Genomic DNA, 52,277 nt, shown 5'->3' on the forward strand with positions numbered 1-52,277 from the left:
AATAAACCACAATCTAGATATAAAAAATAGGTGGAGAAAATCATCACACTTTTGTCTCTTTCGAACCGATTATAAGGTTCAGGAGTTGATGAACTATATGGGGATAATTATAGCGACACTCCATTACGTTAACCCAATTAAGGTGTTCTATCTTATCTATTCTATTTCAGTTTGCTGTTTCACTTTTGATCGTGTAAAAGTGAAATGTTCAACATTTACTATAGTTTGATAAGAAATGCTTTCGCATGCTATAAGTGTAAAAAGAAGCATGGTCAGTTTTTAATTTTGGGATAAAGGTTTGACTGTATCCCATCATGAAAGGATTTGAATGTATGATGACAGATAATTTCTGGCGTGAATTACCACGGCCATTTTTTGTATTGGCACCAATGGAAGATGTGACAGATGTTGTTTTCCGGCATGTAGTAAGTGAAGCAGGCAGACCGGATGTATTTTTTACAGAGTTCACAAACTCAGAGAGCTATTGCCACCCGGATGGGAAGGATAGCGTACGCGGCCGTTTGACTTTTACAGAGGATGAACAGCCAATGGTGGCCCATATATGGGGAGATAAGCCTGAAAACTTTCGTAAAATGAGTATTGGCATGGCAGAGTTAGGATTTAAAGGCCTAGATATCAATATGGGCTGTCCTGTGCCTAATGTGACACAGAACGGTAAGGGAAGCGGTCTTATCCGCCGGCCGGAAGTTGCAGCAGAGTTAATACAAGCAGCAAAAGCGGGGGGGTTGCCTGTAAGCGTAAAAACAAGACTTGGTTTCACGGATGTAGACGAATGGCGCGAGTGGCTGACACACATTTTGAAGCAGGATATTGCCAATCTTTCTATTCATTTGCGTACAAGAGCAGAAATGAGCAAAGTGGATGCGCATTGGGAGCTCATCCCGGAGATTAAGAAACTTCGTGACGAGGTGGCACCAGATACACTCTTGACAATAAACGGGGATATTCCTGACCGTCAAACTGGCTTGAAACTTGCTGAACAATACGGTGTTGATGGCATTATGATAGGGCGCGGTATTTTTACGAATCCTTTCGCTTTTGAAAAGGAGCCGAAAGAGCATAGCAGCAAGGAATTGCTTAATCTCTTAAGGCTGCATCTGGATCTCCATGATAAGTATTCAGCATTAGAAGCACGTCCGTACAAACCTCTTCCTCGCTTTTTCAAGATTTACCTTCGCGGGTTCCGAGGAGCAAGTGAATTAAGAAATCAATGCATGAACACAAAGTCAACAGATGAAGTGCGTGCATTGCTCGACGACTTTGAGAGAAAGTATCTTGATGGGATAGAGTAACAGCAGTGCTTGATTCAAAAAAGGCTAACAAAATAAAGGGATTTTCACACCATTCTTGACTAAAATAAACCTGGATGTTCGGTAAAATAAACAATTCCGATTTCCGGGTCTTTTTTGTACGCAGCTTTTACTCAGCCTGTCTTTTCTCGCATGTATTGTTTAGTCATGCAGGAATAAGAAAATAATGGTACATTTAGTGGAGATATCTCATAAAGGGGGAGAGAAACATGAAACGGCTATGCATCATCCCCTGCGGCAAGAAAAAAATCTGGGATGTCCAGCCTGATGCCGGGCCGGTAAGAGCGGCGGACGCTTATCTCAGCCCGTTTCATCAGGCGTGCGAGCGGTATGCGAAAGCATTTTTCGATGAGTGGGTGATTTTGTCGGCGAAGCACGGCTTTCTTCGCCCTGATGATATCGTATCGAAAAATTACGATGTCACTTTTGGCACCGGTCATCCGGAAATCATGACAGCGGAGGAGCTGGGCCGCCAATTTTACGAAAAGGGCTTTTCTGATATTGAAGAGCTAGTCATGCTTGGCGGGAAAAAATATCGAAACGTTCTCAACGCCGTCATCGGAGAGCACCAGCATATCAGCTGGCCGCTGTCATCGTACAAAGGCATTGGCTATATGCTTCAAGCATTGAACCGGGCTGTTGAAGAAAAGCATGAACTATAGCGCATATATGCAGAAAAGAGTGTGAACATGAAAAAACTTGTATTTGGCTTGCTTGCCATTGCGTTATTCGGATGCGGACTATATATCTATCATATATGGTTCGGTGATCCATTTTCGAAAAATGCTGCAGAACAGAAGCTAGTCTCTTATGTGAAACAAACCTATCCGAAGAAAGAAATCAAGATCACGAATGGGATATATAACGCTAAAACGTCTGAATATGTATTCGAAGCAACCTCTCAATCTCATCACTACCCAATGTGTACGAAGGGATTTTTGCATCCCAACGTAACGTGCGATGGAATTGAAGAAGCGTATACCGAATCAGTAGCAAAACATGTAAATGAAGAAGCATCGAAGGCAATCGAAGCAGATCTGAAAAAAGCAGTTCCTCGACTAATAAAAGCTGATGCTGCTTTGAGTATCGAAAACGGACAGTTCACGTTAGATACAAAATGGAACAAACAGCTGGCTGAAAAAGCGCCTATGAGCATGACGATTCAGTTAGACGCCAGCGGGTTATCAAAAACAGATGCCGCAAAGATGGCGGAAACGGTCAGAAAAACGCTTAATGAAAAGGGATATACATACTCAAACGGCACGATAGACTGTATGCAGAAGGACGGGGACGGCGGTATCGGATATGTCAAATATTCAATTGATTTTCTTTCAAAAGCAGCTATTCAATCAAACGATGCAGAGGAACTAGGAAGTTAACATCATTTCCAAGGAAATAAATACGTCGATCATTGTCAAAGACCGGGTGATGCCCGGTCTTTTTTGTATGCTGTAAAACGAGACAAATGGATCAGTTTGAGACAAAACGAGACACCCGTCTCAAACTGTCTCCAGTGTAAAAATGAAAAGGCTGATTTGACGGGCTTTAAATACTGGCACACTTCTTGCTTTTATAATCGTGAACCCTAAATAGAAGGAGGCGCACAAAATGGAATTGTTAAAACGTGAAGGCTTGTCATTAACTGAGGAAAAAGCGCTGTGGATGTACCAAAAGATGCTGGAGATCAGGGGCTTTGAAGACAAAGTGCATGACCTGTTCGCCCAGGGAGTGCTTCCCGGATTCGTTCATTTATATGCCGGTGAGGAAGCCGTGGCTGTTGGGGTGTGCGCTCATTTACATGATGGCGACAGCATTACAAGCACACACAGGGGACATGGACATTGTATCGCCAAAGGCTGTGATCTGGATGGCATGATGGCGGAAATTTTCGGGAAAGCGACCGGATTGTGCAAAGGCAAGGGCGGTTCTATGCACATTGCGGATCTTAATAAAGGCATGTTAGGGGCAAATGGAATCGTCGGAGGCGGATTTACGCTCGCGTGCGGATCAGCGCTCACGGCTAAATATAAACAGACTAAAAATGTAAGCGTTTGCTTTTTTGGAGACGGGGCAAATAACCAAGGCACCTTCCACGAAGGGCTGAATCTAGCGGCTGTATGGAACCTTCCTGTCGTGTTTGTTGCTGAAAACAACGGCTATGGGGAAGCTACCCCATTTGAGTACGCATCAGCCTGTGATTCAATCGCCGATCGGGCGGCTGCTTATAACATGCCGGGGGTGACAGTTGACGGGAAAGATATTTTAGCAGTTTATCAGGCAGCCGAGGAAGCGATAGAAAGAGCAAGAAACGGCGGAGGCCCGTCTTTGATTGAATGTATGACCTACAGAAACTACGGCCATTTCGAAGGGGATGCCCAGACCTATAAAACGAAGGATGAAAGAGTTGAGCACCTTGAAGAAAAAGATGCCATTCAAGGCTTTAAAAACTACCTATTAAAAGAAACAGATGCTAATAAGCTGTCAGACATTGAACAGCGTGTCAGCGAATCGATTGAAAAAGCCGTCTCGTTCAGCGAAGACAGCCCATATCCAAAAGATTCGGAGCTGCTGACAGATGTGTACGTGTCATATGAAAAAGGAGGAATGTAAGAGATGGCGAGAGTCATAAGCATGTCAGACGCGATCAATGAAGCAATGAAGCTTGCGATGAGAAGAGATGAAAATGTACTTTTGATCGGTGAGGATGTTGCCGGCGGAGCGGCTGTTGATCATTTGCAGGATGATGAAGCATGGGGCGGTGTATTAGGAGTCACAAAGGGGCTCGTACAGGAATTCGGGCGCACAAGAGTGCTGGACACACCGATTTCTGAAGCGGGCTACATGGGTGCGGCTATGGCTGCGGCATCAACCGGGCTGAGACCGATTGCAGAATTAATGTTTAATGACTTTATCGGCACATGCTTTGACCAGGTGATCAACCAAGGGGCGAAATTCCGCTATATGTTCGGCGGTAAAGCGCAAGTGCCGATTACCGTCCGCACCACATACGGAGCGGGATTTCGGGCCGCTGCCCAGCATTCACAAGCGCTGTATGGCCTTTTCACGAGCATCCCGGGACTGAAGACGGTTGTTCCATCCAGTCCGTATGATGCCAAAGGTCTGCTGCTTGCAGCAATAGAAGATAATGATCCGGTGTTCTTCTTTGAAGACAAAACGTCCTACAACATGAAGGGCGAGGTGCCGGAAGATTATTATACAATTCCGCTCGGAAAGGCCGACATCAAACGCGAAGGCAATGATGTCACGCTCTTTGCAGTCGGCAAGCAGGTCAATACCGCGCTTGAAGCAGCTGCACAGCTTTCTGAGAGAGGCATCGAAGCTGAGGTGCTTGATCCCCGCAGTCTGTCTCCTCTTGATGAGGATGCGATTTTCACATCGTTGGAAAAAACAAACCGGCTGATCATCATTGATGAAGCCAATCCGCGATGCAGCATTGCCACGGATATTGCAGCGATTGTCGCAGACAAAGGCTTTGATTTGCTTGATGCGCCGATTAAACGGATTACAGCACCGCATACACCAGTGCCGTTTTCACCGGTGCTTGAAGATCAATATTTGCCGACACCAGATAAAATTGTCAGCGTCACGCTTGAATTGCTTGGCGAGCCGGCAATGAACTAAAGGGGGGACACAAATGGCAGTAAAAGTAGTGATGCCAAAATTAGGAATGGCGATGAAACAAGGGGAAGTATCGATATGGAATAAAAAAGTAGGCGATCCGGTTGAAAAGGGAGAAAGCATTGCCAGCATTCAATCGGAGAAAATTGAAATGGAGATCGAAGCGCCTGAAAAAGGAACGCTGATCGACATCAAAGTGAAAGAGGGTGAAGAGGTTCCGCCCGGCACTGCAATCTGCTACATCGGGGACGCCAATGAGTCGGTGCAGGAAGAGGCAAGCAGGCCTGCTGCTGAAGACAGCGTGCCGCAAGCCGTCCAGCCCGTCAAACAAGAAAACAAACCCGCAGCCTCCAAAAAAGATCGATTGAAAATATCTCCAGTTGCGAGAAAAATAGCGGAAAAAGCGGGGTTAGACCTGAAACAGCTGAAAGGCACCGGACCAGGCGGAAGAATCGTGAAGGATGACGTGACAAAGGCGCTGGCTGAACAGAAAAAAGCTCAGGCAAAACCTGTTTCTGATCAGAAAGCGCAGGAAACCCCGGTGACAGGCATGAGAAAAGTCATCGCTGCCCGAATGCAGGAAAGCTTGGCAAACAGCGCACAGCTGACGATTACGATGAAGGCTGATATCACTAAGCTTGCCACTCTTCAAAAACAGCTTTCACCAGCTGCGGAAGAACGGTACGGCACAAAACTGACAATCACTCATTTTGTCTCAAGAGCCGCCGTTCTCGCACTGCAAGCTCACCCTGTGCTGAACAGCTTTTATCAAAATGAGCGCATCATCACACATCCTCATGTGCACCTTGGTATGGCTGTAGCCTTGGAAAATGGCTTAGTGGTGCCTGTCATCCGTCATGCTGAAAAGCAATCGCTGATTGAACTGGCTCAATCCATCTCAGAAAATGCCAAAAAAGCACGTGAGGGACGTGCGGGAAGCGACGAGCTGCAAGGCTCAACCTTCTCCATTACAAACCTTGGCGCTTTTGGAGTTGAGCATTTCACACCGATATTAAATCCGCCTGAAGCAGGCATTCTCGGCATCGGAGCAAGCTATGACACACCGGTGTACCAAGGGGAGGAGATCGTCAGAAGCACGATCCTGCCGCTCAGCCTGACATTTGATCACAGAGCGTGTGACGGCGCCCCAGCCGCTGCATTCCTGAAGGCGGTTAAAACATATTTGGAAGAACCCGCAGCATTAATTTTATAGGAAAAGCAGGTGAAAACGACATGACATTAGCCACTATCGGCGGCGGACCTGCAGGCTATGCGGCTGCGGTCTCCGCGGCTCAGCAGGGCAGAAACGTGCTGCTCATTGACAAAGGCAAGCTTGGGGGGACCTGCCTGAATGAAGGCTGCATCCCGACAAAGTCTTTGCTAGAAAGCGCAAATGTTCTTGATAAAATCAAGCATGCCGGCAGCTTTGGAATCGAACTCCCCGCAGGTGCGATATCAGTCGATTGGAGTAAAATGCAAAACCGCAAACAGCAGGTTGTCAGACAGCTTGTTCAAGGCGTTCAGTACCTAATGAAGAAAAATCAAATACAGGTTGTAAAGGGAACAGCCTCCTTTCTTTCTGAAAGAAAGCTTTTGATCGAAGGACAAAACGGAAAAGAAATCAGAGAGGCGGACCAAGTATTGATTGCCTCAGGATCAGAGCCAATCGAGCTGCCGTTCGCTCCTTTTGACGGCGAATGGATCATCGACAGCAAAGACGCGCTTTCTCTTTCCGAGATTCCGTCTTCACTTGTCATTGTCGGCGGCGGTGTCATCGGGTGTGAGTATGCAGGGCTGTTTGCCAGATTGGGATCGAAGGTGACCATCATTGAAACAGCGGGACAGCTGGTCCCTGCTGAAGATGAAGATATCGCCCGTCTCTTTCAAGAAAAGCTTGAGGAAGACGGTGTTGAAGTGCATATTTCATCCAGGTTAGAGCGGGTGGATCAAACAGCGAAAACGGCAATATGGAAAAGCGGCCAGCGTGAGTTTAAAACGAAGGCCGATTATATACTGGTGGCGATCGGCAGAAAACCCCGTCTTGACGGATTACAGCTGGAGCAGGCGGGAGTTGATTTTTCTCCAACAGGCATTCCGGTGAATGGGCACATGCAGACGAACGTGCCTCATATTTACGCGTGCGGAGATGCAATAGGAGGCATTCAGCTGGCACATGCCGCATTCCATGAGGGCATCATTGCTGCTTCTCATGCTTCTGGAAGGGATGTCAAAATCAATGAGAAACATGTGCCGCGCTGCATCTACACGTCCCCGGAAATCGCGTGTATCGGAATGACAGAACGACAGGCAAGAAGCGTATACGGGGATGTGAAGATTGGCGAATTTCCTTTTTCTGCAAACGGAAAGGCGCTCATTAAACAGCAAGCGGAAGGAAAGGTCAAAATCATAGCTGAACCGGAATTCGGCGAAATCGTAGGTGTTTCGATGATTGGTCCGGATGTAACCGAGCTTATCGGCCAGGCGGCAGCGATCATGAATGGTGAGATGACGGCAGATATGGCGGAGCATTTTATCGCCGCCCATCCCACTTTATCGGAAACATTGCACGAGGCGCTGCTAAGCACGATCGGGCTTGCAGTACATGCATAATAAGAGGAAAAGCAGGCGCATGGATATAAGGCGCCTGCTTTTTTATTGTTGAAAGCGCTTTATTTTTCCCCTACAATAGATGAAAACGGCGTGTAAGGGAGGAGCGATCAAGGAAATGAATTCGGTCCCAAACGATTTGCAAACCTGGAAACGTTTTGTGAAAGACGGTGTGCTTGACGAAGCGCGAATAAGAAAACGGATCGCCGAGTCATGGCATCGCTGCAAAAAAGCTGAGGTCAATCCTTATTTAGAAAAAGGCCCGAGGGTTTTACAGCAAACGGAGCTGGATCAGCAGTCAAAAAAGCATTCATTCTTCCTGACGACCGCAAAGCCTTACCTCGAAAAACTGCTGCCTGCCATAAAAGAAATGGAAATGATGGCGCTGTTAATTGATTCAGATGGTGTTGTACTGGCATTGGACGGCCATCCCCGCGCGCTCTATGAAGCCAAACGCATCAATTTCGTCGAAGGGGCATGCTGGACAGAAACGGCTGTCGGAACAAATGCGATTGGCACGGCGCTCCACATCAGCGAGCCGGTTGCAATACAAGGATCAGAGCATTACTCTATCGCTTCCCATCTTTGGAACTGTTCAGCCGCTCCGATTCACCATGAGGATGGCAGCCTTGCGGGTGTAATTGACATATCATGCCCGGCGGCAGGCGCGCATCCTCATATGCTTGGTATTGCCACGGCGATTGCCTATGCCGCTGAACGGGAACTCGCAGCTAAAAGCCGTGAGAAAGAGCTGGAGCTGATCAGCCGTTTTGGGGAGAGAGCTGCATCCAGTGTGCCGATGGTGCTCTGTAATACCAAGCAGCACATCATCAGTGCGAGCATGCCGATTCGAACCTCAATGCCGGATTGGCAGGGCCGGCATCTGTACGAGTTGAAGGAGCGGGGCTATTCAATCGAAAAAGCTGTCACCATAGGAGATGGCGGCACTTGTTTTTATCTTTCGGAACAAAAGAAAAAGAAGGCGTTTCGATTCAATGGAGTGATCGGGCAAAGCGGCCGATCGCAAGCGATGCTGATGCACCTTGAACGAGCAGCTGCGACGGATGCAACGGTCTGTTTGTCGGGTGAAACGGGTACGGGGAAGGAGGTCGCGGCTCGCGCGCTTCATGAGAACAGTGAGAGACGGCACGGTCCGTTTGTTGCTGTCAATTGCGGAGCGATTCCGTCTGATTTGATTGAAAGCGAACTGTTCGGCTATGCGGAAGGCGCTTTTACGGGAGCGAAGCGAAATGGCTATAAAGGCGCCTTTCAAAAAGCGAATCAAGGCACCTTATTTTTAGATGAGATCGGAGAAATCTCCCACTCGATGCAGGTTGCGCTTTTACGCGTGCTTCAGGAACGCAAGATTACGCCAATCGGCGGGGCAAAAGAAATTCCGGTTGATATCAGAGTCATTGCCGCCACACATTGTGATTTACGCGAGCTTGCCGAAAGCGGAAAAATCAGAGAGGACTTGTTTTACCGCCTTCATGTCTATCCAATTGAACTTCCTCCATTGCGCGATCGCCCCGAGGATATTCCGGACCTCTTCGAGTACTACAAACAGAAGAATCATTGGCCAGGCGAACTTCCTTCTGATTTTTGTGAGGTGCTGAAGCATTGGAAGTGGCCGGGAAATATCCGTGAGCTATTTAATGTGTTTGAACGTCTTTCCATCAGATTTCCGGACGGCCGGCTTGGGGATGAGCCGCTTTCCGCTTTACTGGAAGCCGCTGGACTGCCGGTCAGCACTGCAGAAAAACAGCCCGCTGCTGCCGGCGTGTTCAAACTTCGTGAGCAAATCCAAAAGGATATGATGATCAAAGCGCTTGAATCTGCAAAAGGAAACGTCTCTCAAGCCGCCAAAATCAGCGGGATCCCGCGAAGCACTTTCTACAAACGCCTGAAAAAATTCAATTTGTCCGCTGAATCATAAAGCATACTTCCTTCAGGAAATGGAAACATTATGTATTGAAGGAGGGTGTTACGATGAATATACAAAGGGCGAAAGAAATTGTAGAATCTCCCGATATGAAAAAAGTAACGTACAACGGTGTTCCTATTTACATTCAGCACGTGAATGAAGAAAACGGAACAGCAAGAATTTATCCGCTTGACGAACCGCAAGATGAGCATGAAGTGCAGCTGACAAGCTTAAAAGAGGATTAAACAAAAATGGCCCGCTTCATAAGCAGGCCATTTTGTTATCCGCGCGGCGCAAATAAGATGACGCAGACACCGATGAGACAAATGCATGCGCCGATCCAATCATACAGATCAGGTGTTTTCCGGTCAACAAGCCATCCCCACAGGACCGCAAGCACGATGAATACCCCGCCATAAGCGGCGTATACACGGCCGAAGGAAGGGAAGGACTGGAATGTCGGAAGAATGCCGTAGACAATCAAGATCAATGCTCCGGCGATCCCATAGCCGACTGGCTTTGCCTCTCTCAGCCATAGCCAAATCAGATATCCGCCGCCTATTTCGGCAAGCCCCGCCGTGAGAAATAAAAGAATGGTAATCGGCATCACGTGCACTCCTCAAGTTGCTTTTCTCTTTCATTATAAAGGAGGAGAGCTGTTAAAGCTTTGGATGATTTTCAAATTCCTTTAAATACGCACTGCGCTGAATCTCCGTAAATTGGCTGATCCAGTTGCTTTTCGCCTCTTCATTCAGATGAGGGAGGATATAGCGTTCCACCGCTTCAAAAAACAATGGATTCGCGATAATGTTCCAAGTAGGGATGCGAACGACTTTTCCGTCTGTTTTCTCGATGATAATATCTTCAAAAAAGATCCCTTTCAAGCTGTAATGATGCCGTCCCATATAAATCCGTTTTACCTCAGAAAACATCACGCTGCGCTTTCTAGAGAAAATCTCGCCATCAGGCCCTGTTTTTACGCTGAAAATGACATTTCCCCGGCTTGTGAACGCCGGAAAAGCCATAAAAAATGTGATCAATCCATAAACGATCGCCATTAATCCGCCGCCCAAATAAAGCAGGGCATACTTAGATTCAAATGTAAGAGCTTCAGACACCAGCCATACTCCTGCAATAAAAGCGCCTCCTGTAGCGAGGAACAGCCATATTCTAAAAAACAGTCTGCTTTTGACCTTAATTACTTCATTGTTTTTCAATTGCTATTCTCCTTTATCGCTCTTTAGCAAAAAAGTATTCCTTTTATCACATCTTTATTTGCTGTTACGATAGAAAATTCATTTTGAGTAATGCCTGTTACCAGCCAAGTATGACGGCTGCCAGGCAGGACGAAAGCCATATCAGCCACTTCCGGCGAGTTGTCTTTGTCATAAACCAGCCGCATCAGCGTATCCATTTTTCCTTTTCGCAAAGCCAGATCATTTACAAAACGGGTCACGTCCTCTTGGTGATCATGTTTATCTAGAAATTCCTTCAGATATGCGGGAGTGTCTGAAGCGCCCTCCAGAAGCCATTCGAATTCAGTTGACGTCAGGGTGATCATTGATTCTTTATGATCTTCTGCATCTATTACATTTAAAAACTCGTATGTTTTAGAGAGTACTCCATTAGTTGAATCCATTTTTTTGATTCTATGTACCTGTTCATCAAACAGCAATTCATGAGAGTAAGTGCCAAACTTCGAAACATGGCAGGATATATTCTGTTCTTTGGCTTGTTCATCAAATTTGGATAGCTTCACTGTATAGTCCGCATCGTTTAACACGTGGATAAACGGACAGTATTCGTCCTTTAACCGATATTGATGATTCCGATATTCCGCCGCCTCCTTGGCTAAGAGTGAGCGGCACGCAGCTTCAAATAAGGAGCCGAGCTGTTCATCTTCTATTTCGGGAAAATAAGCTTGTTTTAAGGCCATTCCCTGTTCAAAAAACCCTTCGCTGTAAAAACAAAACAAGAGTTCTTCTATGCTAATTGTAAACTGCTTCATTGTTTATTCTCCTATCCAAATGAAAATTTCCCTTTAAGGAAATGGGTTGCGCCGTGTATAAGCGAATCCGCTGTTTTCTTTGCTTTTTCCATTCCTTTTTTCGCGCTGTCTATCCCTTTATGTATCGATTTATTCGCCGCATCTATGCCATCATTCACTGATTTGACGACTTTGCCGGCTGATTCCAGCCCTTTTTTGGCTGTATCAACGACAGCATGGATCGGCTCTTTCAGCTTTATCGCTGCTTTTTCAGCATAGACTGATGTGAATTTTGCGATTTTTTCCCCAACAAATCCGCCTACCGCCGAACCAATTGTGCCTCCGACTACGGTGCCGACAGGACCTAACACACTTCCTACGGCACCGCCTACAACAGCACCAGCTGTCGCTCCGCCCGCAATAAAAATGGTGTTATTCACAGCATTCCCGACGGCCTTGGCGTTTTCACGCTTGAGAATTTCCGGTTTGTCCTGGTATTTCGCGTAATTTTCAGCTATTTTCAAGCCCGCTCCGAACGTTTCGGTCGCACCGGTAATCAGTGTGGCGGTAATGGCATTTCCTTTCGCGAATTTTAAGCCCGTTTTTCCGACATCCTTCAAAGTTGAGCGTACGCCGGCTTCATTAAGAAATCCTTTTGTGTAGCTTCTGACGCTGTTTGAAAAATCGACCGTGTCCTGAGGGAAGTATTTTGTAAACTTTTTATGTACCAAATCTGAAAATGGCCGGTTTGTCTTTTTTAACAAATATTTAGGGTTCAAAAGCACTCTTGCCGCTTTTTGATAACGGGAGCTGTCAACGGCCCTGGAAATATCCAATAGAAGTTTTGAGTGCTGGGCGGTATGCAAGCCGCTTGGCTGTTTCACAAATTTCGTAAGTCCTAATCCATAATATTTTCCCTGTGTCAGCATAAGGGCGGTTAAGCTTGTCATCGTGCCGTATTTGTCGTAGGCATTGTAGAGCTTTCGCAAAATATCATCTTGCTCCACAAATTTATCGCCCGTTTTTCTGATGAAAATCTCATTGTCACTCAGCTTGGTGACGAGCGCTTTTCCTGAGCTCCACGCATCGCCCACTCCGGAAAAACAGCTGCTGTAGCGGGGATCGCATTGCAAAATCATCTGCCCCAGCTCCACATGCAGATCCTTATATTTGTTTTCCATATCAGTCAATTCAGTGACTACATCATTTGCAAACTGTTCGAGCTTATCCGGATCAACTGCAATATTTCCTGACACACCGTTCACCTCCCGAGTTTAAGTCTTTCCTCTCTTGCTTTACGTTCCAGTTCTTCCATTCTGGCAATTTCAGCTTTTCGTTCTTCTATTTTGACAGCGGCTGCCTTCAGCTCCTGGCTTGTTTCAAGCAGCTCCTGTTCAAATTGGTCGTAGGCGGCTTTCGTTTCCTCGAAATCCTGGTCAAACGAATCTCTTGCTTTTCCCTGCCAAGCATCTCCCATTGCAGATAACCGGGATTCAAGCAGCATTTTGGAGCTTCTGACCTCTTCTGCGGCCGCACTGTACTTGTTTGCCAGCTCAATGACTTTATATGAGTCCAACTTTTGTCCCCTGCCTTTTCTAAATTCACGCACAATTGGATGTTTTATATAAATGATTATAAATAAATCGGCATGTATCCGAATCGTACAAAAGAACCTTTTCATAAGAACTGGAAGGGCGTATATTCACTTAAAATTCACAGTTGATGAGACTTTAAGATTACAAAAAAGGAAAAAAAACCAAATCTTACGGACGGAAGGTAAATGAGAAATTTCCCGCTCTATGGGAAAAAACACTAAAATTGATCAAATGACCTAAGTGCGCCAAACGTGTTACGGGACGGGCTCTCCCATGGTATAAATGAAATTGTAAACGTTATCAAGGAGGTCGTCATATGAAGAAAAAATCATTCTCAATTGTAATAGCGGGCGGAGGAAGCACCTTCACTCCAGGGATCGTACTCATGCTCTTGGACCATTTGGAGGAGTTTCCGATCAGAAAGCTGAAGCTGTATGATAATGATAAAGAGAGACAGGATCGCATTGCAGGCGCCTGTGACGTTTTTATCAGAGAAAAAGCGCCGGATATTGAATTTGCAGCGACGACTGACCCGGAAGAAGCTTTTACAGATGTCGATTTTGTTATGGCGCACATCCGGGTAGGGAAATACGCGATGCGCGCGCTGGATGAACAAATTCCGTTGAAGTACGGAGTTGTCGGCCAGGAGACATGCGGGCCGGGCGGGATCGCGTACGGGATGCGTTCGATTGGCGGTGTGCTTGAAATATTAGATTACATGGAAAAATACTCGCCTGATGCGTGGATGCTCAATTATTCCAACCCTGCGGCCATTGTAGCTGAAGCTACGAGACGCCTTAGACCGAATTCTAAAATTCTCAATATCTGTGATATGCCTGTTGGAATCGAAGACCGGATGGCGCAAATTCTTGGCTTGTCCTCAAGAAAAGAAATGAAGGTCCGCTATTACGGATTAAATCATTTCGGCTGGTGGACATCGATTCAGGATCAAGAGGGCAACGATTTAATGCCGAAGCTGAAGGAGCATGTATCTCAATACGGTTATATTCCGAAAACAGAAGCTGAAGCTGTGGAGGCAAGCTGGAATGACACGTTCGCCAAAGCGCGTGACGTGCAGGCTGCAGATCCTGACACACTGCCGAATACGTATTTGCAATATTATTTGTTCCCAGATGATATGGTGAAAAAATCAAATCCGAATCATACGCGGGCGAATGAAGTCATGGAAGGGCGCGAAGCTTTTATTTTCAGCCAATGTGACATGATCACACGTGAACAGTCCTCGGAAAACAGCGAAATTAAAATCGATGACCACGCATCGTATATCGTTGATCTTGCCCGGGCGATTGCCTACAACACAGGTGAAAGAATGCTGTTGATTGTTGAAAATAACGGTGCAATTGCGAACTTTGACCCGACTGCGATGGTTGAGGTGCCATGCATCGTCGGCTCAAATGGACCTGAACCGATTACCGTTGGCACCATTCCGCAATTCCAGAAAGGGCTCATGGAGCAGCAGGTATCCGTTGAGAAGCTGACTGTTGAAGCGTGGGCGGAGAAATCGTTCCAAAAGCTGTGGCAGGCGCTGATCCTGTCAAAAACAGTGCCGAACGCGCGTGTGGCAAGACTCATTCTTGAGGATTTAGTGGAGGCCAACAAAGACTTCTGGCCTGAGCTTGATCAAAGCCCAATCCGCATATCATAAATGAAATTCCCCCATTTTCGAATCTGTAATTGTATATAATAGAAAGAAAATGGGGGGATCTGATATGCAGCTCGAAGAACTGATCAATCAGCACTACAGCAAATTGAATGACAACGATTTTCATATTTTAAAATATATATTGAATCATAAGCACACATGCTATCACCTTGGAATCGACGCGCTGGCCAAAGCTTGCAGTGTATCGCGTTCCTCAATTTTGCGACTTGCCCAAAAGCTCGGTTTCAGCGGCTACAGTGAATTTCGCGTCTTTTTAAAGTGGGAAGATCAGCCGGAAGAAGGCGAGAGTATGAGTTTTGAAAAGCTGCTTGATGATATTGAAGCAAATTTGAAGTTCTTACGGACAAAGGACATGACGGACATGTGCCAGCTGATTGATGAAGCGGACCGCATTTTCGTCTATGGTTCTGGAAATGCGCAAAAGATATGCGCCCGCGACCTGCAAAGAATGTTTATTCCGCGCCATCGCTATCTTATTTTGATTGAAGACACGAATGAATTTAATCTGATGCGCGGGGATTTTAAAGTGAACGATATGTTTATCATCATTTCTCTTTCCGGAGAAACACCGGAGCTGATTCCTCAGGCAAGAATGCTTTCTGCAAAGGGCATTCCCTTTATTTCCATTACGAATTTAAAAAACAATGTCCTCGCCCAGCTGACTCCGCATAATCTTTATGCGACAAGCAAACCTGTGACATTAAGCGATAAAACGGAAATTGTCGCTTTTGCACCGTTTTTTCTCGTTGGCGAAGCATTGTTCCGCGCATATGTTGATTACAAAGAGGCAGAAAAAAATGACAATGAGTAGCAGGGGGTTTTGGTATGATGCAAAAAATTCAGCGCTTTGGAAGCGCGATGTTTGTGCCTGTTTTATTATTCGCGTTCGCCGGCATTATCGTCGGTATCAGCACGCTCTTTAAAAATAAAACCCTCATGGGATCGCTCGCCGATCCTGACGGTTTTTGGTATCAGTGCTGGTATATCATTGAGCAGGGCGGCTGGACTGTCTTTAACCAAATGCCGCTCTTATTCGCCATCGGCATCCCGGTTGCTTTGGCGAAGAAAGCTCAGGCACGCGCTTGTTTGGAAGCGCTTACTGTTTACCTAACCTTCAATTATTTTGTCAGCTCGATATTGACGGTATGGGGAGGAGCATTTGGCGTCGACATGAATCAAGAGGTCGGCGGAACGAGCGGATTAACGATGATTGCGGGCATAAAAACGCTCGATACCAACATTATCGGAGCCATCTTTATTTCTTCGATTGTCGTCTTTTTGCATAACCGCTATTTTGATAAAAAACTGCCCGATTTTCTCGGCATCTTTCAGGGTTCAACGTATATCGTGATGATTTCCTTCTTTATTATGATCCCGATTGCCCTGGCAGTGTCTTATATATGGCCGATGGTTCAATCTGGAATTGGCTCGCTTCAAAGCTTCCTGGTTGCTTCCGGGGCGGTGGGCGTTTGGATATACACGTTTTTGGAACGGATTTTAATACCGACCGGCCTTCATCACTTTATTTACACGCCGTTTATTTACGGCCCGGCTGTAGCGGAAGGCGGGATCGTCACGTATTGGGCGCAGCATCTCGGCGAATATTCGCAAAGCGCCAAACCGCTGAAGGAGCTTTTCCCGCAAGGCGGATTCGCGCTTCACGGAAACTCGAAAATCTTCGGTATTCCGGGTATCGCTCTTGCTTTTTATGTGACAGCCAAAAAGGAAAAGAAAAAACTCGTTGCAGGGCTGCTGATTCCTGTCACACTGACAGCGATTGTCGCCGGGATTACAGAGCCGATTGAATTTACTTTCTTATTCATTTCACCATTCTTATTTGCGGTACACGCCGTGCTTGCCGCCACAATGTCGACAGTTATGTATATGGCCGGCGTCGTCGGAAACATGGGGGGCGGACTGATCGAAGCGGTGACCTTGAACTGGATTCCGCTCTTTGGCAGCCACGGTATGACATATGTGTACCAAATTTTGATCGGGCTCTCGTTTACAGCTATTTATTTTTTCGTCTTCAGATTTTTAATCCTCAAATTCAATATTGCTACACCAGGACGGGAAAAGGATGAACAGCAGGAAACAAAGCTGTATTCGAAAAAGGAATACAGAGAACGAAAAAACAAGGATGAAACGGCGGCCTCCGCTGCAGAAACGGCGGATGACACTGCTTTTCTGTATATTGAAGCGCTGGGCGGAAAAGACAACGTCACTGAAGTCACAAACTGCGCAACCCGTCTCAGAGTCAGTGTTAAGGACGAAACAAAGGTTGAACCCGACAGCGTATTCCGCGCGCTTGGCGCACATGGCATCGTCAGGAATGGGAAGGCGTTTCAGGTGATTATCGGATTGAGCGTGCCGCAGATGCGGGAGCGTGTGGAAAAAATACTAAATAGGTGAAATTATTTGATCAGTGCGCTGTTTAAAGACAGCGCTTTTTTGTTTGTCATACGTTTGCCACTTATAAGTGCAAGGGATGTTATGTTTCTTAAAAACTGAAACCAATAGGGGGAGTAAAAATGGAAAATCATACAACTTTTTTAGGTCTTTACAAACCTGAAAGCACTGAAAGTATTGAAATTGATTCCAAGCTTGCCGAGAATTTCGAAACGATTGATAGTAAAATTGGGATTGCTTTAAGTGATGGAATAACAACTTTTGAAAACTTAAATGAAAGACTCAAAATGTATGAGAACAGATTTGAGTACCTTGATGAACGAAACGTAATGGATTATGGAGCTAAAGGAGACGGAGTCACAGATGATACGCAAGCATTTCATGATGCGATGGCCGAAGGCGGTTATCTCATAAAAGTCCCTGCAGGCGTATTTAGGGTATCTGGCCTGCTCGTTCCTTCGAATACAATGCTGGTTGGAGCGGGTAAAAAAAGGACCATCATCAAGTTATTAGACGATACGCCAGTTGGTCACTCTGTACTCACCAATAGTGATCATACAAATGGTAATGAAAATATCTACATTGGACATTTGACACTGGACTGGAATAAAGATACGCGTCCTGCCGGATGGAAGATCCCTAAGGGGCCCACTTCAAGCTGCTTGCTTTTTGCAAATGTGGATTACTCTTTTGTAGAGCATGTTTTTGCAAAAAATGCCGGCCTTCACGGGTTTGATGCTACAAGCCCGAATTATAACAGACACGGCGAACATGATGATCCTACCTTTTATCAGCCTGGTGGCTGCAACTTTGTAACCTTCTCATATTGCGAAGCAACAGGCTCTGGCGATGATAATTTCACATGTCACTTTGGAAAGCATACGACTTTCAGTCATTGTCTTTCTTACCATCCGATGGGGTTAAATGATGGGTCTTCAAATACAAACTGTTTTGAAATCGATGATGGCTCTCAGGATGTATTGGTTGATAGCTGCATCGCAATTGGAGGAGTTCGAGGATTTGAAATTAAAGCTCATGATTATGCTCCGGCTGCAAAAAGAGTTCAACTTGTGAACTGCCGTGCCTATGAAAATGCAATTAGTTTTTGCATTCGGCATATAGGACACCACACAGCAAGTGATCCTCAATCAGCATCAGCTCATGACGTTCAGCTGGCTAACTGTATCGCATATAACCCTAAGCCGAGTGATCTGTACAAAGGGGCAGGGCCGAATGCATTGCAAATTTCAGGTTACGATGGCGTCAATGTGGTGAATTTTCATGCTATATGCGATGATTCCTCCATTAACTATAAGGGAAATTCAGTCGTAAGCGTGTATTATAAAGGGCGTCTAATCAATTTAAAGAATATAACGATTAGAGGATTTAAAACTGCTGATAATGATCTTTATATTGTAGGTGGCGACAATTCTGTCGGCAAGGTAATGATTGATGGTGTGACATTGATCGATTCAGCCGAAAAGGGTGTTGTTTTTGGGAGCGGTATGTACGAGTCTGTAGTTAGTAATGTATGGGGGCAAAGATCGCCTAAAAATAACAGTGGTACAGTTGGGATTTTTTCTGTTGACCCTGATCTTAATGTTTCTAATTGTGACTTTTCAGGCTACGAAACAGATTTTAAGATTGGCGGCGTCGTGACGCCGTACTTTTTGTTTAAACATAAAGGAAGCGGGGTTATTGGCTCTCGTGATTCCCATGCTACTGGAAATAATAATTTTGTAGCTGGATCTGTTCGAAGCAGAGCAACTGGAGCAGCCCAATCTTCTGTAATAGCCTCTTATAATACGATCAATCCGAACTCAGACTCAGTTGCTCTAGGATGGGCAAGCGGGAGCACACCATCCTCATCAAACAGAAAGATTGAATTTCATGCAAAAGATGGAACAATTAAGGCTTCAGGAAGCATAAAAAGTTCCCAAACGTTCTCGGATTACGCTGAATATTTTGAGAGTCTAAGCGGTGAAAAAATTCCGACAGGAACCCTAGTTACTTTGGAGGGAGATAAAATTAGACCCGCAAAAAAAGGTGACTTCATGCTTGGAGTTATTTCTGAAACAGCTGGTGTAATACTTGGTGAGTCAAGCTTCCAGTGGTCTGGAAGATACCTGAAAAATGATTTTGGCGGATATATTTATGAAAAACAGAAAGATGCCAATGGCCAAATCGTCATGGCGCCTATGGAAAATCCTGATTATAAGCCAGATAAGAACTATGCCTCTAGGGAAGAGAGGGATGAGTGGAATGTTGTGGGCCTTGTAGGGCAGGTTTATGTCAAATGCGACAGCACAGTAAAAGCTGGAGACTTTATTCAAGCGCATAATGACGGAATGGCAACAAAAGCTGAATCTCCTAAACAAGGGTGGCAGGCCATGAGAGTCATTAAAGAGTTCGACAAGAGTAAGGGATATGGAGTGGCTTTAGTATTTATTCGGTAAATTAAAATGTACAGATTCTAAATAGAGTGCTTAATCATGCACTCTATTTAGAGTCTTAGTTAGGTTTAAGAAATTTTTCACTACATTTTCATCAGATTAATTCCTCGCAAAAAGATCTTCGTTTTAATATTTATACTTTTCATTATTCCTATGGTTTCAGCAACTTCCCTAATCTATCTAAGTCCATCCAGCACTTCAATTTTCTAGAGCTAAACTTATCTCGATATGTGTTTAATGAACTTAGATCAGTCAGTAAATAGCTCTCGAATAAAAGATAAGGTGATTTTGTTCATGTTTTTATAACACATCATTACAGTAAAATTCTTTCATCAAGTTCTATAAACAATTAAAATAAAAAGTACATATTGCTAAAAGGGGTTTGGAGGCTTTTACATGCAAAAGGCTTTAGCGTTTTTAAAACCATATTCATTGCTGGCGGGAATTGCGCTGATTCTTATGCTGACGGAGCTTGCGGTTGAACTGATGCAGCCTTTATTGATTGCGAAAATCATCGACGATGGGATATTGAAGCAAGACCTGCGTCATGTATGGACATGGGGCGCGGTCATGATCGGACTGACCGTGTTATCCTTTGCGGCGGGGATGTTGAATTCCTTTTATGCCGCCCATGTCAGTCAAAGCTTTTCCTATGATACGAGAAAAGGGCTTTTTCAAAAAATCCAGTCCTTCTCCTATTCCACATTTGGACAGTTTTCATCCTCTTCTTATATTACAAGGCTGACAAACGACGTCACACAGGTTCAAAATATGATTTTTATGAGTTTGCGGTTTATGCTGCGGGCTCCTTTAATGATTGCAGGCGGCATTGTGCTGTCGCTTGCCGTTAATGCGAAGCTCGGCTTTTTTCTGCTTGTGGCCATTCCGATCCTGATCTTGTTTTTGCTATGGGTATTAAAGAAAGGCGGGGCGCTGTTCCGCTCAGTGCAAAAACGGCTGGATCAAGTGAACACCATCATGCAGGAAAACTTAACCGCAATCAAGCTGATCAAAGCGCTGCTTCGCGGCAGCCACGAGGTCAAAAAATTTATCAAAGCCAACACAAGACTGATGGAAAAAACGGTTTCTGCCTTTCAGCTTGTGGAATTCACGATGCCTGTATTGATGCTTTTGATGAACCTCTGCATCCTGTTGATTTTGTGGGCGGGGGCCTACAGTATCACGAGCGGAAGCACTCAGGTCGGCGATGTTGTTGCGATTATCAACTATGCCACACGAATTACGGGCGCGCTTTCGATGTTTCCGTTTTTGATTATGATTTTCACCCGGGCGAAGGCTTCAGGAGATAGAATCGGCGAGGTGCTTGAAACAGAAGGCGACGAGCGGGAGGAGGGCATCATATCTGATCGTTTGGCGGGACGGATTGAGTTTCAGCATGTATCCTTCCGCTATCCTGAAATGGACAGGGAAGCGCTCAGAAATGTCTCATTTTCCGCAAAACCAAGAGAAACAATCGCGATTCTCGGTGCGACGGGCTCGGGCAAGTCCACGCTTTTTCAGCTCATTCCGAGGCTTTATCAGCCGGATGCAGGCCGCATTTACATAGATGAAAAGCCGGTTCAAGATTTTCCGGCTGAAGGGCTGCGCAGGCAAATTGGATATGTACCGCAGGAGGTTCTCTTGTTTTCAGGCACAATCAAAGAAAATATCGCTTGGGGCAAAGATAATGCTTCACTAGATGAAATAATGGATGCGGCCAAACACGCGCAAATTCATGAAACGATTTTGAAGCTCCCAAATGGATATGACACAGTTTTAGGGCAAAGAGGCGTCAACCTGTCCGGCGGTCAGAAACAGCGGATTTCCATTGCTAGGGCGCTGATCCGAAAGCCGGCCATCCTTCTTTTGGATGACAGCACAAGCGCGCTTGATCTGCAAACGGAAGCGAAGCTGCTTGAGGCAATCAGCACATACGAGTGCACAACATTGATCATTACACAAAAAATGACCACAGCAATGAAAGCTGATCAGATTTTGCTGCTTGAGGACGGCGAACTGATTGAAAAAGGCACTCACAGTGAGCTGCTTTCTGAATCTCAGTTATACAAGCGCATTTACGAGTCACAATTCGGAAGGGAGGGGAGCGAGTCATGCTAAAAGACATCCGCAAGCCTTTCCAATATCCCAAACTGCCAATTGACAAAAAAGAAAGCGCGAAAAAGCGGGCGAAAGCAAAGGATACAAAGGGTACACTGAGACGAATCTGGTCTTACTTGGCTGAACGAAAAGGACTTCTCGTACTTGTCATGCTGATGGTTGTCATCAGCGCGATATTCGGGCTCCTTGGCCCCTTTGTGATCGGAAAGGCCATTGACCATTTTATCGTTGGGAAAACGGTCAATGGCTTGATTCCTGTTTTGCTTCTTCTGCTCGCTATCTATATCATTCAGTCCCTGTCGCTCTGGTTTCAAAACTACTGGATGATTACGATCTCGCAGGGCACGGTTTTCAGAATGAGAAGCGAATTGTTCACCCATCTGCATGAGCTGCCGATTCCGTTTTTTGATAAACAGCGGCACGGCGAGCTGATGAGCCGGGTGACGAATGACATCGAAAATGTCAGTTCTACCTTAAATACGTCAGTCATTCAAATTTTGTCAAGCGTGATCACCTTTGTCGGGACCGTTGCGGTGATGCTGTACATGAGCCCGCTCCTTACATTGATTACGCTGACCATTATTCCGGTGATGGCAGCGAGCCTGAAATGGATCACCAACCGAACGGGAAAGCTGTTTAAAGAACAGCAGAAAAATCTTGGTGATCTGAATGGGTATATTGAGGAATCTGTTTCCGGCGCAAAAGTCATTAAAGCCTATTCGCGTGAGAAGCAGATTACTGCTGAATTTCTCGAAAAAAACGCTGCTCTCAAGACGTCGGGCTTTTGGGCGCAGACGATTTCAGGGTTTATCCCGAAAGTCATGAACTCTTTGAATAACTTAAGCTTTACAATGATTGCGGCAATCGGCGGTCTGTTCGCGCTGAAAGGCTGGATCTCGATCGGCTCAATCGTCGTCTTTGCCGAGTATTCAAGACAATTTACACGTCCTTTAAACGATCTGGCCAACCAGTTTAATACGATGCTGTCCGCAATTGCCGGTGCTGAACGGGTATTTGACGTGCTTGATGAAAAAGAAGAGCGCGAGGATGAAAAGAACGCCGTGCATCAGCCTATCCAAACAGGAAGCATTGAATTCCGGGATGTGTCCTTCGGTTACGATAAAGGGCGACATACACTGAAGCATTTACAGTTTACCGTGCCTGCCGGGCAGTCCATCGCGTTTGTCGGGCCGACGGGGGCGGGAAAAACGACCGTCACCAACCTACTCGCCCGTTTTTACGAGCCTGACGAAGGAAGAATTTTAATCGACGGTACAGATATTAAAACCCTTACTAGAGCAAGCCTGAGAAAAAACATGGGATTTGTTCTTCAGGATTCGTTTTTGTTTCAAGGAACGATCAGAGAAAATATTCGATACGGCAGGCTTGATGCTTCTGATCAGGAAGTAGAAGCAGCTGCAAAAACAGCAAATGCCCATAGTTTTATTGAAAGGCTGCCAAAAGGGTACGACACCGTGCTGACGCAAAACGGCTCGGGCATCAGTCAAGGACAGAAACAGTTGATTTCTATAGCGCGGGCGGTGCTTGCCGATCCGGTTCTTCTCATTTTGGATGAAGCAACAAGCAACATTGATACCGTAACGGAAGTCAACATTCAAGAAGCGCTTGCCCGTTTAATGGAAGGAAGAACAAGCGTCATCATTGCCCACAGGCTGAACACCATTCAAAGAGCGGATCAGATTGTGGTGCTGAAAGACGGCGAAATGATTGAAAAGGGCAGCCATGATGATCTGATCCGGCAAAAAGGATTTTACAGCAACTTATATGAAAGCCAATTTGAGAAATAGACCTTTGTCCTGCACAGAGGTCTTTTTTGTTACAGTTTTATAGTACTTTTATGTCATTTTCGTAAAATGTAACAAAATTACTTGACGTAAACAAGTTATGTATATATACTAGCTTACATTAAGTAAGTGATAACATTTATCAAGGAGGATCAAATGAATAAATCATTTGAAATTGGCACATTACTTTTAAGGGTTATTACAGGTATTATCTTTTTTGTTCATGGTTTATCAAAGTTTCAGGGAATGGAGGGCACCATCCAATTTTTTGGAAGCATAGGCCTTCCAAGCTTTATGGCGTATGTCATCGCAGCGATTGAACTCATTGGCGGAGTGCTTGTCTTCTTCGGATTGGCTACACGTATTGTCGGTGTACTGTTCGCACTTACACTGATCGGCGCCATCATCACAGTTAAGCTGAAAGCGCCATTCATGGGCAATGCAGAATTTGATTACCTTCTGCTCTTGACATCTATTCACCTGGCGCTTACGGGAAGCCGATTCCTGGCGCTGGACCCATTAGTGTTTAAAGGAAAAAAGAACACAAACGTATCAGCATAAGAAAAGAGGCATACAGCATGACCAGCATTCATGAGGATACACACATTGGCTATGCCAAACTCACAATCCGCAGTTTGGAGCGTTCCCTTCAGTTCTACTGTAACGTCATCGGTTTTCAAGTCTTAAAAAAGACGGATCATCGAGCTGAATTAACGGCTGACGGGAAACGCATCCTGCTTATTCTTGAAGAAAATCCAAGCGCCGTCGTCTTGCCTGAACGGTCTGTAACAGGCCTTTATCACTTTGCGATTCTTCTACCGGACAGGAAGGAACTTGGGATCGCGCTCGCCCGCCTGATTGAACACGGTATTGCGATCGGGCATGGGGATCATGCTGTGAGTGAAGCGCTCTATCTGTCTGATCCTGATGGAAACGGGATTGAAATGTACGCTGACCGCCCCCGCAGCACGTGGCAGCGTGACCGGGAAGGGAACTACGTCATGACGACAACCGCTGTTGACATTGAGGGCCTATTGGAAGAGGCAGGAGATGAACGGAGAACAGTGCTTCCCAACGATACAATCATCGGACACATTCATCTGCATGTCAGTGATTTGAACGAAGCAAAAGCGTTTTATACAGATGTACTGGGCTTTGACATTGTCGGAAACTATGCGGGCATGTCCGCTCTCTTCGTTTCAGCCGGAGGCTACCACCATCATATCGGTTTAAACATTTGGGCGGGAAGAAACGCGCCGCCCAAACCGACAAATGCCAGCGGACTAGACTATTACACGGTTGTTCTGCCTCATCAAGAGGAACTGGATCAAGTGGCTGACCGAGTCAAACGCGCCGGATATTCGATCGAAGAAATGGAAAACAGCTTCCGCGTGAAAGATCCTGTTTCCGGGGCCCATATTCTATTTGTGATTTGACTGCAATCCCCTTGCCGAAAAAACGGCAGGGGGATTTTTTATTTTCCAGAAACTCCTGTCAAAAATGCCCTGAGGCAGGTATGATAAGAAGGGAATTGGGTATCGGGAGTGATGAGCGTGAAAGCTCTTTTTTTTACGAGAATGTTCACCTTGATGGTGAGCTGTTTAATGTATCTGTCCATTGTGAAAGAGGATAACTGGTTTGGATATGTATTTATCGCAGCAGGTGCTGCCATGTATGCAGCCAATCATGTTTTGCTGACAAAAGAGACAAATGCCATCTGGTTCTGCCTGATTGATATTGCAATCGGCTTTTCGTTCGGATTTATCTTTCCAGGCACAGGTTTGTTCATTATTATGCTTTGTCCGGTTGCGGTCGCCTTTTTTCTGCGGGGGTTTTCTAAAAGAACAGCCTGGTCTGTCTTATGTCTTTGCTCTATTTTGTTTTTGATCGTCCTCATCCGTACATATGCGATGTTCGGCAATGAATTTGTCATTGATCATTTGACCAGCATGACATTCGTTGTCTTTTGCGGTGTCGTCGGCAAATTAATCCGCAAGCTGTTGGATGCGCAGGAAACGGCAAAACAGCAGTACCGGGAACTGACAGAATCCCACTTGGCGCTGTCTGCTGCCCACGAGGAGCTGCATTTATATGCGAAGCAGATTGAGGAGCTGACCGCCATTCATGAGCGGAATAGAATGGCAAGGGAAATCCATGATACAGTCGGACACAAAATGACGGCGCTCCTCGTTCAGCTGCAGCTTTTGCGTGAATGGCAAAAAAGAGACAGCCAAAAAGCGGATGAGACAGTCGGTGTCTGTGACACGCTTGCCCGGGAAGCGCTTGATGATGTCCGCTTATCAGTACGCACCCTGCAAACGGAAAACGATCCTTCGCTAATCGAATCGCTGAAACAGCTGACAGAAGACTTTTACAAAAATGCAGGAGTCACAACCGAATTTGCGGTTAGCGGTGATCCTGCAATCATCCCGCTGTCTCTTCATCCGACCCTGATCAGAACGGTGCAGGAAGCACTGACCAATGCCAAACGGCACGGCGGCGCCACAGCCTGTTCGATAAAGCTTGCCTGCACAACGGACAGCGTAAGTCTTGTCATTAAGGATGACGGCAAAGGAAATCCAGAAGCGGCACTTGGCTTTGGTCTCTTGAATATGAAAAAGCGGGCAGCGGAGCATGGCGGAATGATCTGCTTTGAGAGCGAACGGGATCAAGGGTTTACTGTAATCGCCGAATTTTCACTGGCTAATAAAAAATGGAGCTTCGGGCCCGCGCAGCAAAAGGAGAATTTATCATGATTAAGATCATCATTACCGACGATCAGGATATCGTCAGAGAAGGGCTGGCATCCCTGCTTCAGCTCCGAGAAGAGCTCGATGTGATCGCAACGGCGCGAAACGGACAGGAAGCCTTCGAAAAGGCGAAAGAGCTGGAGCCGGATATCGTGTTAATGGACATCCGCATGCCAATCTCCAATGGTGTCGAAGGAACAAAATTGATTACAAGCTCTTTGCCTGGCGTAAAGGTTTTGATGCTGACAACCTTCAAGGACTCAGAGCTGATTGCTGAAGCGCTTGAAGAAGGAGCGAGCGGATACCTGCTGAAGGACATGTCGGCAGATACGATTGTAAAAGCGGTCATGACTGTTCATTCTGGCGGAATGGTGCTTCCTCCGGAACTGACTGCTCAAATGCTGAATGAATGGAAGCGTGAAAAACAGCTGAAAGGAATAAGCGAGATAGAAAAACCTAAGGAGCTGCTCGACTTGACCGAGCGCGAGATCGAGGTTCTGGCTCAGCTGGGGTACGGGCTGAATAACAAAGAAATTGCCGAAAAGCTTTACATTACAGAAGGCACAGTCAAAAATCATGTTTCAAATATCATCAGCAAGCTGGCTGTCAGGGACAGAACCCAAGCCGCCATTTACTCGGTCAGATATGGTGTATCTGTCTTTTGACATATGACGTTTTGCATATGCATTTCTCTAAAAAGGCCTTTTACAGGCCTTTTTTTCATGCCTTACATTCTATCCGGCGCTACATGCCGCACGCCTTTCTTTTTTCTACAATGGCAATGGGAGTAAAAAAGGAGTGAAACAACGTGCTGCAAGCAGAAAACATCAAAAAGGCATATGGAAAAAAAACAATTGTGAAAGGCATTTCATTTTCCCTACAAAAGGGGGAGTCATTCGGACTGCTCGGGCCAAACGGTGCGGGAAAATCCACAACCATCTCGATGATTTCCGGCCTTGTGCCGCATGACAGCGGAAACATCACAGTCGGCGGCTGTGTCATCGGAAAAGAAACAGCCAAAGCGAAACAAAAAATCGGTGTTGTCCCGCAGGAAATTGCTTTATATCCGACGCTCACGGCTCATGAGAATCTTATGTTTTGGGGGAAAATGTACGGACTTACGCACGGTGAGGCTAAAAAAAGATCGGCAGAGGTCCTCGAATACGTCGGCCTGACTGAGCGTGCCAAAGATAAAATTGAAACATTCTCCGGAGGGATGAAGCGAAGAATCAACATCGGTGCGGCTTTAATGCATAAGCCCGAGCTGCTGATTATGGATGAACCGACTGTCGGTATTGACCCTCAGTCAAGAAATCATATTTTAGAAACGGTGAAACAGCTCAACGAATCGGGCATGACGGTGATCTATACGAGTCATTACATGGAAGAGGTTGAGTTTTTATGCGATCGGATCGGAATTATTGATCAGGGCGAAATGATTGCGATCGGTACAAAAAATGATTTGTGCAGCCGTCTTGGAGGCGATACCATCATTCAGCTCACAGTCAGCGGGATCGATGAAGCGTTTCTTTTTGCAATCCGTTCTTTGGCCCATGTGAATGATGTGACAGTACATGATTCAGAGCTCAAAATTGACATTGCTGCGGCCCATCATGAGAAAGTCGTCACAAGCCTGCTTGCTGAAGCCGCTGCCCATCATATAAACCTGCTGTCTCTTCAGGTGCAGGAACCAAATCTGGAGCGCCTGTTTCTGAATTTGACCGGCCGCACGTTGCGGGATTAAGGGGGAACGGCTATGAAAAAAAGCATATGGATCGCATGGAAAGATGTCAAAATCAGAATCACGGACAGAAAAGGGTTTATGATGCTTATCCTAATGCCGCTGATCCTAACCTGTATTTTAGGAGCGGCGCTCAGATCAGTTGTTGACGGAGGCAGCGGTATTGATGAGATCAAAGTCGGCTACGTTCAACCAGATCAGTCAGATGCAGCGAACATGTTTACAAAAGATGTGCTCAAAAAAATGAAATCGATAAAGGCCACACAAGCAAACAGCGAAGATAAGATGAAGAAACTGCTTGATGAAAAGAAAATCGATGTAGGTATTGTCATTCCGAAACATTGGGAATCCGGCAAAACCTCAGCTGTAGTTTATGCCGCTCCTGATCAAACATTAAAAAGTTCCATCATCGAAACAGCTGCCAGCTCTTTTATAGACCAATATAAAGCGGTAAAAGAAGCCGCATCAGCTTCAATGGATTACGTCAGCAAAACGGCAGCTGTACAGCAAGGAAAACTTGACCCTGCACAGTTTGCAGAAAAGCTGACAAAGACGCTTGAAAGAGAAACGGGCGACAAGCTTACTATTGCGGAAAAATCTGTCGGCAGCAAGGCAGTTACCAGTTTTCAATACTATTCGGCTGCAATGTTTTGCATGTTTATGCTGTTTCATATGACAGTCGGGGCGAAATCATTTTTACAGGAAAAGGATACTGAGACGCTTGCCAGAATGCTGATGACGCCCGCGCAAAAATCTGTCATTCTCTTCGGAAAGTGGCTTGGGACATATCTGTTTGCCATCATACAATTTTTCATATTTCTGATCGTCACAATCAATGTTTTTGGTGTGGACTGGGGCGGCAATCTGCTGTGTGTGAGTGTTCTCGGGCTTTCTTACGCCGCTGCTGTATCCGGCATTTCAATGCTGCTTGCGTCCTTCCTCAGCGATATGAAATCTGCGGATGCGATCGGCGGCTTCGGTATTCAATTGCTTGCAGTTCTCGGCGGGTCCATGCTGCCGCTGTACCAATTTCCGGACGTCTTGCAGACTGTATCTAAAGCTGTGCCAAATCGCTGGGCGCTTGACGGCTTTCTTTCTTTAATGGAAGGGGGAGGCTGGGCTGACCTTCAAAAGCCTGTGCTTCTTTTTGCGGGGATTGGGCTTTGCTCACTTGTAATTGGTATCAGACGGCTTCATACAAGATAAGGAGGTACACCAGGGTGAAAAAAATCATAGCCATTTGCGGCATTGAGCTTTCTCTCATTTTTAAGAAGCCGCAGAACTATTTAATCATGTTTGCTGCCCCGCTTTTGCTTACCTTTGTATTTGGGAGTATGCTCAGCGGAAATGATGATAAATTGCGGCTTGCAATCGTTGATCAGGACGACACGATTCTCTCACAGCATTATACTCGGCAGCTGAAGGCGCACGATAATATGTATACATTCGAAAGCATGTCTGAAAACAAAGCGTCAGAAAAGCTGAAACAAAAGAAAATTGTCGGGATCATCGTCATTTCCCGCTCGTTCCAGACACAGCTGGAAAAAGGCAAACATCCTGAGCTGATTTTCCGTCACGGCCCCGAGCTGTCGGAAGCGCCGATGGTCAAACAATATGCAGAAAGCACATTGGCAACGCTCAATATTCAGGTTACCGCGGCGAAAACGGCAGCTCAGACAGCGGGAGAGAGCTGGAAGGCGGCGTATAAAACAGTTTTCGCCAAAAAACATGAAGATTCAGCTCCGGCTGTAAAACGACAGACGCTCAGCGATAAAAAAGAGGGTGTGGAAGCGAGTGACACAGCCTCCAGAGCAGCAGGCTTTTCCATCCTATTTGTCATGCTGACCATGATGGGAGCGGCTGGAACCATTTTAGAAGCAAGAAAAAACGGCGTCTGGTCCAGATTGCTTACAGCCTCAGTCAGCCGAGTGGAAATCGGTGCTGGATATGTGCTGTCCTTCTTTGTCATTGGCTGGATTCAATTTGGCATATTGCTTCTCGCAACCCATTGGCTGTTTGGCATCAACTGGGGGAATCCGGCTGCGGTTATGGTGTTGGTCTCGCTTTTTCTGCTGACCGTTGTCGGCATTGGATTGATGATTGCGGCCAATGTCAGAACGCCAGAACAGCAGCTCGCGTTTGGCAACTTGTTCGTCATTGCAACGTGTATGGTGAGCGGAATGTATTGGCCGATCGACATTGAACCGAAATTTATGCAATCCATCGCTGAATTTCTTCCTCAAAAGTGGGCAATGAGCGGGCTGACTGAGATTATCGCTAACGGTGCCCGCGTCACAGATATTCTCGGGATCTGCGGCATTTTGCTTGCATTTGCGGCAATCACTTTCGCAGCGGGGCTGAAAGCGCTCCGAGCTTAAAAAAATCATCTGTCCGAGGGACAGATGATTTTTGCAATTATTTTGTTTCTTTTTCTGGCAGTTGCAGTCTCCGTTCTAAATGCAGTTTCACGGATGGCCAGTCCCTGTCGATAATGCTGTAAAATACTGAATTGCGGAATGTTCTGTCTTTTCTGATCATTTGATTTCGCAATATGCCTTCTTTCACTGCTCCCAACCGCTCTATTGCTTTTTGCGATCTAATATTCCGCTCATCCGTTTTGAATTGCACCCGAATCGTGTTCAACCGTTCAAAGCAATACTGTAACAGCAAATATTTGCATTCGGTGTTGACTGAGGTGCCCCACACTGAAGGGTGAAACTACGTCCAGCCAATTTCAAGGCTCCTTGAAGCGGATGACATATACAAAAATCGCGTCGTGCCGACGATTTTCCCACTTTCACGATGAATAATCACAAAGGGAAATTCTGTTCCGTATTCTTTCGTTTGCAGGGCTTCCTCGACAAAAGCTTCCATATCATGCAGCGTTGTAATGGTTTTCGGTAAATAGGCCCAAATGTTTTCATCTTTTGCAGCCTCATATAAACCTTGAATATGGCTCTTATCCATCGGTACCACTCGGATCAGTTCCCCTGTTAATTCACGCAATGTCACATTCATTGTCCGTCCCCCGCATTAAGTATTGGAGCGGCCTGAGGCCGCTCCCGGTTAATCCTTATCGATCATAGCTAAAATCGATTCCAGCCAAGAAACGTAATTTTTCTCCCGCTCCAGCGCTTTCGTCAGCACGAGGTAGTGGCCGAAGTCCGGTGAAGAAAACGACATCGGCTCTGCTGAAGCCATAAGCTTTTCATAGCTTTCCTGCAGGTCAGACAGCTTGGCCTTGCGTTTTAGAAGCTGGTCTGTAAACAATTCTGAAGCCTCCTGCCGTGATAGAGAAGAAATAAAGTATGCCTTCAGCATAAATTCATCCTTCACCGTCTCCGGTATCGGCTGATGGCGGATCAGCCAGTCATGCAGTTCCTGCTTTCCGCTGTCTGTCAGGGTGTACATCTTTTTCTCCAGCTTTGTGCCCTGAATCGTTGTCCGGAACGTGATAAATCCTTCATCCGTCAGCTTTTTGAGCTCAGGATAAATCTGGCTATGCTTGGCGCTCCAAAATTGTCCAAGCTCCTCTTTAAAATAACTCGTAATGTCGTATCCACTCAATTCGCCTTTTCGCAAAAGCCCTAATATGGCGTATTTTAATACTCTCATGCTATCCTCCGTGTCTATGGCTGTTTCGCAAAACAGATGAGCCGGTGCTCAACTGTGATTCTAACTGCCTATTCCCCTTATTATAGAAAAGGGAGGAAGGGAACACAACCGGGCCACTTGGGAAATGAAAATAAAAGGTATGTCAGACGTATCCGATTCATCTCCATCGATGATATAAAAGAGATTTACATTTAATTTTAGAAAAATATAAACGATATTGTTTTTTTATGTATAATGGGGAATCCTCTCATAATATGAGCCGCAATATCTATATCTCCATAAAACAACCTGCTGTCTCCGTTACAGCGGGTTTTTTCGTCTGAGAAAGCCATAGGGTTCTTATGACCTTAGTCTATCATGCATACGTCATTATATGACATCAGGCACTTTTTCAAATAGAACAGACATGTTAAGGTACAACCATCGATTTCTGTCAAATTGAAATAAAAGGAGCGCTGTCATGCAAATTAAAGAAATTTTTATGATCCGCTGCATTTCGTGCTTAAGTGTCGTCCTGCTCCATATCATTTCAATGGTCCTGATGCTTCAGGCAGAAGCTCTTGCAGATATTTCTCACATTGTTGATTCTTTCCGTACCCTCCTGATGTTCAGCACGCCCGCTTTTATTTTCATCTCTGAATTTTTACTGGCGCGTTCTTATCCTGACGGGGTGCCGGGCGGTTTTTTAAAGAAGCGGGGAAAAGTGATTTTTGTTCCTTTTTTATTTATCGCGGCCATTGATGCCCTGCTGATGACCAGTGCGATGGGGGGAGAGATAACCTTTCTCGCGTTTGTGCAAAAGTATCTGGCGAATGTATTCCTAGGAAACTTTATCGGGTACTTCATTCTCGTCATCTTTCAGTTTTACATTCTGCATATGATGTTTCATGAGTATTTGAAAAAAGCATCTCCGAAATGGGTGTTGTCTATCTCATTTGTGGTGACAGCCGCTTATTTAAGCTATTTCTCCGCAGTCAGCCCGGCTCCTGCTTCTGAAGAGGGCGGGTCATTTCCGTTCTTCTGGGTTCCGTTCGCAGGCTGGCTTTTCTACTTTTGTCTAGCCTACTATTGCGGAAAAGAGTACAAGCGTTTCTTAGCGCGGCTGAACCAATACCGCTGGGTCGTATACGGTTGCGCAATTGCTTCTGGTGCGCTGGTTGTCACTGTTTCTTATGTCGGCGAAATCGGCATGATCAGCTCGAAGCGGCCTGATATCATGCTGTATTCGACAAGCATGATTTTCCTGTGCTTTCACTTGTTTTCTAAAATGAAGCATGTGCCGAAAATCATGATGTTTATCAGCAACTATTCCTTTTCGATTTATCTGCTTCATGCCTATTTTATGATGATAGGCTACGTGTTGCTTTTGAATATGCCCGAAATTCCCGCCGTACCGGCTGTTTTCCTGCTGTTTGCCGTGTGTACAGCTGGGCCGATTCTGACCTCGTGGGCGCTGAATAAGTTCAAATACGGGTATTTATTTGTGGGGAAAATTTATCAGCCAAAACAGAAGAAGGTAACAGTCGAAGTGCGTGATCACGCAGGGTAAAAAAACAAGCGGCAGGGGGCTCCTGCCGCGTTTTTTATTTCTCCTCCGCTTGCAGAACTGTTTTTAAATATAGTTTTGCAGACTCAGCAAGTCCAGATACATCAGCCTTTTCTTTATCGAAATACAGGGCGTTTTGAATGATGCCGTCATTCATATTGAGGAAAAACTTGGAGATAGTCGCAAGAGGCTGAACCGGCTGAAACTCTCCCTGATCGATCCCTTTTTGCAATAGCTTTGAAAACCTTTCCACAAAAAGGTCATACCTTTTCTCCAAATACTGCCGTCGCTTTTCATTCCGCCAAGCTGTCACTAAATATTCAAATTGCACCGGCGCCAGCGTATCTGCGACATCTCGCAGGCCCTCAGTCAGTTCATCCAAATAGATTGAAATGGCGGCCCAAACACTTTGGTGTTCAGCTGATTTATCAAGCTTTCGGAGTCCTTCATCCAGCCCTGTTTCAATAATGCGGCGAAACATCTCCTCAGTGCTTGAAAAATAAAGATAGACACCGCCTCGGCTGAAACCTGATTCTTCCACAACGTCCTTCATCGTCGTTAATTCGAATCCTTTTCGTTTAAAAACCGTTTTGGCAGCCTCTAAAATCTCTGCCTGTCGTTTATCCTTGTGCTCCTTTGTTACTTTCGGTGACAAGATATCGCCTGCTTTCTGAAACTTTCTTACCTATAAGTGTAATCAACCCAATCATGATCAGCAAGCAGCCACAGACAAGAAAAGCAAGTGAAACACCGATCCATTCCGCCAGCACGCCCCCGCCCGCCATGCCGAGGATGGAGGCGAGGGTTGTCGCGCTTTGAATGGCGCCGAATACCCTGCCGCTGTAATCGACAGGCACTGTTGTTTGCACGAGAATTTGAAATGGAATATGGACGAGGCCGAAAGCCGCCCCCATGATGAAAAAAGCAAATATAAAAAGAGCCATGCCGGCAATGCCCATACCGGTTAGAAATGGCACACCTCCAGTCGCTAGTCCAAGAAGAAGGGTTCCAGTTGAGAAATAAAGCAAATAAGAAGTGATCTGCCGTCTGCCGGCAATGACCGCCGTAAGGAGCATTCCGGCGCCGCTTACGGCCATGCACCAGCCTGCAAGCTCGGGCGGAGCTCCTGAAATGGAGCGGATAAGAATAATCGCTTGGGAATCACCAATCTGCAAAACAAAGAGAACGACACAAGCTGTGAGTAAGCCTGTTAAAAGCAGCGGCATCCGTTTCAAAAACTGAAGGCCTTCCTTGATAGAAGTAAGTGCTGATATTTTTTCTTGAGGTGTATTGGCTTTTTGTAAAAAAGCATCTCTGGGGAGGAAAAACAAAATGACAGCGGAAAGAAAGAAGGCGCCGGCGTTTATATAAAAAACAGAATGTATCGAGAAAGCAGCGATCAGCGCGCCGCCGAGGGCAGGGCCGAAGATTTTTGAACTGTTATCAATGATGCTGCTGACGGAAACAGCCTGCTGGAGGTGTGCTTCCGGCGCCAATTCCTTAAGCTTTCCGTTTTTAGCAGGTGAAAAAAGTGAAGAAAAACAGCTCTGAACGCATAGCAATACGTAAAGCTGCCAAAGCTCACTGACATAAACGCAGCTGATAACGGTGAGGGCACGGCCGATTTCAGACAGAAACATAATCGTTTTTCTGTCTGAACGGTCGGCGAGTAGGCCCGATACAGGTCCAAGTACAATGACAGGCAAAGCAAATGACATCATTAAAAACGACATATCTAATGGTGAAGCATCCAGCTGAAAAGCGGCTAACGTTAGCACGGCCAAAATGTGAAGCCAGTCTCCAAGTGAAGAAATGGTTTGTGAGGCTAACAGTGTCATCAGCCCTTTTTGAGTGCGAAACAACGGTTTTTCCATGATTCATCCTCCTAAATAATAAAAATGACACTAGTGTCGTTTTTATTGTATGAGAAAAAGACGCAAGACACAATCTTTTTCTTGTAAAATAAAGGAGAAGAGTGAAAAGAAGGGGGAACATGCATGACAACAGACAACCTAAGCTACCCAATAGGAGAATACAAGCCGAGGGAATCCATATCGAAGGAGCAAAAAGATGAATGGATACAAGCCCTTGAAAAAGTGCCTGCCCAACTGAAGCAAGCCGTAGAAGGCATGACGGACAGCCAGCTTGACACACCGTACCGGGACGGTGGATGGACCGTTCGGCAAGTTGTTCATCATCTGGCTGACAGTCATATGAACAGCTATATTCGTTTTAAATTAAGCTTGACGGAAGAGACGCCGGCTATCCGTCCGTATGATGAAAAAGCATGGTCGGAGTTAAAAGACTCGAAAACGGCAGATCCGAGCGGTTCACTCGCCCTTTTGCAGGAGCTTCACGGAAGATGGACGGCTCTGCTCCGCACTCTGACGGATCAGCAATTTCAGCGCGGGTTTTATCACCCTGATACAAAGGAGGTTATTACCCTGGAGAACGCGCTCGGCCTGTATGTCTGGCACTCACATCACCATATCGCTCATATTACAGAGCTTTCCAAACAGATGGGGTGGTCTTAACGCTTTTGCCGGCGGAAAGCTGGAATACTGATAGCGGCAATCACCAGCAGTGAGATCACAGCAGCCGCTGCATATAAATGGTCATAGCCGCTGGCGACACTCGCATGAATGGCGTCGCTTATCGCGGCTTTGACTTCAGGAACGGGAATGCGTTCAACTTGTTCTTGTAAAGTAGAAACATCAGAACTGTCGATCTCCGGAATCATCTGCCTCGCCTTTTCTGAATGCCCGCTGTCCGATAAGCGGCTCTTGATTTCATCACCGATTTGGTCGAACCCGGCTGTGATAAAACCTGCGTAAAGAGTAGGCGCCAAGGTCAGTCCAATTTGTCTTACTAATGAAAGCGTGCCAAGCGCTGTGCCCTTATTTGTTTTAGCCGCCTCTGATACAAGGACGTTCAGCGGAGCCCCTAAGAGAAAGCCAAAACCGATCCCAGCCACCACACTTGCAATCACAAACTCCCATTTTTCCGTCACCCAAAGCGGAAATAAAGCAAACCCCGCACATGAGATGATTCCCGAAAGAATAACGGTTTTTACAGGACCTTTTTTGTCGGTAAGCGCTCCGCCAAGCCAAGCGCCGATTCCGGAAGCCAACGCAAGAGGTGTCATCCAATAGCCTGCTTTTGCGGCAGGGACTCCTAAATACTGCTCGACATATGACGGGATAAAAATGACTGCCGCCAAGAGTCCCCCGGATAACAAACCGATGATAAGCGTGCGCTGAAACATATGGTTGCGCAGCAGAGAATACGCTAAAATCGGATCGCCCCCGCGCATTTCAACTCTCTTTTCATACGTGATAAGCGCTGCAAAACAAAGAATGCCAAAAATAATACATCCATAAACCTCCGGATTTCCCAAGCTGTTTAAGAGATTTGCCCCGTCAAGGTTTGTCATGCCGTACATCACGGCTAAAATCGACAGGGACAGAAGAAAGATGCCAGCCGTATCGAGGCGTTTAGCCTCAGGCGCTTTTGTTTCCGCAATAAAACATGCGCCGAAAACAACCAATAGCACGGCAATCGGCAAATTAATCAAAAACAGCCAATGCCAAGACCCGGTCCAATCAAGCAGAAAGCTTCCGATATTTGGACCGAGCACAGCGGCCATGCCGTTCATTGCGCCCAGCAGTCCAAGCGCCTTTCCCTGCTTTTCCTTTGGAAGCGTAGCGAGAATGTGCGAGCTGCCGATGATGAAAATCCCGCCGCCGCCAAGCGCCTGAATCAGCCGCGATATCAGAAAGAGCGGGAAGCTTTGGCTCAAAGCCACAAGCAAAGAACCAAGTCCGAACAGGCAAACCTCAATGAGAAAGAGTTTTTTTCTGCCGTAGCGGTCGGAAAGCTTTCCGACGATTGGCACACTGACGCTAAGACCAAGCGTATAAAGGGTGATGCCCCATGATCCCCAGGAAGGAGAAACGGCAAACGACTCGTTTATCGTTGTTAAAGCAGCCGAAATAATTCCGTTATCTAAAGCAGCCATAAACACGCCAATCGTAAACAGGCTGATTGCCCACTTTTGGCTTTTCTGCTTTGTTAATGCTTCAGACATATTCATCAACTCCTCTTTAGTTCACTCTAAATATATTATTCATTTTAAATGAACTAAATGTCAAATAAAAAAAGCCTGTTTCCGCAGTTTGCGGATGACAGACTTGCAGATCTATTCTTTTTTCGCTTTCTCTAATGCTCTTGAAAGGATAGACAGCCCTTCGGAAACAGCCTGCTTTTCTTCAGGGGACAGCAGCTCCAATGAACGCTTCAATTTCAGGTGGCCTTTTTCATACAAACCCCGGAAAATATTTTTCGCATTCTCTGTCAACTGAACAACCACTGAGCGGCGGTCCTCTTCAGAATGTGAGCGTTTGACAAATCCTGATTTTTCAAGCCGGTCAAGCAGCCCTGTTGTATTAGACAGGGAAGCCCCCATTTTTTCAGCAATGTCACTCACTTTCAGTGTTCCATGGTTGTTTAATAGCATCAGCACTTTCATTTGTGGCATGCTCATATCCAGCTTCATCCATTCGGAAACATCACCGAGCCCGGCGGAAGTTAAGACTTTCATATAGAGCACCCATATTTCCCGTTCCTCCGATGAAAGAATGTTTTCGTTTAGTACCGTTGTATCATGTAAATTATATTCCATTTCATCACTTCCTCATCATTCACTCCTCTTATCATATTACTCGATTTCTACTCCTGAAAGAAAGTGAGCAGAAACTGCATGCGGGACTTTGTCCGAGAAATAACGGTAGTGTATAATGAGTTGGAGATTATTGGGGGAGAGATTCGAACTAGAATATGATTGGAGAGACCATTGCTGATTAAAAAGAATGCTTTATCAATATTAAAAATCGTTTTTCCTATTGCTGTTTTGCTATTTGTTATTTATCAATCAAAAAAAGAACTGACAAATCTGTCATTCAAACGTACGCTCATGGTCATCAACGGGCTGGAACGAACAGACTTATTCATACTTGTGTTTGTCGGCTTGCTGGCTGTAGCGGCCATGTCTCTGTATGATTACGTCCTGAAATACTCACTGCGCCTATCGATCACAAACGGAAAAGTATTCAGGGTTTCCTGGATCGCCAATTCATTTAATAATGTGCTGGGATTCGGCGGTTTAGCCGGAGTCGGGTTAAGAATGATGTTTTATAAGGAGCATACGAAAGACCATAAGGCTCTCGTGAAAGGAATCGCCTGGCTCACATCATCTATGCTGCTCGGATTATCTGTTTTCAGCATTTTCGTCGTTGCACGAGTGCTGCCGGTGGATGAAGTCATTCATGAAAAGCCTTGGCTGTGGGCGGTCGTTATCGGTTTTGCGCTGATATTGCCGCTATCCTTGGCAGTGTCCAAAATAAAAGACCGCAAAGCTGGGGACGAAGAAAATGCGGATAAAGTGAAAAATCCGATTTTCGCATATATTGGAGCTTCCGTTGTTGAATGGCTCATGGCCGGGATCGTCATCTATTTTGCTTTGTTCGCTATGGGCGTTCATGCTGATATCAGGTATGTGTTCGGAGTGTTCGTCATTGCGGCGATCGGCGGGATGATCAGCCTCGTGCCGGGCGGCTTTGGTTCGTTTGACCTTTTGTTTTTGCTGGGGATGGAGCAGCTTGGCTATCATCAGGAGGCCATCGTTACTTCTATTGTGTTGTACAGGCTCGCCTATTCATTTATCCCATTCATTTTGGGACTATTCTTTGCCGCAGGCGACCTGACGGAAAATACAATGAAACGGCTCGAAACGAACCCGCGCATCGCACCGGCAATTGAGACGACAAACGTTCTGCTTGTTGTTCAGCGTGCGGTATTAGTGAGAATTCTGCAAGGCTCGCTTTCGCTTATTGTGTTCGTAGCAGGCCTGATTATCCTGGCCTCAGTTTCCTTGCCGATTGACAGGCTGACGGTTATACCGCACATTCCGCGCCCGGCTCTTTTGCTGTTTAACGGTCTGTCTTTAAGCTCAGCGCTCATTCTGCTGATATTGCCGATCGAGCTTTATAAACGGACAAAACGCTCCTATACGATGGCCATTACAGCGCTTGTCGGCGGGTTTGTGTTCAGCTTTTTAAAAGGACTTAACATCAGTGCGATATTCATACTGCCGATGATTATCGTATTGCTTGTGCTATTGAAAAAACAATTTGTCCGCGAACAGGCATCTTATACACTGGGACAATTGATTTTCGCTGTAGCGCTGTTTACTGTGGCACTCTTTAACTACAATCTGATTGCGGGCTTTATTTGGGACCGGATGAAGAAGGTGCTGCGTCATGAATATTTCGTACACAGCACCTCGCATATTACACATGCAACCATCATGGCGATCATCATTGTGCCGCTGTTCTTCTTTATATTTACAGTGGTCTATCATAAGAGAACGCGACCGATCGGAGAGAAAGCTGACCCTGAGCGTCTTGCTGCGTTTCTCAATGAAAAAGGCGGCAACGCGCTAAGCCATCTCGGCTTTCTTGGAGATAAGCGGTTTTATTTTTCAAGTGACGGGAATGCATTGCTTCTGTTTGGGAAAATCGCCAGAAGGCTGGTCGTGCTCGGCGACCCGTCTGGCCAAAGAGAATCATTCCCGCTCGTGCTGGAAGAGTTTCTGAACGAAGCGCATCAGAAGGGATTCAGTGTTTTGTTCTATCAAATTGAACGAGAGGACATGGCGCTGTATCACGATTTTGGCTACAACTTCTTTAAATTGGGCGAGGAAGCATATGTAGATTTACATACATTTACCTTGACTGGGAAGAAAAAAGCCGGCCTTCGGGCAATCAATAACCGCTTTGAGCGGGAGGAGTATACTTTCCATGTGGATCATCCCCCATTTTCTGATGCGTTTCTGGAGGAGCTGAAACAAATCTCAGACGAATGGCTAGGTTCGAAAAAAGAGAAGGGATTCTCGCTCGGATTTTTTGATCCTGCCTATTTACAGAAAGCGCCGATCGCCTATATGAAAAATGCAGAAGGAGAGATCGTTGCATTCGCAAATGTCATGCCGATGTACCAGGAAGGAGAGATATCGGTTGATCTGATGCGCTATCGCGGCGACGCTCCAAATGGCATTATGGACGCATTGTTCATCCGCATGTTTTTATGGGCAAAGGAAGAGGGCTGCACGTCATTTAATATGGGGATGGCACCCTTGTCCAATGTCGGCACTGCCTTTACATCCTTCTGGTCAGAAAGGTTTGCTGCTGTCATTTTTAACAATGTCAGATACATGTACAGCTTCAGCGGCCTAAGGGCCTTTAAAGAAAAGTACAAACCGGAGTGGCGCGGGAAATACCTGGCGTATCGGAAAAACAGATCTCTTTCTGTCACCATGTTCCTCGTTACACGTCTGATTGGCAAAAGCAAAAGAGACTCCGTCTAACAAGACGGAGTCTCAGCGTGTCGGCAAACCCTCGCATTCGTTGTCAGGACTCCGCTTCGGTGCTCCAATGTGAAGTGGATCAACGGCTAAATTCTCAGGCGTCCTGCCTAAAACGCCGTCGTCATCACATCCTGTGAATGCCCGCTCCTATGCTTGTCCTTCCTAGACTTCAAGGGTTTTCAATCACGCTGAAAAGATGACAAAATCCTAAAATGAAAACCATTTTAGGATTTTGTCAACAATCTGAGACTCCGTCTAACAAGACGGAGTCTTTTTTTATTTCGTTTTTAAGAAATAGGTTTCAATATCATCAAGCAGGTAGTTTGCGGCTTTAATTCCGCCTGCGGTTGTCCATACGACGTCATCGACTTCATGTGCGTTACCTGACTTCACGGCCTTTAGGTTTTTCCATAATGAACTGCTTGTCCACTGATTGGCCCATTTTTCATTTTCCTTTGCATTATCGGCTTTATATGTGAAATAAAACAGCACATCGGCATCCATATCAGGAATGGACTCTTTACTGTCTGTTGAGAACGTAAATTGGTCCTTTTGTTTTTTGAACAATTCTACTTGTTTTTCAGGGCGTTTGAAGCCAAGTTGGTCTAAAATAATTCCTGAGAATGAATCAGTATAATAGATTCTTGATTCACCGGATAAAAAGCGTACGACAGAAACTGTTTTGTTGATCTGGTCGCCAAGCTTTTCTTTTAAATCGGCAGCGCGTTTATCAAAATCGGCAATGGCTTTCTTGCCTTTATCCGCCTTGTTCACCGCGTTGGCATATAAAGTCAGGTTATCCTTCCAATTCCCGGCCAAGGATTCAGCAAAAACAGTCGGTGCAATCGCATTTAGCTGATCATAAATTTTTTCCTGGCGCACTTTGTTTCCAATAATCAAATCAGGCTTTAATTCTGCGATGGCTTCCACATTCGGTTCTGTTTCAAGGCCGACGTTTTGAACACCTTTCATGTCATCCTTCAGATAGTCATACCACGGGTCGCCCTTCCATGACTTCACGGCGCCAACCGGCTTGATGCCAAGCGCTAAGAGCGCCTCTGTGCCTTCGTTTGTTAAAACAACAATCCGTTTTGGATTTGCGGGAATGTTGTCTGATGTTCCCATTGCATGTTTAACCGTTCTGGTTTTGCTGTTTGACTCCTCGCTGTTGCTTGAACTTTCTGAACTATTACAGGCAGAAAGTACGACAAGGGTCATTAAAAATACGAATAGCATGCTGATATGCTTTTTCATCTTTTTCCTCCCGATATTGAAATTCATTATCATTTAGATCATAATAAGCAGTGGTGAGAGTGTCAATCCCTAATTGAGGATTATTCTCAAAAACAAACAATACATAGTAAATCTGGGAGAATGAGATCATGATCTGCAAAAAGGCATCTTCAAAATGGATTACGTTATTATGTCTGATTTTCATTTTACTGGCAGCTGTCTGCGCAAGTGTTGTGTACGGTTATACAGGTACGTCATGGGGACAGGTCTATCAAGCGTTTCATTCCTTCAACGGTACAAATGAGCATGTCATCATCAAGGACGTCAGGCTTCCGCGTGCTTTGGTTGCCACAGTCGTCGGCGCCTCGCTTGCAGCCGCGGGAGCACTCATGCAGGCGCTCACAAAAAATCCGCTTGCGTCACCGGGAATTTTCGGAATAAACGCCGGTGCCGGCTTTTTTATTGTGGCCGGATCGTTTTTTCTGCATATTCAATCACCTCAGGCACTAGTATGGAGCTCGTTTCTCGGGGCAGCATTTACCGCTGCGATCGTCTACGCAGCAGGCTCGCTTGGGAGAGAAGGGCTGACACCAATCAAATTGACGCTGGCGGGCGCTGCCATGGCAGCCATGTTTTCTTCTCTGACGCAAGGCTTGCTGTCAGTCAACGAACTTGAGCTTGCCCAGGTGCTATTTTGGCTGACTGGCTCTGTGCAGGGCAGGAGTCTGGATCTGCTGATGACGATGTTTCCATATGCAGCGGCAGCGCTGGTAATCTGCTTTTTTCTTGGCCAAAAAATAAATCTCCTTGTGATGGGAGAAGATGTGGCAAAAGGACTCGGCCAAAAAACGGGCCTGCTGAAATTCGTGATGGCGCTTTGTGTTGTCTTGCTAGCAGGATCTGCTGTCGCCATTGCCGGGCCGATTTCCTTTATCGGCATCATTATTCCGCATTTTTCTAGGTTCGTCGTCGGTAATGATTATCGCTGGGTTCTGCCGTTTTCCGCTGTTTTGGGTGCCATTTTGCTTGTTTCTGCGGACATCGGTGCGCGATATATCATTATGCCTCAGGAAGTTCCTGTCGGGGTCATGACCGCCATCATCGGAATGCCTGTGTTTGTGTACATCGCAAGAAGGGGGGCAAAGCTATGAAACTTCGTTTTGGCGTTACTGCGGCTGAAAAGAAAGCGTGGATCGTCTTTTTGGTTTTACTGGGATTAACAGCTGCTGTCCTCATCATAAGCGCCGGTCTTGGACAAAGGTTTATTCCTCCCTGGGATGTAGCAAAAACATTCTTTGGCGCAGGTTCTAAGCTGGATGAACTGATGATCATGTCGTTCCGCATGCCAAGAATTTTGACGGCTTTATGCGCCGGCGTTTGTTTGGCAGCGGCAGGCGCGATATTGCAGGGACTCGTCAGAAACCCTCTCGCATCTCCGGATATTATCGGAATAACGGGAGGAGCGGCGGTAGCTGTCGTGCTTTTAATGATGTTCTTCTCAGACCGCAGCAGTTCACTGACGATCAGCCTGTCATGGCTTCCAGCGGCCGCATTTATCGGCGCCTCAGCTGTCGGTCTCATCGTCTATTTACTTGCATATAAAAATGGCGCCTCCACATTTCGGCTGGTGCTTATCGGAATCGGATTTTCTATGTCGGCGCAGGCGATGACGACTCTGCTGATGATCAAAGGTCCGATTTACCGGGCATCACAAGCCAATGTATATATCACTGGGTCAGTTTATGGGTCAAACTGGGAGCATGTAAAAATAGCTCTTATCTTATCTGTCATTCTCCTATTCATTTGTTGGATCGCGCTGAAAAATATGAATATACAGGTGCTGGGTGAAGATATTGCGGCGGGTGCGGGAAGCGCTGTGCAGCGAAATCGTTTTTTCTTGCTCCTTTTGAGTACGGCTCTTACGGGTTGTGCAGTTTCAGTTGCCGGCACAATCGGTTTTGTCGGGCTGATGGCGCCCCATATTGCAAGACGGCTTGTCGGCTCATCTTATGGGGCGCTGCTTCCGGCGTCGGCACTTATTGGGGCTCTGCTCGTCTTAACAGCTGATATTGTCGGCAGAACCTTATTTGCTCCGGTGGAAGTGCCAGCCGGCGTCTTTACAGCGGCTATCGGCGCCCCTTATTTTATTTATTTGCTGTATAAAACAAGAAACTCTTGATCGTTACGCCCATTTTCTTGAAGAAGAAAATGGTTTTTTTTATTAATAACTGAAGATTCGTAATTATTTTTGCTATACTGACAGAGACATTGATAAAGAAAGGGCGGCAGATGAATGAAAGAAGCAGAGGTATTAAAATATGAAGCATTTACAAGCAGTCCCGGAAAAGGAAACCCCGCAGGCGTCGTATTGCAGGGAGACGATTTTACTGAAAACGAGATGCAGATCATAGCCGAGCGTGCCGGGTATTCAGAAACCTCCTTTATCCGAAAAAGCGAGTCGGCCGATCTTGAACTCCGTTACTTTACCCCTGGACACGAAATGAATTTGTGCGGTCATGCTACAGTTGCTTCTCTCTACGCATTATGTGAGAAAGGAATGCTGGAGAGCGGTAAAACGTACAGCATCCAAACGAAAGCCGGAATCCTGCCTGTGAACATTTCTGAAAAAGATGGCCGCATTCACATTACGCTTGAACAGGCCTCCCCGCAATTCAAACCATTTACAGGCGATCGGGAAAAACTTGCGCACGCACTGGGAATCACCGAAGAAGATTTTCATGAAGATCTTCCGATTGTATTTGGCAGCACTGGCATATGGACAGCCATCGTACCGCTTAAATCATTAGAGGCTTCTAAAAAGATGGTGCCAGATAACAAACAATTTCCGGAAGTGTTAGTTGATCTGCCAAAAGCTTCAGTCCATCCGTTTACCTTTGAAACCGTTCATCCTGACAGCGACCTGCACGGACGCCACTTTTCATCCCCGTATTCGGGAACGATTGAAGACCCAGTGACCGGCACTGCGTCAGGCGTGATGGGGGCTTATATGAAACATTATGGCAATGCCGAGCAGCATAAATTTATCATTGAACAAGGGCAGGAAATCGGAAAGGACGGAAAAGTCGAAATCGAAATGAACGAAGCGGACGGCCATGTGAAAGTGAAGATGACAGGAACGGCCGTTTACTCAGAAACGCGTGTTTTTAACATCTAATACGGATGATGGTTTACAACAAGATGCACTTTCCGTTATCATTATGAAATGATAATCATTTTCAATTGGATAGGAAGGTGAAACGGTATGCCTCAAACCGAACAAATACATCAGCACACAGAACTGCGAGACATCATACGCAGCAGAAGATCGATTCGAAAGTTTAAACAAGGGCCAGTACCTGCAGAAGTCATTCTTGACATGCTTGAAACGGCAAAATATGCGCCAAATCACAGAGTAACAGAGCCATGGAGATTTATTTACGTTTCCAGTGAGACAGGTAAAGCGAACCTCATCAATACATTTGCAGCGTTCTCTAAGAAATCCAAGCCGGATATGACAGAGGAAAAGCTTCAAAATTTCAAAAACACACTTGGGCGCGTTCCGGGTTTTCTGCTCGTCGTATTTCAGGAAGATGAAAACGAAAGAGCGCGAGACGATGATTTTGCGGCAACAAGTTCATTGATTCAAAACCTTCAGCTTCTTGCTTGGGAAAAAGGAATCGGCATGGTTTGGAAAAGCGGAAAAATCCTATACGACAAAGAAGTCCATCAGGCCTTTGGTTTACAGGATAATGAACGATTCGCCGCCATCATACAAACCGGTTATCCTGACGAGTCGCCGGAAGTGAAAAAACGCACACCGATCCGCGACCGGTTCACTGAAATGTAAAAAACCCCTTGTCTCAAACGGAGACAAGGGTTTTTTATTAACGAGATTTCTTTTTCGCTCTGTTGTCGGCTGCTTTCGCACGCTCTTGCGCTTCGCGGTCATTTGCATCAGCAAGCTCGCTTGAATATTCTTCGTAAACGCCGTCAGTTTCCCTTTTTAATGCATCGGGAACTTGTGGAAGCTTTTGTTTGTTTTTATCACGGTTTTTGTGGATATGATTTCTGCCCATATCAAATTCCCCCTAAAAAGTGATATCAAACAAAGATAGTATTTGGTTTTAAGGGGCTATGTATTCCTACTTCCGCTTAGCAGCTTTTTCCGCTTTTTTAAATTCGCCTGAATAAAGAACTTCCTGCATTTTCTTCAGGTTGGCGCCTTGCTGGTGCTTCTCCCTCTTTTTTTCCATAAAAAGGACCTCCTTCAACCATGTTATTCTTAAGGTTGACGCTTCCTGCTGTTTTTATACAGTCTTTCGGTCCGTTATCAGCTGTAAGAGTGCGAAGGCAAGATCCGAATATGTAAAACGAAATCCAGAGGTGATCGCTTTTTTAGGAAGAGCGCGCTGACCTTTCACAATCAAAAGGCTCATCTCACCCAACGCTTTTGATAAAAAGAATTCCGGGACGGGGAGCCAGTGCGGGCGGTGCTTCACCTGTGCAATCGTTTTGCCGAATTGTTTCATTTCCACAGGATTGGGCGCGGTGACATTCATTGGGCCAGAGATGCCGGCGTTTTCCACCGCATATCGGATCATCTGGGCTGCGTCTTCGACATGAATCCATGACAGCCACTGTCTGCCTGTTCCGATCGTTCCGCCGGCCAGAAACTTATAGGGGAGAACCATAAGCGGTAGAGCGCCTTTTTCTCCAAGCATCACGCCAAATCTCGCATAAACCGTCCTGATGCCCATCGCCTCAATATTCTGTCCTTCCTTTTCCCACAGGTGCGCAGTATGGCTGAGAAAATCCTCATCTGACGTTGCAGAATCCTCTGTAAAGGTTTTCTCAAGGCTTGTGCCGTAAATACCCACAGCACTGGCTTGGATCAATGTCTTCGGCTTCTCCTTCTGTTTACGAATAAGCCGCTGCACTTCACGCGTCGCATTGATACGGCTGGAGAGAATGTCCTGCTTCGTTTTTTCTGTCCAGCGGCCAAAAATCGATTTTCCCGCAAGGTTTATCCAGACATCAATATGAGGAAGTTCCTGCTCCGGGGCGGCTCCTTCCGTCAGCCATTGGACATATGTCATATTTTTTTGTTCAGTTTCCCGTGCGTTTCTTGATAAAATATAAACATGGTGTCCCTGGCGGGTAAGAACGCCTGTCAGATGCCGGCCGAGAAAACCGGTTCCGCCCGTCATTGCGATATTCATCAACATCTCTCCTCATCGTTCTAATAAATATACTTTACCTCATTTTAATAAAAGGAAACACGTTTCAGGCCTGAGAAGGGAGATTAAGATGCCGTTTATTACAAAAATATCAGCGCAAAAAAAGAATACGGAACGCTTCAATATTTTTCTGGATGATAAATACGCCTTCAGCGTGGACGCGGATGTGCTTGTGAAATATGAGCTCAAGAAGGGAAAAGAACTTGATGATCTTGACATCATTGAGATTCAATACGGCGATGAAGTGAAGAAAGGCTTCAACCGCGCGCTTGAATTTTTATCCTATCGAATGCGGTCAACGAAAGAGGTCGAGGACCACTTGAAGAAAAAAGAAACCTCGCCACCCGTCATTGCGGAGGTCATCCATAAGCTCAACGATTACAAGTACTTAAACGACCAGGAATTTGCCGCAGCCTATGTCAGCACCCACAAAAAAACAAACGGAAAAGGACCTGATGTTTTGTTCAGAGAGCTGAGAGCGAAGGGAATTGATGACGATACAATTAAGGAGGCGCTAAGTTCTTTTTCCTTTGAAGATCAGACAAGAGAAGCGGTCAAGCATGTTGAAAAGCTTCTCAAAAAAGATAAAAAGCTTTCGACAAAAGAACTCAAACAGCGCGCCCAGATGCAGCTTCAGCGCAAAGGCTTCTCATTTGATGTCATCAATGCGGCGCTAGAGCAGATTGAATATGAAAATGATGAAGACACAGAGAAAGAAGCGCTGCGCATTCAAGCAGAAAAAGCGCTTAGAAAATACCGCTATGACGGCTCCTATGAAAGCGCCATGAAGGTCAAACAATTTTTATTCCGCAAAGGATTCTCACTCGATTTAATCGAACAATTTCTGCACGAAGAGGAGTAGCTGAAAAAATGGAGAAACGATACAGTCAAATGACACCGCACGAACTCAATACTGAAATCGCATTACTTTCTGAAAAAGCAAGAAAAGCCGAACAGCATGGAATTATAAACGAACTGGCAGTGCTCGAACGGAAAATTACGATGGCAAAAGCATATTTGCTGAACCCGGAAGATTACTCACCGGGAGAAACGTACCGTGTTGAAGACACTGAGGACGAGTTTACCATCAGTTATTTAAATGGCGTTTTCGCATGGGGATACAGAACCTCTTCTCCTCAGCAAGAGGAAGCGCTGCCAATCTCAGTTTTGAAAGAAAAAGAATAAAGCGTAACAGGGAGGCTGATCATCAGCCTCTTTTTTTTTGCAGCACATTTACACGAGGTCTTAAAGAAAAAATCATTGAATTCACTTTAAAAATCTTTTAGTATGGAACTCGTTGTTTTTTAATATCAAAGGAGGCGATGACGTTGAGTATCAAAAGCCCATCTGTAAAATTTATTATATTTGTTCTTATGATTTGTACATTTTCAATCGGCTATACAGAATACGCGGTGATGGGTATTTTGACGTCGATTGCCAATGACTTTCATATACAGGTTTCATCTGCAGGGCTTCTTGTCACGGCTTACGCGGCAAGCGTCTGTTTGACAGGACCGCTCGTCACCATCATTTCTGTCAAGCTCCCGAGAAAGCCTGTGCTTCTTGGGCTGATGGCGATTTTTATCCTTTCAAACCTGATGAGCGCACTGGCACCGAATTTTGCGGTACTGGCCGTCTCAAGAATTTTATCTGCGTCCATTCACGGCGCATTCTTCGCGATTGCCATGGTCTTCGCCAGTGAAATGGTTCCGCCTGAAAAGCGCGCTGCAGCCGCTGCTTCAATGAACGGCGGACTGACAGTAGCTCTAATGCTTGGTGTTCCATTCGGTTCTTATCTCGGAGATGTCCTGAATTGGAGAGCGGTGTTTTCCATCATTACGGCACTTGGAGTCATCGGATTTTTAGGCCTTATGGCTGCCGTGCCAAACAGAAAACCAAAAGTGATCCCCATGCTTATGAATGAGTGGGGGGTTTTTAAGCACAAACAAGTGCTGTTTTCCTTCGCGATTACCATTTTAGGCTATTCCGGTGTCTTTATCGCCTACACCTTTATCGAACCGATCTTGAGACATTCAGCCGGATTCAGCACGGTTGGCATTACAGGCGCTCTCTTTGCGTATGGTTTGGGAGGCGTTGCAGGGAATTTCTTTGCGGGAAAAGTGCCACTGCCTCTGTTGACTCGGACGATGATCGGCGTAATGATCGGTTTAATTGGTGTTCTGGCTGTATTTCCGTACATCGCCATTTACCCGGCTGCAGCCATTGTGGCCACGTTCCTATTCGGGGCATGCGCATTCGGCACGCCGCCTCTGCTGCAAACAAAGGTCATTTCATCATCTGAGGGCGGCACAACCATTGCCGCAGCTGTCAGCGTATCAGCATTTAACCTTGCCAATGCCCTTGGTGCATGGATCGGCGGAATGATTTTAAGCGGAACTGGCTCTTATTCCTGGCTGTTTGCAGGCGGCGCGCTTATGACCGCATGCGGACTTGTGCTTTCTACCTTCGCATACTTATCAGAAAAGAAGAGCGTCTACGAATATCAAGTCAATAAAGGGTAAAAACAGCTGCAGTGTATGCAGCTGTTCTTCTTTACCGTTTGCCAGAGGCTCTCATTCTTTCTTGAGGATGCTGATTGATCGATCCATCAGCACGCTTTGAAGCATAGTCGTCCTTTGCTCTCGGTTCACCCTGAAATTTGTTTTCGTTTTCGTAAGGAAATCCTTTTTCTTTATTCCGGACCATGTCATATCCCCCTAGGTTCGAGATCAAAAAGTTGCGTCTTTCCAGATGAAGACGTAAGGTTAGTATATGGAGAACACCACGTAATAAAGCGTTATTTTTTTCCTGAAGAAAGGAGACTGCACATATGAATATGTACATTGAGAAACTGACGAATCTGCTTCTGGAAAAGAACGATATGATCAGCTATATACAGGCGAAGACATGGGTGGAATTGCTATGGAGCGATTTCGAAGCAACCTATGCAAAAGCCGGACACGCCTATCAGGGTGAAAAAATGACTGAAAAAATCGTCACACAATGGATCGAAAACTACGGAGGCCAGCTCCACCTTTTTCAAAGCTCCCGTAACGACGTGAATGATTACTTACATCAAAGCAGAGGCCTTTTGCATTAAAAACCTGCCGTTAGCGACCGGCAGGTTTTTTCATTTTTTTTTACATAAAACATGTTTCGCCAGCCTGTCAATCAGGGAATACCACTTATATCTTGTCATATGCGAGGAGGAGCTTTAAATGAAAAAGAAACAAGTAATGCTCGCTTTAACAGCTGCCATAGGAATGGGCTTGACAGCACTTCACTCCGCTCCCGCAGCAAAAGCTGCGCCCCTTCACGACATATCTGTCAGCATGCCATCATCCGATACTTACATCATAAAAGCAGGAAAACTGAATGTCCGGACTGCGCCAAATCATGAAGGTGATATTCTCGGCACTGTATCATCAGAACAAAAGGTAACAGTCGATGGGTTCGTAAATGCCGATTGGGCTCAAATTCATTTCAAAGGGAAGAAAGCATATATTTCAACTCACTTTTTAATGAAAACCGCAAGCCAAGCGAAAACAACGAAACAGACAGCCTTCTATACACCGACACCCGAAAACGGAAAAGCTAAGCAGCTCTCATCTGGAACAGAGGTGACAATACTCGGGTGGGGATTCAGTGAAAACGGAGGATTTGACTTCACTTGGGCGTTCGTGGATTATGGCGGTGTTATAGGCTATATTCACACAAAGGATTTACAAATGCGATAAAAGGCAGGCCGAGGCTTGTCTTTTTGTCTATGCGTGAAACATTTCTTCTTTCTGCACGTAACAATGAGAAAGGAGATGATAATATGGCTGGTTTAGTCAGCGGAGGGCTTATGATCATTGCGGGCATACTGATCAAACAGTTTCCTCCCAAATCCATCAACAGTGTGTACGGATACAGAACAAGACGCTCAATGTCAGATCAAAGATTATGGAATGAAGCGAACCGTTACAGTGCATCATTAATGATCCTGTCAGGCTTGGTGATTGCGGGAATGGGATTTTTGCTGGGATCAAGCTTGATCATTCTTCAGCTAATCCTGCTGATTGCCGCTTGTGTCATCATATTTATGCTAACGGAAAAAAGACTGAAAACCATGATGCACAGTCAAGGAGGAGATAGAAGTGGACGGAGTTAAATGCCAGTTTGTCAATACAAACGGAATCACGCTCCATGTGGCAAGCGCAGGACCGGAAGACGGCCCGTTACTTGTCCTGCTTCATGGATTTCCTGAGTTTTGGTACGGCTGGAAAAATCAAATCAAACCGCTTGCTGATGCGGGTTACCGGGTCATTGCTCCTGATCAGCGGGGCTACAATCTCAGTGACAAACCGGAAGGAATTGATTCGTACCGGATTGATACATTAAGAGATGATATCATCGGACTTATTACGCAATTCACTGATGAAAAAGCAATTGTCATCGGGCATGACTGGGGAGGGGCTGTCGCATGGCATTTGGCTTCCACACGCCCGGAATATCTTGAAAAACTGATCGCGATCAACATCCCGCACCCGCACGTCATGAAAACCGTAACGCCGCTTTATCCGCCGCAGTGGCTGAAAAGCTCGTATATCGCATTCTTTCAGCTGCCAGACATACCGGAGGCATCACTAAGGGAAAATGAATATGAAACATTAGACAAAGCGATTGGATTATCGACCCGTCCGGAGATTTTTTCGTCCGAGGATGTCAGCAGGTACAAAGAAGCGTGGAAACAGCCGGGTGCACTGACAGCTATGCTGAACTGGTACAGAGCCCTCAGAAAAGGAAGCCTTGCAGAGAAACCGCCTTACGAAACAGCACCTTACCGGATGATCTGGGGAATGGAAGACCGCTTTTTGAGCAGAAAGCTTGCGAAAGAGACGGAAAAGCAATGCCCGAATGGACATCTCATCTTTGTAGATGAAGCTTCCCATTGGATTAACCACGAAAAACCAGCCATCGTTAATCAGCTGATTTTGGAATATCTTAAGAACCAATAAGGAAAATTTCTCTCCATCCGTCTGCCATAATGGCAGACTTTTTCTGTGCGATTTTTTCATAGTCTGTTTTAAACATGACAAAATAACTTTAAAAATCATGAATGTCACCATAAAATTGTAACAAAAAACAGGTTTAAACGACTTTAAAAAAAGGAATAGCCTTACTGAAGATTTGTGTAA

Annotated in this window: 51 protein-coding genes and 1 pseudogene; 36 read left to right on the forward strand and 16 right to left on the reverse strand. The window is 45.8% G+C overall.

Features of this window, described 5'->3' with window-relative positions; genetic code table 11:
- Nucleotides 1-335 precede the first annotated feature (335 nt).
- From C1T29_RS05210 to C1T29_RS05250, 9 genes are all read left to right on the forward strand, one after another.
- Entirely contained in the window at nucleotides 336-1,313 is a 978-nt protein-coding gene (locus C1T29_RS05210) for a tRNA dihydrouridine synthase (protein WP_103750089.1), read from the forward strand.
- A 227-nt stretch (nucleotides 1,314-1,540) separates the two neighbouring features.
- Nucleotides 1,541-1,993 carry a DUF6884 domain-containing protein gene (locus C1T29_RS05215; RefSeq protein WP_103750003.1) on the forward strand — a complete coding sequence of 151 codons (453 nt, stop codon included), beginning with the start codon at nucleotides 1,541-1,543 and terminating at the stop codon, nucleotides 1,991-1,993.
- Between the two features lie 27 nt (nucleotides 1,994-2,020).
- A complete protein-coding gene (locus tag C1T29_RS05220) occupies nucleotides 2,021-2,710 on the forward strand; it encodes a YfjL-like protein (RefSeq protein WP_103750002.1) in 690 nt (229 codons plus the stop codon).
- A 229-nt stretch (nucleotides 2,711-2,939) separates the two neighbouring features.
- Nucleotides 2,940-3,941: an acetoin:2,6-dichlorophenolindophenol oxidoreductase subunit alpha gene (gene acoA / locus C1T29_RS05225; RefSeq protein ID WP_014663222.1), complete on the forward strand. Its 1,002-nt coding sequence runs from the start codon at nucleotides 2,940-2,942 to the stop codon at nucleotides 3,939-3,941.
- A 3-nt stretch (nucleotides 3,942-3,944) separates the two neighbouring features.
- Nucleotides 3,945-4,973, forward strand: a complete 1,029-nt coding sequence (gene acoB / locus C1T29_RS05230; protein ID WP_014663223.1) for an acetoin:2,6-dichlorophenolindophenol oxidoreductase subunit beta — start codon at nucleotides 3,945-3,947, stop codon at nucleotides 4,971-4,973.
- 13 nt (nucleotides 4,974-4,986) lie between these two features.
- Nucleotides 4,987-6,183 carry an acetoin dehydrogenase complex dihydrolipoyllysine-residue acetyltransferase gene (gene acoC, locus C1T29_RS05235; protein ID WP_103750001.1) on the forward strand — a complete coding sequence of 399 codons (1,197 nt, stop codon included), beginning with the start codon at nucleotides 4,987-4,989 and terminating at the stop codon, nucleotides 6,181-6,183.
- 20 nt (nucleotides 6,184-6,203) lie between these two features.
- Complete coding sequence (acoL, locus tag C1T29_RS05240) at nucleotides 6,204-7,580, forward strand: acetoin dehydrogenase complex dihydrolipoyl dehydrogenase (RefSeq protein WP_208945635.1); 1,377 nt, start codon at nucleotides 6,204-6,206, stop codon at nucleotides 7,578-7,580.
- 115 nt (nucleotides 7,581-7,695) lie between these two features.
- Nucleotides 7,696-9,513, forward strand: a complete 1,818-nt coding sequence (gene acoR / locus C1T29_RS05245; protein WP_071581274.1) for an acetoin dehydrogenase operon transcriptional activator AcoR — start codon at nucleotides 7,696-7,698, stop codon at nucleotides 9,511-9,513.
- 53 nt (nucleotides 9,514-9,566) lie between these two features.
- Nucleotides 9,567-9,746, forward strand: coding sequence for a small acid-soluble spore protein H (locus tag C1T29_RS05250; RefSeq protein ID WP_014663227.1), 180 nt, complete (start codon nucleotides 9,567-9,569; stop codon nucleotides 9,744-9,746).
- Between the two features lie 35 nt (nucleotides 9,747-9,781).
- Here the strand turns inward: C1T29_RS05250 and C1T29_RS05255 are convergent, their stop codons facing one another.
- From C1T29_RS05255 to C1T29_RS05275, 5 genes are read right to left on the reverse strand one after another with little or no spacing between them, the layout of a single operon-like run.
- Nucleotides 9,782-10,111, reverse strand: a complete 330-nt coding sequence (locus C1T29_RS05255) for a YnfA family protein (protein WP_083252904.1) — start codon at nucleotides 10,109-10,111, stop codon at nucleotides 9,782-9,784.
- Nucleotides 10,112-10,160: 49 nt separating this feature from the next.
- On the reverse strand, nucleotides 10,161-10,718 hold the full coding sequence (locus tag C1T29_RS05260; protein ID WP_044052593.1) for a YfjD family protein: 558 nt from the start codon (nucleotides 10,716-10,718) through the stop codon (nucleotides 10,161-10,163).
- Between the two features lie 23 nt (nucleotides 10,719-10,741).
- A complete protein-coding gene (locus tag C1T29_RS05265) occupies nucleotides 10,742-11,509 on the reverse strand; it encodes a hypothetical protein (RefSeq protein WP_014663230.1) in 768 nt (255 codons plus the stop codon).
- A gap of 11 nt (nucleotides 11,510-11,520) precedes the next feature.
- Complete coding sequence (locus C1T29_RS05270; RefSeq protein ID WP_103750000.1) at nucleotides 11,521-12,744, reverse strand: hypothetical protein; 1,224 nt, start codon at nucleotides 12,742-12,744, stop codon at nucleotides 11,521-11,523.
- 5 nt (nucleotides 12,745-12,749) lie between these two features.
- A complete protein-coding gene (locus C1T29_RS05275; RefSeq protein WP_029317469.1) occupies nucleotides 12,750-13,064 on the reverse strand; it encodes a WXG100 family type VII secretion target in 315 nt (104 codons plus the stop codon).
- A 335-nt stretch (nucleotides 13,065-13,399) separates the two neighbouring features.
- Here C1T29_RS05275 and glvA point away from each other — a divergent pair, with 335 nt between their 5' ends.
- From glvA to lnrN, 13 genes are all read left to right on the forward strand, one after another.
- Nucleotides 13,400-14,749 carry a maltose-6'-phosphate glucosidase gene (gene glvA, locus C1T29_RS05280; protein ID WP_071581276.1) on the forward strand — a complete coding sequence of 450 codons (1,350 nt, stop codon included), beginning with the start codon at nucleotides 13,400-13,402 and terminating at the stop codon, nucleotides 14,747-14,749.
- A gap of 64 nt (nucleotides 14,750-14,813) precedes the next feature.
- The gene (gene glvR / locus C1T29_RS05285) at nucleotides 14,814-15,578 is read left to right on the forward strand and encodes a MurR/RpiR family transcriptional regulator GlvR (protein ID WP_071581277.1); all 765 of its coding nucleotides are present in this window, start codon (nucleotides 14,814-14,816) and stop codon (nucleotides 15,576-15,578) included.
- A 14-nt stretch (nucleotides 15,579-15,592) separates the two neighbouring features.
- Nucleotides 15,593-17,179, forward strand: coding sequence for a PTS maltose transporter subunit IIBC (gene malP / locus C1T29_RS05290; RefSeq protein ID WP_014663235.1), 1,587 nt, complete (start codon nucleotides 15,593-15,595; stop codon nucleotides 17,177-17,179).
- A gap of 119 nt (nucleotides 17,180-17,298) precedes the next feature.
- Nucleotides 17,299-19,632, forward strand: a complete 2,334-nt coding sequence (locus tag C1T29_RS05295; protein WP_071581278.1) for a peptidase G2 autoproteolytic cleavage domain-containing protein — start codon at nucleotides 17,299-17,301, stop codon at nucleotides 19,630-19,632.
- A 393-nt stretch (nucleotides 19,633-20,025) separates the two neighbouring features.
- The gene (locus C1T29_RS05300; protein ID WP_071581279.1) at nucleotides 20,026-21,747 is read left to right on the forward strand and encodes an ABC transporter ATP-binding protein; all 1,722 of its coding nucleotides are present in this window, start codon (nucleotides 20,026-20,028) and stop codon (nucleotides 21,745-21,747) included.
- Nucleotides 21,741-23,555 (forward strand): ABC transporter ATP-binding protein, encoded by a 1,815-nt coding sequence (locus C1T29_RS05305; RefSeq protein ID WP_071581280.1) that lies wholly within the window; start codon nucleotides 21,741-21,743, stop codon nucleotides 23,553-23,555. The genes C1T29_RS05300 and C1T29_RS05305 overlap by 7 nt, the downstream gene beginning before the upstream one ends.
- A 153-nt stretch (nucleotides 23,556-23,708) precedes the next feature.
- Entirely contained in the window at nucleotides 23,709-24,113 is a 405-nt protein-coding gene (catD, locus tag C1T29_RS05310) for a DoxX family oxidoreductase CatD (RefSeq protein ID WP_014663239.1), read from the forward strand.
- Nucleotides 24,114-24,130: 17 nt separating this feature from the next.
- The gene (gene catE, locus C1T29_RS05315) at nucleotides 24,131-24,988 is read left to right on the forward strand and encodes a catechol 2,3-dioxygenase (RefSeq protein ID WP_103749999.1); all 858 of its coding nucleotides are present in this window, start codon (nucleotides 24,131-24,133) and stop codon (nucleotides 24,986-24,988) included.
- Between the two features lie 117 nt (nucleotides 24,989-25,105).
- A complete protein-coding gene (gene lnrJ, locus C1T29_RS05320; protein ID WP_103749998.1) occupies nucleotides 25,106-26,308 on the forward strand; it encodes a two-component system sensor histidine kinase LnrJ in 1,203 nt (400 codons plus the stop codon).
- The gene (gene lnrK, locus C1T29_RS05325) at nucleotides 26,305-26,967 is read left to right on the forward strand and encodes a two-component system response regulator LnrK (RefSeq protein ID WP_095432300.1); all 663 of its coding nucleotides are present in this window, start codon (nucleotides 26,305-26,307) and stop codon (nucleotides 26,965-26,967) included. The genes lnrJ and lnrK overlap by 4 nt, the downstream gene beginning before the upstream one ends.
- Nucleotides 26,968-27,110: 143 nt before the next feature.
- Nucleotides 27,111-28,046, forward strand: a complete 936-nt coding sequence (gene lnrL, locus C1T29_RS05330) for a linearmycin resistance ATP-binding protein LnrL (protein WP_071581283.1) — start codon at nucleotides 27,111-27,113, stop codon at nucleotides 28,044-28,046.
- Nucleotides 28,047-28,058: 12 nt separating this feature from the next.
- Nucleotides 28,059-29,249 carry a linearmycin resistance permease LnrM gene (locus C1T29_RS05335; RefSeq protein ID WP_071581284.1) on the forward strand — a complete coding sequence of 397 codons (1,191 nt, stop codon included), beginning with the start codon at nucleotides 28,059-28,061 and terminating at the stop codon, nucleotides 29,247-29,249.
- A gap of 14 nt (nucleotides 29,250-29,263) precedes the next feature.
- Nucleotides 29,264-30,421 carry a linearmycin resistance permease LnrN gene (lnrN, locus tag C1T29_RS05340; protein WP_103749997.1) on the forward strand — a complete coding sequence of 386 codons (1,158 nt, stop codon included), beginning with the start codon at nucleotides 29,264-29,266 and terminating at the stop codon, nucleotides 30,419-30,421.
- Nucleotides 30,422-30,458: 37 nt separating this feature from the next.
- Here lnrN and C1T29_RS05345 read toward each other — a convergent pair.
- Together C1T29_RS05345 and padR are read right to left on the reverse strand one after the other, a co-directional pair.
- Nucleotides 30,459-31,061 (reverse strand): annotated as a pseudogene (locus C1T29_RS05345) (GNAT family N-acetyltransferase).
- 48 nt (nucleotides 31,062-31,109) lie between these two features.
- Nucleotides 31,110-31,658 (reverse strand): transcriptional regulator PadR, encoded by a 549-nt coding sequence (padR, locus tag C1T29_RS05350; protein WP_069149200.1) that lies wholly within the window; start codon nucleotides 31,656-31,658, stop codon nucleotides 31,110-31,112.
- 460 nt (nucleotides 31,659-32,118) lie between these two features.
- Here padR and C1T29_RS05355 point away from each other — a divergent pair, with 460 nt between their 5' ends.
- A complete protein-coding gene (locus C1T29_RS05355) occupies nucleotides 32,119-33,207 on the forward strand; it encodes an acyltransferase family protein (protein WP_103749996.1) in 1,089 nt (362 codons plus the stop codon).
- Between the two features lie 34 nt (nucleotides 33,208-33,241).
- On the opposite strand, the gene C1T29_RS05360 is transcribed toward C1T29_RS05355, so the two are convergent.
- Nucleotides 33,242-33,859, reverse strand: coding sequence for a TetR/AcrR family transcriptional regulator (locus C1T29_RS05360; RefSeq protein ID WP_103749995.1), 618 nt, complete (start codon nucleotides 33,857-33,859; stop codon nucleotides 33,242-33,244).
- The gene (locus C1T29_RS05365; RefSeq protein ID WP_103749994.1) at nucleotides 33,825-35,078 is read right to left on the reverse strand and encodes an MFS transporter; all 1,254 of its coding nucleotides are present in this window, start codon (nucleotides 35,076-35,078) and stop codon (nucleotides 33,825-33,827) included. The genes C1T29_RS05360 and C1T29_RS05365 overlap by 35 nt, the downstream gene beginning before the upstream one ends.
- Before the next feature lie 123 nt (nucleotides 35,079-35,201).
- Here C1T29_RS05365 and bstA point away from each other — a divergent pair, with 123 nt between their 5' ends.
- Complete coding sequence (gene bstA / locus C1T29_RS05370) at nucleotides 35,202-35,738, forward strand: bacillithiol transferase BstA (protein WP_103749993.1); 537 nt, start codon at nucleotides 35,202-35,204, stop codon at nucleotides 35,736-35,738.
- Here the strand turns inward: bstA and C1T29_RS05375 are convergent.
- Together C1T29_RS05375 and C1T29_RS05380 are read right to left on the reverse strand one after the other, a co-directional pair.
- A complete protein-coding gene (locus tag C1T29_RS05375) occupies nucleotides 35,735-37,291 on the reverse strand; it encodes an MFS transporter (RefSeq protein WP_103749992.1) in 1,557 nt (518 codons plus the stop codon). The two genes, bstA and C1T29_RS05375, sit on opposite strands and share 4 nt — an antisense overlap.
- Nucleotides 37,292-37,402: 111 nt before the next feature.
- Nucleotides 37,403-37,885, reverse strand: a complete 483-nt coding sequence (locus C1T29_RS05380; protein WP_014663255.1) for a MarR family transcriptional regulator — start codon at nucleotides 37,883-37,885, stop codon at nucleotides 37,403-37,405.
- 171 nt (nucleotides 37,886-38,056) lie between these two features.
- Between C1T29_RS05380 and mprF the strand changes: the two genes are divergently transcribed.
- On the forward strand, nucleotides 38,057-40,627 hold the full coding sequence (mprF, locus tag C1T29_RS05385; protein ID WP_014663256.1) for a bifunctional lysylphosphatidylglycerol flippase/synthetase MprF: 2,571 nt from the start codon (nucleotides 38,057-38,059) through the stop codon (nucleotides 40,625-40,627).
- Between the two features lie 276 nt (nucleotides 40,628-40,903).
- Here the strand turns inward: mprF and C1T29_RS05390 are convergent, their stop codons facing one another.
- Complete coding sequence (locus tag C1T29_RS05390) at nucleotides 40,904-41,881, reverse strand: ABC transporter substrate-binding protein (RefSeq protein WP_095432295.1); 978 nt, start codon at nucleotides 41,879-41,881, stop codon at nucleotides 40,904-40,906.
- A 128-nt stretch (nucleotides 41,882-42,009) separates the two neighbouring features.
- On the opposite strand from C1T29_RS05390, the gene C1T29_RS05395 reads away from it, so the two are divergent.
- The 4 genes from C1T29_RS05395 (at nucleotide 42,010) to C1T29_RS05410 (ending at nucleotide 45,707) form a co-directional block, all read left to right on the forward strand.
- Nucleotides 42,010-43,011 carry a FecCD family ABC transporter permease gene (locus tag C1T29_RS05395; protein ID WP_040083683.1) on the forward strand — a complete coding sequence of 334 codons (1,002 nt, stop codon included), beginning with the start codon at nucleotides 42,010-42,012 and terminating at the stop codon, nucleotides 43,009-43,011.
- Nucleotides 43,008-44,039, forward strand: a complete 1,032-nt coding sequence (locus C1T29_RS05400; RefSeq protein ID WP_095432293.1) for a FecCD family ABC transporter permease — start codon at nucleotides 43,008-43,010, stop codon at nucleotides 44,037-44,039. Before C1T29_RS05395 ends, C1T29_RS05400 begins: the two co-directional genes overlap by 4 nt.
- A gap of 114 nt (nucleotides 44,040-44,153) precedes the next feature.
- Complete coding sequence (locus tag C1T29_RS05405) at nucleotides 44,154-45,035, forward strand: PhzF family phenazine biosynthesis isomerase (protein ID WP_071581294.1); 882 nt, start codon at nucleotides 44,154-44,156, stop codon at nucleotides 45,033-45,035.
- Between the two features lie 87 nt (nucleotides 45,036-45,122).
- Complete coding sequence (locus tag C1T29_RS05410; RefSeq protein ID WP_071581295.1) at nucleotides 45,123-45,707, forward strand: nitroreductase family protein; 585 nt, start codon at nucleotides 45,123-45,125, stop codon at nucleotides 45,705-45,707.
- Between the two features lie 37 nt (nucleotides 45,708-45,744).
- Here C1T29_RS05410 and C1T29_RS05415 read toward each other — a convergent pair whose 3' ends face one another.
- The 3 genes from C1T29_RS05415 to C1T29_RS05425 all read right to left on the reverse strand — a co-directional run bounded on the left by C1T29_RS05415 (nucleotide 45,745) and on the right by C1T29_RS05425 (nucleotide 47,079).
- Nucleotides 45,745-45,936: a YfhD family protein gene (locus C1T29_RS05415; RefSeq protein ID WP_014663262.1), complete on the reverse strand. Its 192-nt coding sequence runs from the start codon at nucleotides 45,934-45,936 to the stop codon at nucleotides 45,745-45,747.
- A 66-nt stretch (nucleotides 45,937-46,002) separates the two neighbouring features.
- Nucleotides 46,003-46,113 carry a YfhE family protein gene (locus tag C1T29_RS05420; protein WP_003223230.1) on the reverse strand — a complete coding sequence of 37 codons (111 nt, stop codon included), beginning with the start codon at nucleotides 46,111-46,113 and terminating at the stop codon, nucleotides 46,003-46,005.
- A gap of 54 nt (nucleotides 46,114-46,167) precedes the next feature.
- A complete protein-coding gene (locus tag C1T29_RS05425) occupies nucleotides 46,168-47,079 on the reverse strand; it encodes a TIGR01777 family oxidoreductase (protein ID WP_071581296.1) in 912 nt (303 codons plus the stop codon).
- A gap of 88 nt (nucleotides 47,080-47,167) precedes the next feature.
- Here C1T29_RS05425 and recX point away from each other — a divergent pair, with 88 nt between their 5' ends.
- The 3 genes from recX (at nucleotide 47,168) to C1T29_RS05440 (ending at nucleotide 49,619) form a co-directional block, all read left to right on the forward strand.
- Nucleotides 47,168-47,959: a recombination regulator RecX gene (recX, locus tag C1T29_RS05430; RefSeq protein WP_069149210.1), complete on the forward strand. Its 792-nt coding sequence runs from the start codon at nucleotides 47,168-47,170 to the stop codon at nucleotides 47,957-47,959.
- Nucleotides 47,960-47,967: 8 nt separating this feature from the next.
- Nucleotides 47,968-48,282, forward strand: a complete 315-nt coding sequence (locus tag C1T29_RS05435; RefSeq protein WP_014476208.1) for a YfhH family protein — start codon at nucleotides 47,968-47,970, stop codon at nucleotides 48,280-48,282.
- Nucleotides 48,283-48,425: 143 nt separating this feature from the next.
- A complete protein-coding gene (locus C1T29_RS05440; protein ID WP_103749991.1) occupies nucleotides 48,426-49,619 on the forward strand; it encodes an MFS transporter in 1,194 nt (397 codons plus the stop codon).
- A 31-nt stretch (nucleotides 49,620-49,650) separates the two neighbouring features.
- Here C1T29_RS05440 and C1T29_RS05445 read toward each other — a convergent pair whose 3' ends face one another.
- A complete protein-coding gene (locus tag C1T29_RS05445; RefSeq protein WP_003223241.1) occupies nucleotides 49,651-49,803 on the reverse strand; it encodes a small, acid-soluble spore protein K in 153 nt (50 codons plus the stop codon).
- Between the two features lie 124 nt (nucleotides 49,804-49,927).
- Between C1T29_RS05445 and C1T29_RS05450 the strand changes: the two genes are divergently transcribed.
- The 4 genes from C1T29_RS05450 to ephM all read left to right on the forward strand — a co-directional run bounded on the left by C1T29_RS05450 (nucleotide 49,928) and on the right by ephM (nucleotide 52,097).
- Entirely contained in the window at nucleotides 49,928-50,197 is a 270-nt protein-coding gene (locus C1T29_RS05450) for a YfhJ family protein (RefSeq protein ID WP_014663267.1), read from the forward strand.
- Nucleotides 50,198-50,315: 118 nt separating this feature from the next.
- Nucleotides 50,316-50,834, forward strand: a complete 519-nt coding sequence (locus C1T29_RS05455) for an SH3 domain-containing protein (protein ID WP_095432292.1) — start codon at nucleotides 50,316-50,318, stop codon at nucleotides 50,832-50,834.
- Nucleotides 50,835-50,917: 83 nt separating this feature from the next.
- Nucleotides 50,918-51,250 carry an SdpI family protein gene (locus tag C1T29_RS05460; RefSeq protein WP_040083673.1) on the forward strand — a complete coding sequence of 111 codons (333 nt, stop codon included), beginning with the start codon at nucleotides 50,918-50,920 and terminating at the stop codon, nucleotides 51,248-51,250.
- On the forward strand, nucleotides 51,237-52,097 hold the full coding sequence (gene ephM / locus C1T29_RS05465) for an epoxide hydrolase EphM (RefSeq protein ID WP_103749990.1): 861 nt from the start codon (nucleotides 51,237-51,239) through the stop codon (nucleotides 52,095-52,097). Before C1T29_RS05460 ends, ephM begins: the two co-directional genes overlap by 14 nt.
- The last annotated feature ends 180 nt before the right edge of the window (nucleotides 52,098-52,277 follow it).

The sequence above is a fragment of the Bacillus sp. MBGLi79 genome, assembly GCF_002953915.1.

What these genes read in the sequence shown, in the direction of transcription:
- C1T29_RS05210 (WP_103750089.1), top strand. Translation starts at nt 336, where the DNA reads ATGACAGATAATTTCTGGCGTGAATTACCACGGCCATTTTTTGTATTG.
- C1T29_RS05215 (WP_103750003.1), top strand. Translation starts at nt 1,541, where the DNA reads ATGAAACGGCTATGCATCATCCCCTGCGGCAAGAAAAAAATCTGGGAT.
- C1T29_RS05220 (WP_103750002.1), top strand. Translation starts at nt 2,021, where the DNA reads ATGAAAAAACTTGTATTTGGCTTGCTTGCCATTGCGTTATTCGGATGC.
- acoA (WP_014663222.1), top strand. Translation starts at nt 2,940, where the DNA reads ATGGAATTGTTAAAACGTGAAGGCTTGTCATTAACTGAGGAAAAAGCG.
- acoB (WP_014663223.1), top strand. Translation starts at nt 3,945, where the DNA reads ATGGCGAGAGTCATAAGCATGTCAGACGCGATCAATGAAGCAATGAAG.
- acoC (WP_103750001.1), top strand. Translation starts at nt 4,987, where the DNA reads ATGGCAGTAAAAGTAGTGATGCCAAAATTAGGAATGGCGATGAAACAA.
- acoL (WP_208945635.1), top strand. Translation starts at nt 6,204, where the DNA reads ATGACATTAGCCACTATCGGCGGCGGACCTGCAGGCTATGCGGCTGCG.
- acoR (WP_071581274.1), top strand. Translation starts at nt 7,696, where the DNA reads ATGAATTCGGTCCCAAACGATTTGCAAACCTGGAAACGTTTTGTGAAA.
- C1T29_RS05250 (WP_014663227.1), top strand. Translation starts at nt 9,567, where the DNA reads ATGAATATACAAAGGGCGAAAGAAATTGTAGAATCTCCCGATATGAAA.
- C1T29_RS05265 (WP_014663230.1), bottom strand. Translation starts at nt 11,509, where the DNA reads ATGAAGCAGTTTACAATTAGCATAGAAGAACTCTTGTTTTGTTTTTAC.
- glvA (WP_071581276.1), top strand. Translation starts at nt 13,400, where the DNA reads ATGAAGAAAAAATCATTCTCAATTGTAATAGCGGGCGGAGGAAGCACC.
- glvR (WP_071581277.1), top strand. Translation starts at nt 14,814, where the DNA reads ATGCAGCTCGAAGAACTGATCAATCAGCACTACAGCAAATTGAATGAC.
- malP (WP_014663235.1), top strand. Translation starts at nt 15,593, where the DNA reads ATGATGCAAAAAATTCAGCGCTTTGGAAGCGCGATGTTTGTGCCTGTT.
- C1T29_RS05295 (WP_071581278.1), top strand. Translation starts at nt 17,299, where the DNA reads ATGGAAAATCATACAACTTTTTTAGGTCTTTACAAACCTGAAAGCACT.
- C1T29_RS05300 (WP_071581279.1), top strand. Translation starts at nt 20,026, where the DNA reads ATGCAAAAGGCTTTAGCGTTTTTAAAACCATATTCATTGCTGGCGGGA.
- C1T29_RS05305 (WP_071581280.1), top strand. Translation starts at nt 21,741, where the DNA reads ATGCTAAAAGACATCCGCAAGCCTTTCCAATATCCCAAACTGCCAATT.
- catD (WP_014663239.1), top strand. Translation starts at nt 23,709, where the DNA reads ATGAATAAATCATTTGAAATTGGCACATTACTTTTAAGGGTTATTACA.
- catE (WP_103749999.1), top strand. Translation starts at nt 24,131, where the DNA reads ATGACCAGCATTCATGAGGATACACACATTGGCTATGCCAAACTCACA.
- lnrK (WP_095432300.1), top strand. Translation starts at nt 26,305, where the DNA reads ATGATTAAGATCATCATTACCGACGATCAGGATATCGTCAGAGAAGGG.
- C1T29_RS05335 (WP_071581284.1), top strand. Translation starts at nt 28,059, where the DNA reads ATGAAAAAAAGCATATGGATCGCATGGAAAGATGTCAAAATCAGAATC.
- padR (WP_069149200.1), bottom strand. Translation starts at nt 31,658, where the DNA reads ATGAGAGTATTAAAATACGCCATATTAGGGCTTTTGCGAAAAGGCGAA.
- C1T29_RS05355 (WP_103749996.1), top strand. Translation starts at nt 32,119, where the DNA reads ATGCAAATTAAAGAAATTTTTATGATCCGCTGCATTTCGTGCTTAAGT.
- C1T29_RS05365 (WP_103749994.1), bottom strand. Translation starts at nt 35,078, where the DNA reads ATGGAAAAACCGTTGTTTCGCACTCAAAAAGGGCTGATGACACTGTTA.
- bstA (WP_103749993.1), top strand. Translation starts at nt 35,202, where the DNA reads ATGACAACAGACAACCTAAGCTACCCAATAGGAGAATACAAGCCGAGG.
- C1T29_RS05375 (WP_103749992.1), bottom strand. Translation starts at nt 37,291, where the DNA reads ATGTCTGAAGCATTAACAAAGCAGAAAAGCCAAAAGTGGGCAATCAGC.
- C1T29_RS05380 (WP_014663255.1), bottom strand. Translation starts at nt 37,885, where the DNA reads ATGGAATATAATTTACATGATACAACGGTACTAAACGAAAACATTCTT.
- C1T29_RS05390 (WP_095432295.1), bottom strand. Translation starts at nt 41,881, where the DNA reads ATGAAAAAGCATATCAGCATGCTATTCGTATTTTTAATGACCCTTGTC.
- C1T29_RS05395 (WP_040083683.1), top strand. Translation starts at nt 42,010, where the DNA reads ATGATCTGCAAAAAGGCATCTTCAAAATGGATTACGTTATTATGTCTG.
- C1T29_RS05400 (WP_095432293.1), top strand. Translation starts at nt 43,008, where the DNA reads ATGAAACTTCGTTTTGGCGTTACTGCGGCTGAAAAGAAAGCGTGGATC.
- C1T29_RS05405 (WP_071581294.1), top strand. Translation starts at nt 44,154, where the DNA reads ATGAAAGAAGCAGAGGTATTAAAATATGAAGCATTTACAAGCAGTCCC.
- C1T29_RS05410 (WP_071581295.1), top strand. Translation starts at nt 45,123, where the DNA reads ATGCCTCAAACCGAACAAATACATCAGCACACAGAACTGCGAGACATC.
- C1T29_RS05415 (WP_014663262.1), bottom strand. Translation starts at nt 45,936, where the DNA reads ATGGGCAGAAATCATATCCACAAAAACCGTGATAAAAACAAACAAAAG.
- C1T29_RS05420 (WP_003223230.1), bottom strand. Translation starts at nt 46,113, where the DNA reads ATGGAAAAAAAGAGGGAGAAGCACCAGCAAGGCGCCAACCTGAAGAAA.
- C1T29_RS05425 (WP_071581296.1), bottom strand. Translation starts at nt 47,079, where the DNA reads ATGAATATCGCAATGACGGGCGGAACCGGTTTTCTCGGCCGGCATCTG.
- recX (WP_069149210.1), top strand. Translation starts at nt 47,168, where the DNA reads ATGCCGTTTATTACAAAAATATCAGCGCAAAAAAAGAATACGGAACGC.
- C1T29_RS05435 (WP_014476208.1), top strand. Translation starts at nt 47,968, where the DNA reads ATGGAGAAACGATACAGTCAAATGACACCGCACGAACTCAATACTGAA.
- C1T29_RS05445 (WP_003223241.1), bottom strand. Translation starts at nt 49,803, where the DNA reads ATGGTCCGGAATAAAGAAAAAGGATTTCCTTACGAAAACGAAAACAAA.
- C1T29_RS05450 (WP_014663267.1), top strand. Translation starts at nt 49,928, where the DNA reads ATGAATATGTACATTGAGAAACTGACGAATCTGCTTCTGGAAAAGAAC.
- C1T29_RS05455 (WP_095432292.1), top strand. Translation starts at nt 50,316, where the DNA reads ATGAAAAAGAAACAAGTAATGCTCGCTTTAACAGCTGCCATAGGAATG.
- C1T29_RS05460 (WP_040083673.1), top strand. Translation starts at nt 50,918, where the DNA reads ATGGCTGGTTTAGTCAGCGGAGGGCTTATGATCATTGCGGGCATACTG.